The sequence below is a fragment of the Glaciihabitans arcticus genome (genome assembly GCF_004310685.1).
In the GTDB taxonomy this organism is placed as follows: Bacteria; Actinomycetota; Actinomycetes; order Actinomycetales; family Microbacteriaceae; genus Conyzicola; species Conyzicola arctica.
Genome location: NZ_SISG01000001.1, coordinates 285,157 through 342,827, shown reverse-complemented (window position 1 = coordinate 342,827; position 57,671 = coordinate 285,157). Strand labels below are relative to the sequence as shown.

General features: G+C 65.7%; 51 protein-coding genes and 3 rRNA genes (2 of these 54 only partly in view). 11 read left to right on the top strand and 43 right to left on the bottom strand.

All coding sequences use genetic code 11. The features are described 5' to 3' along the window. Nucleotides 1–439 carry the 5' portion of a 30S ribosomal protein S16 gene (gene rpsP / locus EYE40_RS01525; protein ID WP_130980287.1) on the bottom strand. It extends 68 nt beyond the left edge of the window, so 439 of the gene's 507 nt are visible here — the first part of the coding sequence; its start codon is at nt 437–439; its stop codon lies off the left edge, out of view. A 148-nt stretch (nt 440–587) separates the two neighbouring features. After that, nucleotides 588–1,502, bottom strand: a complete 915-nt coding sequence (locus tag EYE40_RS01520; RefSeq protein WP_130980286.1) for a DMT family transporter — start codon at nt 1,500–1,502, stop codon at nt 588–590. An 87-nt stretch (nt 1,503–1,589) separates the two neighbouring features. Between EYE40_RS01520 and EYE40_RS01515 the strand changes: the two genes are divergently transcribed. Further along, on the top strand, nt 1,590–2,717 hold the full coding sequence (locus tag EYE40_RS01515) for a glutamate--cysteine ligase (RefSeq protein ID WP_130980285.1): 1,128 nt from the start codon (nt 1,590–1,592) through the stop codon (nt 2,715–2,717). On the opposite strand, the gene EYE40_RS01510 is transcribed toward EYE40_RS01515, so the two are convergent. The 3 genes from EYE40_RS01510 to ffh all read right to left on the bottom strand — a co-directional run bounded on the left by EYE40_RS01510 (nt 2,714) and on the right by ffh (nt 5,973). Further along, nucleotides 2,714–3,505: an LLM class F420-dependent oxidoreductase gene (locus EYE40_RS01510; RefSeq protein WP_130980284.1), complete on the bottom strand. Its 792-nt coding sequence runs from the start codon at nt 3,503–3,505 to the stop codon at nt 2,714–2,716. The genes EYE40_RS01515 and EYE40_RS01510 overlap by 4 nt on opposite strands. A 31-nt stretch (nt 3,506–3,536) precedes the next feature. Next, nucleotides 3,537–4,337, bottom strand: a complete 801-nt coding sequence (locus EYE40_RS01505; protein ID WP_130980283.1) for an META domain-containing protein — start codon at nt 4,335–4,337, stop codon at nt 3,537–3,539. 82 nt (nt 4,338–4,419) lie between these two features. Then, nucleotides 4,420–5,973, bottom strand: coding sequence for a signal recognition particle protein (ffh, locus tag EYE40_RS01500; RefSeq protein WP_130980282.1), 1,554 nt, complete (start codon nt 5,971–5,973; stop codon nt 4,420–4,422). 82 nt (nt 5,974–6,055) lie between these two features. Here ffh and EYE40_RS01495 point away from each other — a divergent pair, with 82 nt between their 5' ends. Next, the gene (locus tag EYE40_RS01495) at nt 6,056–6,577 is read left to right on the top strand and encodes a gamma carbonic anhydrase family protein (RefSeq protein WP_130980281.1); all 522 of its coding nucleotides are present in this window, start codon (nt 6,056–6,058) and stop codon (nt 6,575–6,577) included. Nucleotides 6,578–6,637: 60 nt separating this feature from the next. Here the strand turns inward: EYE40_RS01495 and EYE40_RS01490 are convergent, their stop codons facing one another. Both EYE40_RS01490 and ftsY read right to left on the bottom strand, forming a co-directional pair. Beyond that, complete coding sequence (locus EYE40_RS01490; RefSeq protein ID WP_130980280.1) at nt 6,638–9,919, bottom strand: hypothetical protein; 3,282 nt, start codon at nt 9,917–9,919, stop codon at nt 6,638–6,640. Nucleotides 9,920–10,038: 119 nt separating this feature from the next. Further along, complete coding sequence (gene ftsY, locus EYE40_RS01485) at nt 10,039–10,917, bottom strand: signal recognition particle-docking protein FtsY (protein ID WP_130980279.1); 879 nt, start codon at nt 10,915–10,917, stop codon at nt 10,039–10,041. A 102-nt stretch (nt 10,918–11,019) separates the two neighbouring features. Here ftsY and EYE40_RS01480 point away from each other — a divergent pair, with 102 nt between their 5' ends. Then, complete coding sequence (locus EYE40_RS01480) at nt 11,020–12,696, top strand: alpha-amylase family protein (RefSeq protein WP_130980278.1); 1,677 nt, start codon at nt 11,020–11,022, stop codon at nt 12,694–12,696. Nucleotides 12,697–12,706: 10 nt separating this feature from the next. Then, entirely contained in the window at nt 12,707–13,144 is a 438-nt protein-coding gene (locus EYE40_RS01475; RefSeq protein ID WP_130980277.1) for a VOC family protein, read from the top strand. On the opposite strand, the gene smc is transcribed toward EYE40_RS01475, so the two are convergent. Beyond that, the gene (smc, locus tag EYE40_RS01470) at nt 13,141–16,695 is read right to left on the bottom strand and encodes a chromosome segregation protein SMC (RefSeq protein ID WP_130980276.1); all 3,555 of its coding nucleotides are present in this window, start codon (nt 16,693–16,695) and stop codon (nt 13,141–13,143) included. The two genes, EYE40_RS01475 and smc, sit on opposite strands and share 4 nt — an antisense overlap. Before the next feature lie 144 nt (nt 16,696–16,839). Here smc and EYE40_RS01465 point away from each other — a divergent pair, with 144 nt between their 5' ends. After that, a complete protein-coding gene (locus EYE40_RS01465) occupies nt 16,840–17,880 on the top strand; it encodes a GNAT family N-acetyltransferase (protein ID WP_161972330.1) in 1,041 nt (346 codons plus the stop codon). Further along, complete coding sequence (locus tag EYE40_RS01460) at nt 17,877–18,908, top strand: GNAT family N-acetyltransferase (RefSeq protein ID WP_130980274.1); 1,032 nt, start codon at nt 17,877–17,879, stop codon at nt 18,906–18,908. The genes EYE40_RS01465 and EYE40_RS01460 overlap by 4 nt, the downstream gene beginning before the upstream one ends. 35 nt (nt 18,909–18,943) lie before the next feature. On the opposite strand, the gene recN is transcribed toward EYE40_RS01460, so the two are convergent. The 11 genes from recN to tyrS form a co-directional block, all read right to left on the bottom strand. After that, complete coding sequence (recN, locus tag EYE40_RS01455) at nt 18,944–20,641, bottom strand: DNA repair protein RecN (RefSeq protein ID WP_130980273.1); 1,698 nt, start codon at nt 20,639–20,641, stop codon at nt 18,944–18,946. Next, a complete protein-coding gene (locus tag EYE40_RS01450) occupies nt 20,638–21,576 on the bottom strand; it encodes an NAD kinase (RefSeq protein WP_130980272.1) in 939 nt (312 codons plus the stop codon). The genes recN and EYE40_RS01450 overlap by 4 nt, the downstream gene beginning before the upstream one ends. 55 nt (nt 21,577–21,631) lie before the next feature. After that, a complete protein-coding gene (locus tag EYE40_RS01445) occupies nt 21,632–22,426 on the bottom strand; it encodes a TlyA family RNA methyltransferase (protein WP_130980271.1) in 795 nt (264 codons plus the stop codon). A gap of 18 nt (nt 22,427–22,444) precedes the next feature. Further along, the gene (locus tag EYE40_RS15475; protein WP_193554464.1) at nt 22,445–22,612 is read right to left on the bottom strand and encodes a hypothetical protein; all 168 of its coding nucleotides are present in this window, start codon (nt 22,610–22,612) and stop codon (nt 22,445–22,447) included. Nucleotides 22,613–22,614: 2 nt separating this feature from the next. Further along, complete coding sequence (locus tag EYE40_RS01440; protein ID WP_130980270.1) at nt 22,615–23,619, bottom strand: HAD-IIA family hydrolase; 1,005 nt, start codon at nt 23,617–23,619, stop codon at nt 22,615–22,617. Then, nucleotides 23,612–24,673 (bottom strand): tetratricopeptide repeat protein, encoded by a 1,062-nt coding sequence (locus tag EYE40_RS15575; protein WP_240034670.1) that lies wholly within the window; start codon nt 24,671–24,673, stop codon nt 23,612–23,614. The genes EYE40_RS01440 and EYE40_RS15575 overlap by 8 nt, the downstream gene beginning before the upstream one ends. A gap of 123 nt (nt 24,674–24,796) precedes the next feature. Beyond that, nucleotides 24,797–24,913 (bottom strand): 5S ribosomal RNA (rrf, locus tag EYE40_RS01430). A 188-nt stretch (nt 24,914–25,101) separates the two neighbouring features. Then, a 23S ribosomal RNA gene (locus EYE40_RS01425) occupies nt 25,102–28,220 on the bottom strand. A 475-nt stretch (nt 28,221–28,695) separates the two neighbouring features. Next, a 16S ribosomal RNA gene (locus EYE40_RS01420) occupies nt 28,696–30,216 on the bottom strand. The 16S, 23S and 5S rRNA genes sit together here, the layout of an rRNA operon. Nucleotides 30,217–31,045: 829 nt before the next feature. Beyond that, a complete protein-coding gene (locus EYE40_RS01415; protein WP_130980269.1) occupies nt 31,046–31,801 on the bottom strand; it encodes a hypothetical protein in 756 nt (251 codons plus the stop codon). 71 nt (nt 31,802–31,872) lie between these two features. Then, nucleotides 31,873–33,174 (bottom strand): tyrosine--tRNA ligase, encoded by a 1,302-nt coding sequence (gene tyrS / locus EYE40_RS01410; RefSeq protein ID WP_130980268.1) that lies wholly within the window; start codon nt 33,172–33,174, stop codon nt 31,873–31,875. Between the two features lie 112 nt (nt 33,175–33,286). On the opposite strand from tyrS, the gene EYE40_RS01405 reads away from it, so the two are divergent. From EYE40_RS01405 to EYE40_RS01395, 3 genes are read left to right on the top strand one after another with little or no spacing between them, the layout of a single operon-like run. Then, nucleotides 33,287–33,889, top strand: coding sequence for a DNA-binding protein (locus EYE40_RS01405; RefSeq protein WP_130980267.1), 603 nt, complete (start codon nt 33,287–33,289; stop codon nt 33,887–33,889). Next, nucleotides 33,886–34,422, top strand: a complete 537-nt coding sequence (locus EYE40_RS01400; RefSeq protein WP_130980266.1) for a hypothetical protein — start codon at nt 33,886–33,888, stop codon at nt 34,420–34,422. The genes EYE40_RS01405 and EYE40_RS01400 overlap by 4 nt, the downstream gene beginning before the upstream one ends. After that, nucleotides 34,419–34,772: a DUF5655 domain-containing protein gene (locus tag EYE40_RS01395; RefSeq protein WP_130980265.1), complete on the top strand. Its 354-nt coding sequence runs from the start codon at nt 34,419–34,421 to the stop codon at nt 34,770–34,772. Before EYE40_RS01400 ends, EYE40_RS01395 begins: the two co-directional genes overlap by 4 nt. Nucleotides 34,773–34,854: 82 nt before the next feature. Here EYE40_RS01395 and EYE40_RS01390 read toward each other — a convergent pair whose 3' ends face one another. The 11 genes from EYE40_RS01390 to argC are packed head-to-tail and all read right to left on the bottom strand — an operon-like array spanning nt 34,855 to nt 45,122. Further along, on the bottom strand, nt 34,855–35,199 hold the full coding sequence (locus tag EYE40_RS01390; RefSeq protein WP_240034669.1) for a VOC family protein: 345 nt from the start codon (nt 35,197–35,199) through the stop codon (nt 34,855–34,857). Between the two features lie 32 nt (nt 35,200–35,231). Further along, nucleotides 35,232–35,828: a DNA-3-methyladenine glycosylase gene (locus EYE40_RS01385; protein WP_130980264.1), complete on the bottom strand. Its 597-nt coding sequence runs from the start codon at nt 35,826–35,828 to the stop codon at nt 35,232–35,234. Between the two features lie 2 nt (nt 35,829–35,830). Next, complete coding sequence (locus EYE40_RS15370) at nt 35,831–35,974, bottom strand: hypothetical protein (protein ID WP_154071838.1); 144 nt, start codon at nt 35,972–35,974, stop codon at nt 35,831–35,833. Beyond that, a complete protein-coding gene (gene argH / locus EYE40_RS01380; protein ID WP_240034667.1) occupies nt 35,971–37,392 on the bottom strand; it encodes an argininosuccinate lyase in 1,422 nt (473 codons plus the stop codon). Before argH ends, EYE40_RS15370 begins: the two co-directional genes overlap by 4 nt. Then, nucleotides 37,392–38,591 (bottom strand): argininosuccinate synthase, encoded by a 1,200-nt coding sequence (locus EYE40_RS01375; RefSeq protein ID WP_130980263.1) that lies wholly within the window; start codon nt 38,589–38,591, stop codon nt 37,392–37,394. Before EYE40_RS01375 ends, argH begins: the two co-directional genes overlap by 1 nt. Beyond that, nucleotides 38,588–39,961: a heparan-alpha-glucosaminide N-acetyltransferase domain-containing protein gene (locus EYE40_RS01370; protein WP_130980262.1), complete on the bottom strand. Its 1,374-nt coding sequence runs from the start codon at nt 39,959–39,961 to the stop codon at nt 38,588–38,590. The genes EYE40_RS01375 and EYE40_RS01370 overlap by 4 nt, the downstream gene beginning before the upstream one ends. Next, entirely contained in the window at nt 39,958–40,881 is a 924-nt protein-coding gene (gene argF, locus EYE40_RS01365) for an ornithine carbamoyltransferase (RefSeq protein ID WP_130980261.1), read from the bottom strand. Before argF ends, EYE40_RS01370 begins: the two co-directional genes overlap by 4 nt. Then, entirely contained in the window at nt 40,878–42,041 is a 1,164-nt protein-coding gene (locus EYE40_RS01360) for an acetylornithine transaminase (RefSeq protein ID WP_130980260.1), read from the bottom strand. The genes argF and EYE40_RS01360 overlap by 4 nt, the downstream gene beginning before the upstream one ends. After that, nucleotides 42,038–42,922 carry an acetylglutamate kinase gene (argB, locus tag EYE40_RS01355; RefSeq protein ID WP_130980259.1) on the bottom strand — a complete coding sequence of 295 codons (885 nt, stop codon included), beginning with the start codon at nt 42,920–42,922 and terminating at the stop codon, nt 42,038–42,040. Before argB ends, EYE40_RS01360 begins: the two co-directional genes overlap by 4 nt. Further along, entirely contained in the window at nt 42,922–44,079 is a 1,158-nt protein-coding gene (argJ, locus tag EYE40_RS01350; protein ID WP_130980258.1) for a bifunctional glutamate N-acetyltransferase/amino-acid acetyltransferase ArgJ, read from the bottom strand. Before argJ ends, argB begins: the two co-directional genes overlap by 1 nt. Further along, nucleotides 44,076–45,122, bottom strand: coding sequence for an N-acetyl-gamma-glutamyl-phosphate reductase (gene argC / locus EYE40_RS01345; RefSeq protein ID WP_130980257.1), 1,047 nt, complete (start codon nt 45,120–45,122; stop codon nt 44,076–44,078). Before argC ends, argJ begins: the two co-directional genes overlap by 4 nt. Before the next feature lie 269 nt (nt 45,123–45,391). Between argC and EYE40_RS01340 the strand changes: the two genes are divergently transcribed. Next, nucleotides 45,392–45,937: a DUF937 domain-containing protein gene (locus tag EYE40_RS01340; RefSeq protein ID WP_130980256.1), complete on the top strand. Its 546-nt coding sequence runs from the start codon at nt 45,392–45,394 to the stop codon at nt 45,935–45,937. On the opposite strand, the gene EYE40_RS01335 is transcribed toward EYE40_RS01340, so the two are convergent. The 12 genes from EYE40_RS01335 to infC form a co-directional block, all read right to left on the bottom strand. After that, nucleotides 45,938–46,255, bottom strand: a complete 318-nt coding sequence (locus EYE40_RS01335) for a LysM peptidoglycan-binding domain-containing protein (RefSeq protein WP_130980255.1) — start codon at nt 46,253–46,255, stop codon at nt 45,938–45,940. A 9-nt stretch (nt 46,256–46,264) separates the two neighbouring features. Continuing rightward, on the bottom strand, nt 46,265–47,029 hold the full coding sequence (locus EYE40_RS01330; RefSeq protein WP_130980254.1) for a LysM peptidoglycan-binding domain-containing protein: 765 nt from the start codon (nt 47,027–47,029) through the stop codon (nt 46,265–46,267). 62 nt (nt 47,030–47,091) lie between these two features. Further along, on the bottom strand, nt 47,092–49,572 hold the full coding sequence (pheT, locus tag EYE40_RS01325) for a phenylalanine--tRNA ligase subunit beta (RefSeq protein WP_130980253.1): 2,481 nt from the start codon (nt 49,570–49,572) through the stop codon (nt 47,092–47,094). Beyond that, nucleotides 49,572–50,612: a phenylalanine--tRNA ligase subunit alpha gene (gene pheS, locus EYE40_RS01320; RefSeq protein ID WP_130980252.1), complete on the bottom strand. Its 1,041-nt coding sequence runs from the start codon at nt 50,610–50,612 to the stop codon at nt 49,572–49,574. The genes pheT and pheS overlap by 1 nt, the downstream gene beginning before the upstream one ends. Before the next feature lie 21 nt (nt 50,613–50,633). Beyond that, nucleotides 50,634–51,566, bottom strand: coding sequence for an amino acid ABC transporter permease (locus EYE40_RS01315; protein WP_130980251.1), 933 nt, complete (start codon nt 51,564–51,566; stop codon nt 50,634–50,636). Then, the gene (locus EYE40_RS01310) at nt 51,563–52,210 is read right to left on the bottom strand and encodes an amino acid ABC transporter permease (protein ID WP_130980250.1); all 648 of its coding nucleotides are present in this window, start codon (nt 52,208–52,210) and stop codon (nt 51,563–51,565) included. Before EYE40_RS01310 ends, EYE40_RS01315 begins: the two co-directional genes overlap by 4 nt. A 79-nt stretch (nt 52,211–52,289) precedes the next feature. Beyond that, nucleotides 52,290–53,114, bottom strand: coding sequence for a glutamate ABC transporter substrate-binding protein (locus EYE40_RS01305; RefSeq protein WP_240034666.1), 825 nt, complete (start codon nt 53,112–53,114; stop codon nt 52,290–52,292). A 72-nt stretch (nt 53,115–53,186) separates the two neighbouring features. Continuing rightward, nucleotides 53,187–53,924 carry an amino acid ABC transporter ATP-binding protein gene (locus tag EYE40_RS01300; protein ID WP_130980248.1) on the bottom strand — a complete coding sequence of 246 codons (738 nt, stop codon included), beginning with the start codon at nt 53,922–53,924 and terminating at the stop codon, nt 53,187–53,189. 81 nt (nt 53,925–54,005) lie between these two features. Beyond that, entirely contained in the window at nt 54,006–54,806 is an 801-nt protein-coding gene (locus EYE40_RS01295) for a TrmH family RNA methyltransferase (RefSeq protein ID WP_130980247.1), read from the bottom strand. A 111-nt stretch (nt 54,807–54,917) separates the two neighbouring features. Beyond that, the gene (rplT, locus tag EYE40_RS01290; RefSeq protein ID WP_130980246.1) at nt 54,918–55,301 is read right to left on the bottom strand and encodes a 50S ribosomal protein L20; all 384 of its coding nucleotides are present in this window, start codon (nt 55,299–55,301) and stop codon (nt 54,918–54,920) included. A 27-nt stretch (nt 55,302–55,328) separates the two neighbouring features. Then, nucleotides 55,329–55,523: a 50S ribosomal protein L35 gene (rpmI, locus tag EYE40_RS01285; protein WP_130980245.1), complete on the bottom strand. Its 195-nt coding sequence runs from the start codon at nt 55,521–55,523 to the stop codon at nt 55,329–55,331. A 42-nt stretch (nt 55,524–55,565) separates the two neighbouring features. Beyond that, nucleotides 55,566–56,543, bottom strand: a complete 978-nt coding sequence (infC, locus tag EYE40_RS15535; RefSeq protein WP_240034831.1) for a translation initiation factor IF-3 — start codon at nt 56,541–56,543, stop codon at nt 55,566–55,568. Nucleotides 56,544–56,847: 304 nt separating this feature from the next. Here infC and EYE40_RS01275 point away from each other — a divergent pair, with 304 nt between their 5' ends. Then, on the top strand, nt 56,848–57,195 hold the full coding sequence (locus tag EYE40_RS01275) for a DUF1844 domain-containing protein (protein ID WP_130980244.1): 348 nt from the start codon (nt 56,848–56,850) through the stop codon (nt 57,193–57,195). A 6-nt stretch (nt 57,196–57,201) separates the two neighbouring features. Here the strand turns inward: EYE40_RS01275 and EYE40_RS01270 are convergent, their stop codons facing one another. Next, nucleotides 57,202–57,671, bottom strand: partial view of a CE1 family esterase gene (locus EYE40_RS01270; protein WP_130980243.1) — the end only. It continues 508 nt past the right edge of the window; the window shows 470 of its 978 coding nt (coding positions 509–978); the start codon falls outside the window, past its right edge; it ends in the stop codon at nt 57,202–57,204.

Here is a 57,671-nt window from a genome sequence, read left to right as displayed (position 1 = left end):
CTGCGGGTGCCTCGACTGCTGCGTCCTCGGCGGGAGCGGCTGCCTCTTCGGCGGCCGGCTCCTCGACGACGGGAGCCTCGACGGGCTTCTCAGCCTTGGGCTTGAGAACCGGCTTCTTCTTCTCGTCAGCCTGGAACTCGACCTTGGCTTCCTTGGTCTTCACGGTGCTGACGGCGTTCTTGTCACCCTTGAAGATGCCCCAGTCGCCCGTGAGCTTCAGGATGGCCTCGACCTGCGGGGACGGCTGAGCGCCGACGCTGAGCCAGTACTGCGCACGAGCCGAGTCGACCTCGATGAACGAGGGCTCTTCGGTCGGGTGGTACTTGCCGATTTCTTCGATCGAGCGACCATCGCGCTTGGTGCGCGAGTCAGCTACGACGATGCGGTAATACGGCGCACGGATCTTGCCGAAGCGCTTGAGACGAATCTTTACAGCCACAATTCTCCTGAATTAAGTGTTTGTCTTGACAGACAAGTGTTTTGGGTGGCGAACCGGTCGCCGTGAGCGTGGGGGCACACTCGGCAAAAAAGCTCTGATGGATCGTTGTCGCACGGATTAGAGGGTCGGCACGACAAGACTCGACTGGCTATTCTGCCAGACTTTCGGCCGGAACCGAAACGCGGGGCTTTCTGCGCGATACCGCGACACCCGCAAGGCACAGCACCCCACCCGCGATCGCGAGCGGCACCGGCACCTCGGAGAACACGAGGAAGCCGAAGAGGATGGCGAGCGGCGGCACCAGGTAGGTGGAAACGCCGAGTTGGCCGGCCGGCATGCGAGACAGCGCGTACGCCCAGGTGCTGAAGGCCAGGGCAGTCGGAACGGCTCCGAGGTAGACCATTCCGAGGATGCTTTCGATGGGGGCGACCGCGAGGTCAGCCAGCAGGGAGCCCGTGAACGGGAGGCAGGAGATGAGCCCGATGGCACAGCCGAGAAAGGTGACCTGGCGGTTGGGCAGGCGGCGCAGGGTGGGCTTCTGCAGCAGTACACCCGCTGCATAGCCGACCGCTGCGGCGAGCGCCCATGCGACTCCGGCACCGTCGATGCGGGCGCCGCCCGTGCCGATTCCGATGAGAATCACTCCCCCGAAAGCGATTGCCGCGCCGATGGCAAGCCACTTCGGGATTCCCTCACGCAGGAACACCCCCGCGCCGAGCGCGATAAGGATAGGTCCGATGTTCACGATCATCGCTGTTGTGCCGGCATCGAGGGTCTGCTCTGCGATGTTCAGCGCGACATTGTAGAAGCCGAACCAGATGACGCCGTAGCTCGCGATCTGCACCCACTCGCGGGCGGTGGGGCGAACCCACACGCGGCCGATGAGCACGAGCGATAGCAATACAGCACCGACGGCGAGGCGGCCGAGCGCGAGTGAGCCGCCGCCGAAGTGTTCGCCCACACCCCGGATGACGATGAACGCGCTCGCCCAGGCCAGCACAGTGACGGTGATGGCGGCGATCACCAGCGGGGTGAGGGCGCGAGCTGGAGGGGCCATGGTCATGCGCTCACGTTAGCGCTTGCTGCAGACACGCCCCGAACGATGGCAGTAAAGGGTCGGAGAAACGGCGGTTGCTGCCAGAATCGCCCCATGGGAATCGATTTCGGCACCAGCGAACGCTCCAATGTCGGCATCGAGTGGGAGCTCGCCCTCGTCGACCGGGAGACCGGCGAACTCGCCCCCGCGGCACCCGAGATCCTCGCGGCGATGGGAGCGTCGCACGACGACGGCTTCCCGCAGGTGACCGCCGAGCTGCTGACCAACACCGTGGAGGTCGTGAGCGGACCGCACGCGCGGGTCGGTGACGCCGTCACGGAGCTCGAGACGATGATCGACCGCCTGCGCGAGGTGACCGATCCGATCGGCGTCGACCTCATGTGCTCGGGCACGCACCCCTACAGCCAGTGGCAGGAGCAGGCCGTGACGCCCGATCACGAGCGCTACGCCACCCTCATCGACCGCACCCGCTGGTGGGGCCGCCAGATGCTCATCTGGGGCGTGCACATGCACGTCGGCATCGAGGAGCGCGACAAGGCCCTGCCCATCCTCAACGGACTCCTCGGCTACTACCCGCATTTCCAGGCGCTCTCCGCCTCGAGCCCGTACTGGGCTGGAGTTGCGACGGGCTACGCATCCAATCGCGCACTGCTCTTCCAGCAGTTGCCGACCGCAGGCCTGCCGCCGCAGCTGGGCGCGTGGGCGAACTACGAGGAGATCGTCGCCGACCTCACCCATGTCGGCGTGATCGACGACCACTCCGAGCTGCGCTGGGACGTTCGACCCTCGCCGAAGTGGGGCACGGTCGAGCTGCGATTCTGTGATGGCCTGCCGACCGTGCGGGAAGTTGCATCCCTCACCGCGCTTTCGCAGTGTGTGGTCGAAGACCTGTCGACTCGCCTTGACAACGGTGAGGAGATCGACCAGCTGCAGCCCTGGTACGTGCGCGAGAACAAGTGGCGCGCGGCCCGCTACGGGCTCGACGCGATCATCATCAAGGACTCCCACGGCAATGAGGGCGAGGTTCGGGATGACCTGCGCGAGTTGATCGCGAGGCCCGAGCCGATCGCCGCCCGACTCGGCTGTCTCGACGAACTCATGGGAATCGAGGACACCCTCACGGGCGGCGCACCCTACGAGCGGCAGCTCGCCGTGGGAGCGCATAACGACGGCGACCTGCGAGCGGTCGTTGCGTCGCTCGTGGAGGAGCTGAAGGGCTAGGCGTTCTTGCTGTCGCGCCAGGCCAGCCAGTCGGTGAGGGCCGAGTAGTCGTAGTCGGGGCCGGAGATGCCGACCGTGAACAGCGTGGCACCCATGTCGTACTGCGCCTCGACGTCGGCGACCGAGCGCTTGCCGATCTCGGTGGAGATCTCGATCTCGCTCACGTCGCGCCCGACCGCGGCGCCGTGCTCGGCGAGGATGCCGAGCTTGCGCTCGAGGGTCGCCGGGTCGCTGAACGAGTGCCAGATGTCGGCGTGGGTCGCGACGCTGCGCAGCGTCTTCTTCTCGCCGCCGCCGCCGATCAGCACGGGGATCTTGCGGGTCGGCGCCGGGTTCAGCTTGCCCCAGCGGTCCTCGATGATGGGCAGGTCGCGGGCGAGCGCGTCGAGGCGTGTGCCGACGGTGCCGAAGTCGTAGCCGTACTCGTCGTAGTCGCGCTCGAACCAGCCGGAGCCGGTGCCGAAGATGAAGCGACCGGTGCCGCCCTTCGCGCTGATGTGGTCGATCGTGCGGGCCATGTCAGCCTGCAGGTTGGCGTTGCGGTAGCTATTGCAGTTGACGAGGGCACCCAGCTCGACGCGGGTGGTCAGCTCGGCGAGTGAGGCGAGCATGGTCCACGACTCGAAGTGCAGGCCGTCGGGCTCACCGCTCAGCGGATAGAAGTGGTCCCAGTTGAAGAGGATGTCGACACCGAGCTCTTCGAGCTCGACGGCAGTGTCGCGAATCTTCTCGTACGTTGCGTGCTGGGGCTGGATCTGGACACCGATGCGAACGGGGCGCGTAGTCATGGTTCGAGCCTACGCCCGGGATCCGGGTGCGTCAGTCTCGCACGACGGTGATCGCGACGTCGCCCGCGGCGGAGTAAAACGCGAGCCCCTCCCCGGCTACCCCGACCAGGGGCGAGGTGCTCGCCAGGTCGGCGATCGCGGACCCTTCGCATCCCATGAGTGTTGTGAGTCCCTGCGTCGCCAGCAGCGAGCCGTCAGGTGCGTAGCTGTAGCGCCCGCTCACGCCGTTACAGCCGTCGGAGCCCTCGTACGTGCCGTCTCCTGCGAACTCGATGAACGTTCCATCTGCGGGGTGTGCCGGGTCGATCCACCGCCCAACGATGTCCTTCGGGGCCGTGACCCCCTCGGGGAGGTGCGCCGGCTTCTCGAACTCCACCGTCTCGGTCGGCTGTTCGGTGTACTCGTCGAGATATTGCTCTGAGGTGGGCGGCGCACCGTCGATCGTGAGGTTCGCCACAACCGAGCCGCCCGAGTCCAGCAGCGCCATTCCGGTGTTCGTCTCCCGATAGCCCGTCGCCTGGCTCAGCCAGGGGGTCGGATCGAAGACACGGCCCAGCAGGCAGGAGTCGTCGCTCTGGGAATAGATGTCCACGAGCAGGGCACTGCCCCGGGCGGTCCATGATCCCGAGGAGACCCCGCAGTCCGACCAGACCATCACGTCGTCGGCCAGGCGTAGCCAGGTGTCGGCGCCCGCCCCCGCGGCATCGCTGACACGCCAGACTCCGACGAGCTTCGACGGGTCGCTCGAGACGCCCCCGGGGCTCGCGGGGGCGGTCGCCGCGCATCCCGTGACGAAAAGGAGCAGCGCCGCAAGAGAGACAAGACGTTTCATGGCTCGACCGTAGCCCTCGGATTGCGGCAATGAGGGAGCCCGGAGCGACAAACTCCCCACTTGCCGCAATGTGGCGCCAGGTCTAGCGCCCGAGGAACTTCTGCAGGCTCGCCAGCTCGTCCTCGGAGGGTCCGCCGGCCTGCTTGCCGAGGCCGAATCCTGAGCCCGACGGGGCCGCGCTGGGAGTGGCGCCGCTCGCGAGGGCCGCGTTCTCCGCAGCACGCTTGGCCGGGTTGCCCGACTTCGAGCCCTTCTTCTTGGGCTGCTGCGCCTTCGCGCCGCCGAACTTGGCGCCGGGAATCGGGCCGAGGCCGGGCATCTGCGGCATCCCGCCCTTGGCAACCGTCTTCATCATCTTGGCGGCCTGGTCGAACCGGTTGACGAGAGCGTTGACCTCGGTCACCGTGGTACCCGAGCCCTTCGCGATGCGCACGCGGCGCGAGCCGTTGAGAACCTTCGGCTGGCGGCGCTCCATGACGGTCATCGACTGGATGATCGCCTCCGTGCGCGTGATCTCGGATTCGTCGAAGTTGTCGAGCTGGTCACGCATGCCCTTGGCGCCCGGCAGCATGCCCAGCATGCTCTTGATCGAGCCCATGTTCTTGAGCTGCTGCATCTGCCCGAGGAAGTCCTCGAGGGTGAAGTTGTCGGTCGCGAGCTTCTCGGCGACCTTGCGCGACTCTTCTTCGTCGAAGTTCTTCTGCGCGGTCTCGATGAGGGTGAGGATGTCACCCAGGTCGAGGATGCGGCTCGCCATACGGTCGGGGTGGAAGGGCTCGAAGTCGTCGAGACCCTCACCGGTCGACGCGAACAGGATGGGGCGACCCGTGACCGAGGCAACGGAGAGCGCTGCACCACCGCGGGCATCGCCGTCGAGCTTGGAGAGCACCACTCCGGTGAAGTCGACGCCGTCCTGGAAGGCCTTGGCCGTCACAACGGCATCCTGACCGATCATCGCGTCGATCACGAAGAGCACTTCATCGGGGTCGGTCGCCTTGCGGATATCCGCGGCCTGCTTCATGAGCTCCGCGTCGACGCCGAGGCGGCCGGCGGTGTCGATGATGACCACGTCGTACTGCTTGTCCTTCGCGTGCTTGAGCGCCTGCTTCGCGACCTTGACCGGGTCGCCCTTGCCGTTGCCGGGCTCGGGGGCGAAGACGGCGACACCGGCCTGCTCGGCTACGACCTGCAGCTGCGTGACGGCGTTGGGGCGCTGGAGGTCGGCGGCGACCAGGAGCGGCGTGTGGTTGTCGGCGGCGAGCCACTTGGCCAGCTTGCCGGCGAGGGTCGTCTTACCGGCACCCTGCAGGCCAGCCAGCATGATGACGGTCGGCGCGGTCTTGGCGAACTGGATGCGACGGCTCTCGCCACCGAGGATCGTCACCAGTTCGTCGTTGACGATCTGCACGACCTGCTGTGCGGGGTTCAGGGCCTTGGAGACCTCGTCACCGAGGGCGCGCTCGCGCACCCTGCCGGTGAAGTCCTTGACGACGTCGAGCGCGACGTCGGCTTCTAGCAGCGCGCGACGGATCTCGCGGACGGTGCCGTCGACGTCTGCGGCGCTGAGTTTTCCCTTGCCGCGAAGGTTCTTGAAGGTATCGGCGAGACGATCCGAGAGGTTTCCAAAGGTGGCCATAGTGCCTCCAGTTTAAGGGCGACTGTCAAGCAAAGGGACCACACGTTGCGTTTGGGGGCCGCCAGTGACTTAACCTTATGGAATGCCCCTTATTGTTCCCTTCGGAAACGTGTCTCCGAAGATTGATGCAACAGCGTGGGTCGCCCCGAATGCGACCCTCATCGGATCGGTGACACTCGATCCCCACTCCAGCGTGTTCTACGGCTCCGTCATCCGTGCCGACACCGACCAGATTCGTATCGGAGCCGGCAGCAACATCCAGGACAACGTGTCGATGCACACCGACACCGGCCTCGTGCTGAGTGTCGGATCGCGGGTCAGCGTCGGCCACGGTGCCGTGCTGCACGGCTGCACGATCGAGGACGACTGCCTCATCGGCATGGGTGCGACGATCCTGAACGGTGCCGTCGTCGGCGCCGGGTCCCTCGTCGCCGCCGGCGCGGTTGTGCTCGAGTACACCGCGATCCCCGCCAACTCGCTCGTGACCGGCGTTCCGGCCAAGGTCGTGCGCCAGCTCTCGGAGGACGAGCGGATGAGCCTCATCGAGAACGCCCGCCACTACGCGGAGCTGAGCCACGCGCACAAGGTCGCCAACGGGGGCTAGTGCCCAACAGACGCAAGAGCCCGCCGACCGGAGGTCGACGGGCTCTCCTGCGTTCTGGCCCTACCGCACGACCGCCGTGGCAGCCGAGCGGTCCGACGCGTCGGAGCTGAAGCCCTGGCGGGTCGCCGTGATCTCGACGGTGATGACCGCACCGACGTGCTCCCAGGTGGGGACGAAGGTCTTCGCGGTCGAGAGCTGCACGAGCACGGGTGTCTCGTCTCCAAAAGTCGCGTACCACGCGTACTTCTTCGCAATTCCGGTTGCGCTCCAGGTATCCCCCGTTGCCGTGAGTACCGAGCCGGACTTCGCCGTACCGGTGATCCGAGGCGCCGTCACCGAGGTGATCGCGCCGGGGACTACGGCTGCGGTGGGAGCACTGAACGTGGTACCCGACGCGTATCCCGACTTCGATACAGCGATGCGGGCCGTTATCGTCTTGCCGATCGTCGCCGCGCCGACGACGTACTTCGTCGAGGTCGCGCCGGCGATGGGCAGGCCGTCCGCGTACCAGCGATAGGTGCGCTTGGTTCCGCTCGAGGGAGTGCTCTTCACGGCACCGCCCGAGATGGTGAGGGTCGCCCCGACCGTGGCTGAGCCCGTGACCGTGGGCACTCCCGTCACGGCGACGAGCTTCTTGCCCACGATAGCTGTCGCGGCACTCGTGCGAACTGTCGGCGCGAGCCCCGTTTTTGTAGCCGTGACGCGCACGCTCAGTCGCTTGAGGTAGTCGCTCGACGTGACCCGGTAGGTCGAGGCGGTCGCCTTGCTGATCGCCGTGCCGTTGCGCAGCCACTGGTAGCCGAACGTCACACCGGACGGCGAGGCGTCGGTGACGACCGTGCTGAGCAGCTTGTTGACGTTCGCGCGACCCGAGATCGTCGCATCGAAGGAGATGACGGTCGCCGGAACCCCGGCGAGTTCGAACGTGTCCGAGTAGGCCTTCTGGATGTTGACGTTGAGATCCTTGTTCTCCGTACCGTTGTAGAGGGTGGCGTCGCCGGTGTCGGCGATGAGCTCCACCGCAGCACCCGCCGCGAGGTTCGCGGGCAGGGGTGCGATGGATTCCCATGAACCCGTGGTCGCGGCATCCGTATCGGGCAGGGCGCGGTTGAACGCGGGCTGGGTCAGCGGGTCGCCATCCCAGGTGTAGAGCGCCCAGCTGTTCTCTACGGCGCCGGGGCCGGCGGAGATGAGGTACTGGTCGGCCGCGTTCTTCGCGATCGCTCGGATAGTGCGTCCGCCGAGATCGAGCAGGATCGGCGCGCCGAAGGCGGCCTGGCTTGCCTCCCCGCCGACGAGCGCGGGCAGGTTGGTCACCGGCACGATGAGCGCGTTCTGGTCGGCGCCGATCGACGGGGCACGGAATCCGAAGTACGCGGTCGTGGTGCTGCCCGGTGCGAACTCGAAGCCCTCGATGTTGAAGCCGCTCGGCGGGTTGGGCAGAACGCCCTCCGCGGTCGCCGCGACGAAGCCGAGCGTGTTGGCGCCGAGACCGTGACCGTTGGTCGAGTCCCAGTCGCGCAGCTGGCTCCAGAGTCCCGAGAAGCTCGAGCCGTATGCCAGTTCGGTGGATGCGCCTTCGCCCGTGACCGTCGTCGAGAACACGTTGCGGCGCTCGACCTTGACGCCTCCCGTGCGCGAGTTGCCGTGCGATCCCGTCCAGTAGATGACGTTACCGACGCGATCAGCACCCTCGATGTCGATCTCGGAGCCGGCGATCGCCGGGAACGAGAACTCCTTGACGGCGTATCCCGAGACGCCCTGCTTGTACAGGCCGATGGTCTGGTTCTCGTCGTTCGCGGTGAGGATGTAGCCGTCGCCGGCCTCGACGATCGTCGAGGTGTCGGACGAGCCGTAGTAGTAGAAACCGGTCGATGACGCGAGCGCACCCGAGGCCGAGTAGGTCAGCGTCGCCGTGCCCGTGTTCCCGTCGGCGTCGGTGACCGTGAAGGTCAGCGCGGCGCGGTAGCCGCGCGCCCTGGGGGTGACCGTGACGGTGCGCTCGGCGCCGGACCCGGTGATGGAGACGTCATCCTCATCAACGACGTCGGAGTTCGAAGTACCGGTGATGGCGACGGTCAGGTCAGCCGCGGCCGTCTCCTCGTCGGAGACGATGAAGGTCGTCGTCGGGTTGTCGGTGCGGCCGACGGTGCCGGCGGTCTCGGCGCGCGAGAAGACGATGATCGGCAGGTTGGCCGGTTCCTCGGGCACCTCGGGTGCGACCGGGTTCCAGCCGGCCGGTGCGAGCGCCACGCCCCGGTAGGAGGTAGTGCCGGTCGAGGTCGAGAGCACTGTCGCATCCGAGAAGATCGCCGCGCCCTGGGCTGCGGCGGTGTCGGTGACCGAGACGAGCGAGTTGCCCACGGCCGAACCCTGCACGACGAACAATTCGGCGGCGCCGTTGTTGACGCGAGCGGTGAGCGACTGGGCGGCGATCGGACGCGTGCCGCGGGCGGTCCAGGCAGTGCCGTTCGAGGTGAACTTGGCGATGCCCACCGCACCCTCCGCGATGACGTAGGCGGTGTCGACTCCGGGCACGGTTGCGTCGACGTCGAGCAGCGCGAAGTCGGTCGGTGTGCCTGCGAGCGTGAACGCGGCGGTCGGTGCGGTCGATGTCGTGGGCAGGTTCGGCCAGAAGCCAAGACCCTTGACAGGGGTCTTGTCGGAGGTGGCGAACAGCTTGCCGTCGGCGATGTCGACGACGCGGGTATTGGCCCAGGCGCCGGAGACGGACGTGGCGTTCGCACCGCCGAGGTCGACGCGCAGCACGCCGCCGGCGGGGGTGCCGTCGGCACCGTTGCCCGTGACGTAGAACGCGCTGCCGTCTGCGCTGGTCGCGGCGCGGGAGTGACTGAGGCTCATAGCGGCACCGAGCCCGGTGCTGGTGTCTGCGGCGCCGGTGTTGTCGACGCGTCCGATGACGCGTTCGAGGGCTGCTGCGGTCGAGTCCTTCGGGTCGCCGGCGGTGTACGAGCCCGGGGCTCCCGCGTAGCCGGTGAGCACGAGATAGCGTCCGTCGGCGGAGCGCTTGAGGTAGCCCTGCGCACTCGAGGATCCACTGAGCGACAGCGGCTTGTTGGTTCCGTCCGCCGCCGCGGGAAGCGACACCGTCGGCTTCGACGAGGCGGTGCCGTCCGAGTTGACGGTCACGAGCGAGGGCGTGGCGAGTCCCGTTCCGCCCGCCGTGTCGACGGAGACGACGACCAGCTCGGCGGAGTCAGCGGCGAAGGCGGGAGCACCCGAGAAGGCCACACCCGACAGGGTGAGCACAGCGGTGGTGAACCAGGCGGCGGGCTTGCTGAGTCGCGGAAGCCGCGAACTCTCGGTCGAGCGTGAGAACACGGGACATCCTTTGGGCAGCGTGACGGAACCGCGCAACAGCGCGCTACACAGCACCGTATTGTGCGTCCAGAGGCACCCAGCCCGATGTCACCGAGCGTTCACCCGGCGCGTGCAGAACGTTAACCGACGAGGTTCGCCACGAAGACGTGGGGCGTGAAGCCGGTGAGGTCGTTGATTCCCTCACCCTGCCCGACGAGTTTGATCGGGATGCCCGTGCGCTCCTGAACCGCGAGAACGAAGCCGCCCTTGGCCGAGCCGTCGAGTTTCGAGATGACGAGTCCGGTGACTCCCGCGTGCTGGATGAAGGCCTCGGCCTGGGCGACACCGTTCTGCCCGGTCGTGGCGTCGAGCACGAGCAGCACCTCGGCGATCTCGGTCTGCTTCTCGATCACCCGGCGGATCTTGCCGAGCTCGTCCATCAGCCCGCTCTTGGTCTGGAGCCGGCCTGCCGTGTCGATGATGCAGATCTCGATGCCCTCGCGGGTCGCGAACTCGACGGTCTGGAACGCGACAGAGGCCGGATCCTGTCGTTCCATCTGCGGGCGCACGATCTGCGCTCCCCCGCGCTCGGCCCAGGTCGCGAGCTGCTCGACGGCAGCCGCGCGGAACGTGTCGGCTGCCCCCACAACGACGGTTCGCCCGTGCCCGACCAGGAACCGGGCGAACTTGCCGATCGTTGTGGTCTTGCCGACTCCGTTGACTCCCACGACCAGCACAACCGCGGGACGCGCGCTGAGAGTGAGGGTGGGGTCGTAGGCGGCGAAACGTTCCTCGAGGCTTTCGCGCAGCATCCTCTTCAGATCGGCGGGGTCTGTCGTCTTGTATTTGTCGACGTTCGCGCGCAGCTGCGAGATGACCGAGTCGGTGATGTCCGGGCCGAAGTCGGCCGAGATGAGGGCGTCTTCGAGGTCCTCCCACGTGTCGTCGTCGATGGTCTTCTTCGCGAACATGCCGCGGAGGGCGCCGCCGAGGGACCAGGGGGTGGAGCGTTCAGCCATGGGTAACAGGGTACCGGCACGGCACCACCGGCCGGAGAGGCGCCCTGAGGGTTCCCTGACAGGGGACGCAAAGAGAGCCCCTACCTCAATAGCGTGGGTGGGATGCGAATCACCGACACAAGCGACCTGTGGTGGAAGACTGCTGTCATCTACTGCCTCGACGTCGAGACCTACATGGACTGGAACGGAGACGGCATCGGCGACTTCGAGGGCCTCTCCCACCGCATGGACTACCTGCAGGAGCTGGGTGTCACCTGCCTGTGGCTGATGCCGTTCTATCCGACACCCGACAAGGATGACGGCTATGACGTCACCGACTTCTACGGAGTCGACCCGCGGCTCGGCAATCACGGCGATATCGTCGAGGTGATCCGCACTGCCCGCGACCGCGGTATGCGCGTCATCATCGACCTGGTCGTCAACCACACCTCCGACCAGCACCCGTGGTTCAAGGCCTCGCGCGCAAGCCTCGACAACCCGTACCGCGACTACTACGTCTGGCAGAAGAAGAAGCCGGCCAAGGAGCCGGAGCCGGTGTTCCCCGACAAGGAGGACAGCATCTGGGAGCTCGACGAGAAGACCGGCGAGTACTACCTGCACAGCTTCTACAAGTTCCAGCCCGACCTCAACGTCACCAACCCGAAGGTGCGCGACGAGATCGCCAAGATCATGGGCTTCTGGCTGCAGATGGGCGTCTCGGGGTTCCGCCTCGACGCCGTGCCCTTCCTGCTCGACACCTCGGGCGCCTCCCCCGCTGCGGGTGAGCTCGGCGACCCGATGGAGTACTTCCGATCGCTGCGTTCCTTCCTCGGCCGTCGCTCGGGCGAGGCGATCATGCTCGGTGAGGTGAACGTCGAGCGCAAGGACCAGCTCGACTTCTACGGGGGCACCGACGGCGATGCACTCACCATGCAATTCGATTTCATTGTGATGCAGAACCTGTACCTGTCGCTGGCGAGAGAGGATGCATCCCCTCTCGTCGACGCGATAGCGTCTCGTCCGGCAACCCACGTCGAGTCCCAGTGGGCCAACTTCGTGCGTAACCACGATGAGCTCACACTGGACAAACTGAGTGACGAGGAACGCGAGGAGGTCTTCGCCGCCTTCGGCCCCGAGGAGGAGATGCAGGTCTACGGCCGAGGCATCGTGCGTCGCCTGCCGTCTATGCTGCACGGCGACCCGCGCCGAATCCGCATGGTCTACAGCCTGCTGTTCTCCCTGCCGGGCACCCCCGTGCTGTTCTACGGCGAGGAGCTGGGCATGGGCGAGAACCTGAAGATCGAGGGTCGCAGCTCGGTGCGCACCCCGATGCAGTGGGACGCGTCAGCGAACGGCGGCTTCTCTTCGGCCAGCCCCCGCAAGCTCACCGCACCGGTCACCGAGGGCGGCTTCTCCCCCGAGCACATCAATGCAAGCGCCCAGCGTCACGACCCCGACTCTCTATTGCACTTCATGCGGCGTCTCATCGAGCGCTACCGGGCCTCCGCCGAGATCGGCTGGGGCGAGTTCGCTGTCATCAAACAGGATGCGCCCTCCGTGCTCGTGCACTCGATGGCGAATGGCGAGGGGCGCCTGGTCGCCCTGCACAATCTCGCGAGCGAGCCGGCGGGTGTCACGTTCAGGCTCACGGATCTCGACGAGGGCACAAAGCTCGTCGACCTGCTGCTCGACGGCACGTCGTTCCACCCCGAGGAGGATGGCACCGTGCACGTCGCGCTCGACGGCTACGGGCACCGCTGGCTGCGGGTGCTGACGCCGGGCGAGAAGCGGTTGGGCTAGCATTCCCCGCATGACCATCAAGTTGGAGAACATCGGCATAGCCGTGCGTGACATCGAGGCGACGATCGCCTTCTTCACCGACCTCGGCCTGACCCTCGTCGGCCGCGACGAGGTCAGCGGCGAGTGGGCGGACACCGCCGTAGACCTGGACGGCAACCACGCGAAGATCGCGGTTCTGCAGACTCCGGATGGGCACGGGCAGATCGAATTGTTCGAGTACATCCACCCGGAGGCGGTCGAGTCGAAGCCGACCCGCCCCAACGACATCGGCATGCACCGCATCGCGTTCTCGGTCGACGACATCGACGCTGCTCTCGAGATCGCGGCGAAGCACGGCTGCTTCCCCCTGCGGGGCGTCGCCAACTACCAGGACGTCTACAAGCTGACCTACCTGCGCGGCCCGAGCGACATCATCGTGATGCTCGCCCAGGACCTCACGAAGAGCTAGCTCGCTTCGCGACCGACCCGCTGGCCGACGACGGCGCTGATGCCGTCCGACCGCATCGAGACGCCGTAGAGCGCATCCGCGATCTCCATCGTGCGCTTCTGGTGGGTGATGACGATGAGCTGGCTGGTCTGGCGCAGGTCTTCGAAGATCTGCAGCAGGCGCCCGAGGTTCGCGTCATCGAGCGCTGCTTCGACCTCATCCATAATGTAGAACGGGCTGGGGCGCGCCTTGAAGATCGCAATCAGCAGGGCGACGGCCGCGAGGCTGCGCTCGCCACCGCTCAGCAGCGAGAGGCGCTCGATCTTCTTGCCGGCCGGACGCACGCTGACCTCGATGCCGGTCGTGAGCATGTTCTCGGGATCGGTCAGGTGGATGCTGCCGGTGCCGCCCGGGAACAACACCGGGAAGACCTGGTTGAAGGCGGCCCTGGTGTCCTCGAAGGCCGCCGAGAAGATGTCCTCCATCTTCTCGTCGATCTCCTCGATGATCGTGAGCAGGTCCTTGCGGGTGTTGGTGAGGTCGGTGAGCTGCTCGGTAAGGAACTTGTGACGTTGCTCGAGGGCCGCGAACTCCTCGAGGGCGAGCGGGTTCACTCGACCGAGCTGGGCGAGCTTGCGCTCGGCTTTGGCGAGGCGGGCCTCCTGCTCGATGCGGACGTAGGGCACCGTGGTCGGGTCCGTCTCGGCTTCGCTTGACGTGGTCTCGGCAGGCTCGATTTCCGGGGCGCCGTCTATCGGCACCGGCACCTCGGGGCCGTACTCGGCGACGAGCACATCCTCGACGAGTCCGAGCTCTTCGCCGGCGCGCTCGAGCAGGGTCGACAGGTGCAGCTTCTTCTCATAGATCTGCATTTCGAGGCCGTGCACGTTCTCGCTGACCGCGTGCAGGCGCTCGCGCAGCGAAGTCTCCTGGCGACGCAGCTCGGCGAGCTCCTCGTTCTGGGCGGAGCGCTCTGACTCGGCCTCGGCAAGATCGAAGCGCGCCTGCGACACCGAGCGGTCGACGGCATCCAGAACGGCGGGCAGGGCCTCGACGACGAAGGTGGCCGACGCGATCTGGCGCTGGCGCAGCACCGCGAGTCGGGCGTGTTCCTCCGCTGCCGCGCGGTCCGCTTCCAACTGTTGGCCGAGGGATGCCGCGCGCGCAAGCTCCGCGCGAACCCTTTCGCGAATCGTCTCGAGTTGAATGCGCTGCTCGAGCTCGGCCGCGCGCGCGCCGTCAACCTCGAGGAGTACCGCGTCGCGGTTGGAGACGTCGAGCATGGGCCGGGGCGTCGCGTCGTACTGGTCGTGTTCGGCCTTGGCGCGGTCCACATCCGCCTCTGCGGTGCGCACGGTCTCGGCAGACATCGACACCGCTGCGGACAGTCGCTCCCACTCGGCCTGCGCGGCCTCGAGCTGGATGCGGAAGCGTCCGAGCTGCTCGCTCTGCGCGGCGAGCGCGGCGTCGAACTCCCGAAGGGCGGTGAGGGCCGTCGTCGCATCCACCCTGGCCGCCTCGAGGCCCGCCCGCTTCTCGGCGAGCAGGAAGCGCGTGCGCTCGATCTGCGTTGTCACGACCTCGAGACCCGCGGCCGCGGCATCCCGTTCAGCGACGAGTTCGAGACGTGAGCGTTTGGCGCCGGAACCACCGCGCAGCACGTAGCGGGTCAGCACGTCGCCAGAGCGGGTCACGAAGGTGAGGTCGGATTCCGCGAGCGCGGGGTCGGCGAAGACACGGCGGGCGACGTCGAGGTCGTCGGTGATGACGACGGACGCGAGCAGACCGCGCACGCCGTCGGGGGCCTCGATGACATCCTGGGCGAGTCGTGCGCCCTCGCCGAAGTCGCCGGAGGCCACGTTCACGCGACCCGAGTCGGCCACGACGACCTCGACCCGGCCGAAGTCGCGGCTCGCGGACTGCTCGAGGGCGGAGATGGCGGAGTCACGGTTCTCAGCCAGCACGGCATCGGCGAGCGACCCGAGCGCGGCGGCGATGGCCGCCTCGAACCCGGGCTCGATCTTCACGTGCTCGGCGACGAGTCCGCGGATGCCGTCGAGGTTCGCGGCGACCAAAGCGGTCGAGCCGTCTTTCTGGTCGACGGCGAGGGAGAGTGCCGAGTTGCGGGCGGCGAGGCCGTCCCGCTCACGCTCGGAGGTGTGCAGGTCATCCCGAACCGTCTCGATCTCGACCAGAAGGGCAGCGACCGCGGCTTCGGCCTCTTCGTAGGCCTTGTCGAGCGACCCGTCGCCGGCCTCACTCGTGGCGGCCTCCGCTTCGAGGGCGACGAATTCGACGCGGGTGGCGTCGCGACGCTCCTCCGCGAGTTCGAGGGCGTTCTTCTGGCGCAAAAGCTCACCGCGCGTGGCGGCCAGCTTGGACTGGGCGACCTCGACGCGGCTCGCGTGGCCAGCCAGCTCGAGGGCGTGGCGGGAGACGAGAGCGCTCTGCGCCGAGATCTCCTCGTCGAGCGAGTCGAGAGAAGCGCGTGCGGTGGCGGATGCCGCGGCAGCCCGCCCCACGGACTCCTCCGCTTCGGCGACCTCACCCTGCAGCCGCGCGGCCTCCGCCTTGGCGTCATCGACCATGCTCTGGCTGACGGAGGTGCCGATGGACGCCGAGCCGCCCTCCTGGCCGAGCAGCGCGAGGCGCTGGTTGGCGAGGGAGTACAGGCCGCGCAGGCGCTCCTGCACCGACTCGAGCCCGAAGGCGGTGCGGCGGGCGATGTCGACGGCGTCACCGATCTGGGCCTGCTCGATGCGGCCCTCGCGCAGCTTGGCCTGGTCGAGCTGCTCCTGCAGCACGATGCGCTCGGTCTTGCGCTCGCTCTCGCTACGACTGGACACGGTGATCGCGGAGCGGAGTTCGACCACTTCGTCGGCCAGGAGGCGAGCGCGGGCATCCCGAACAATCGAGGCGATCGACTGGGCCTCGCGTGCGATCTCGGCCTGGTGACCGAGCGGCTTGAGCTGGCGACGGATCTCGCCCGCTAGATCGGACAGGCGCGTGAGGTTGGCCTGCATCGCGTCGAGCTTGCGGATGGTCTTCTCTTTGCGGCGGCGGTGCTTGAGGATTCCAGCGGCCTCCTCGATGAAGCCGCGGCGCTCCTCGGGGGTCGCGCGCAGCACGTTGTCGAGCTGGCCCTGGCCGACGATAACGTGCATCTCGCGGCCGAGACCGGAGTCGGAGAGCAGCTCCTGCACATCGAGCAGGCGGCAGGCCTCGCCGTTGATCGCGTACTCGCTGCCACCGTTGCGGAACAGCGTGCGGCTGATCGCAACCTCGGTGTAGTCGATTGGCAGCGCACCGTCGGTGTTGTCGATGGTGAGGATGACCTCGGCGCGGCCCAGCGGACCCTTGGTCGCCGTGCCCGCGAAGATGACGTCCTCCATCTTTCCGCCGCGGAGCGTCTTGGCGCCCTGCTCGCCCATGACCCAGGCGAGCGCGTCGACGACGTTGCTCTTGCCGGAACCGTTCGGGCCGACGACACACGTGACGCCCTGCTCGAACGCGAAGGTGGTCGGTTGCGCGAAGGATTTGAAGCCCTTGAGGGTGAGGCTCTTGAGATACACGCGCACACCCTTTCTTCCGGCCGGAAAGTCTCGGTATACGGTACCCGACTCCACGGCCCTTCCCTTCTACAACAAACCGGTTGCGATCCGTTTCGTCGGGCCCCTGCGGATGTATTCTGGTCGGCTGCCCGGATGGAGGACCGCATGAGTGACCACCTGGTCGAAGAGATACTGCCCCCTGTTTCCGTCGACGTGCCCGAGGCCGCCGACTTCCTCGCCGCGGTGGACGTCAAGAACGCCCTCGAGCTCGAGGGGTATGGCACCGACGAACTGAGCTATACCGCCGCCGAGTCGCTGCCGGGCTGGCACGACGAGACGCAGCCCATCCGCTTGTTCGTCGTGCGGGCCGACGGGCGCATCGTGGCCCGGGTGTTCTTCAGCACGCTTCGGGATGACGTCACCGGCACCGCATGGCTCGGCGGAGGGGTGCTCCCGGACTACCGCAACCGCGGCATCGGCTCTGCGCTGCTCTCGCACGTCGAGTCCATCGCCCGCGAGGCCGGACTGAAGCGGCTCATCCTCTACGTCGTGTCCGCGGATGGCCCGGGCGACCGCCTCGTGCCGCCGACCGGCTTCGGATCGGTTCCCCGCGACAACGCGGAGGTGCGCTTCCTTGTGGCGCGCGGCTTCGCCCTCGAGCAGGTGGAGCGCGCCTCGCGGCTCGCCCTACCGGCACGTGTGTCCTTCACCGTGCCCGCGGGCTACCGCGTTCACACGTGGGTCGGTCGCACCCCGGAGAACTGGCTCGCCGACGTCGCGCACCTGCTCACGCGCATGAGCACGGACGCCCCCAGCGCCGGGCTGGAGGAACCGGAAGACGTCTGGACGGCCGACCGCCTCCGCGAGAACCAGGAGCGCTTCGAGGCGAGCCCGCGAACGGAGCTGTTTGCCGTCGTCGAGCACGAGGCATCCGGTCGACTGGTCGGATTCAGCGTGCTGTCGGCACCGGCCGAACTCGACCGCCCGGTCGGGCAGGAAGACACTCTGGTGTTGGCCGAGCATCGGGGGCACCGGCTCGGCATGCTGCTCAAGACCGCGAACATCGAGCACCTGCAGAGGGCGCGGCCGGGGCATCCCGCAATCATCACGTTTAATGCAGAAGAGAACCGCCACATGCTCGATGTGAACGAAGCCGTGGGCTTCGTACCCATCGGGTACGAAGGCGCGTGGAAGAAGGAACTATGACATTCACCATCGAACAACTAGTGATCCCGGCGACCGTCGACGAAGCCTTCGCCGAGATGGTCCGGGTGCGTAACGAGATCGAGGCCGAGTCCGTCGGTAACCATGACCTGTCGCTCGAGCCGGCCGAGTTGCTGCCGATGTATCAGCGCTCGTGGCAGCCGAAGGTCGCGCTCGTGGCACGGGTGGACGGCCGCATCGTCGGTCGCGCCATCTACGACACCGACCCGCCCGACGACCCGACACCGGTCGGCTGGATCTCCATCGAAGTACTCCCGGACTTCCGGCGGCGAGGTATCGGCGCCGCTCTCTACGACGCGCTGCTCGCCCTCGCCGCCAGCGAAAGTAAGACCGTGCTGCAGGGAGAGTCCCCGCAGAAGGCAACCGAGGGGCCCGTGCTGGAGTCGCCCACCGGTTTCGGCTCAGTGCCCCGCGACTCGGCTTCGACGAGGTTCGCCCTTGCCCGCGGCTTCAGCCTCGAACAGGTGGCGAGGATGTCGCGGCTCGACCTGCCGTTCACTCCCGCACCGCTGCCGCTCGCCCCGGACTACCACCTCGAGTCGTGGGCGGGGCGGACGCCCGTTGCTTTCTTGGAGGCGATCGCGCTTCTCCGTACCCGCATGCAGACCGACGCACCCTTCGCCGGGCTCGAGCCGGATGACAACCCCTGGACCGCCGAACGGGTGTCCGAGGAGGACGATGCGCTGGAATCGAGCCCCCGCGTGACCCTCACAACCCTCGCCGTGCACACGGCCACCGGCGCCGCGTCGGGCTTCACGGAGCTCACGGTGCCGCCCGAGCTGCGCCGCCCGGTCATGCAGGGCGACACGATCGTGCTCAAGGAGCACCGCGGTCACCGGCTCGGGATGATCCTCAAGCTCGCCAACCTCGCGTTTCTGGACCAGCACGCTCCGGGACACCCGTCGGTGACCACATTCAACGCCGAGGAGAACCGGCCGATGCTGTCGGTCAACGAGGAGATCGGGTTCGTCGCGTGGGGCTACGAGGGTGTCTGGAAGAAGGTGCTCTAGGCGCCGTAGATCGAGCTCGTCGAGATCAGGCCGAGCTAGCTATCCAGCGCCCGCGCCGTCTCGATGAGCTCGCGCGCGTGCTGCAGCCCGCTCTCGGAGTCGGGCAGGCCGGAGAGCAGGCGCGCCATCTCGGCGATCCGCTCCTCGCCGTGCAGCTGAGTGACACTGCTCGCGGTGACGGATCCGTCGCTGTCCTTGGTGACGCTCAGGTGGTTGGTGGCGAAGGCCGCCACCTGGGCGAGGTGCGTGACGACGATGACCTGAGCCGTGCGGCTGAGGCGGGCCAACCGGCGACCGATCTCGATCGCCGAGGCACCGCCGACGCCGGCGTCGACCTCGTCGAAGATGAATGTGGGCACGGGGTCGCTTCCGGCGATCACGACCTCGATCGCGAGCATCACCCGCGAGAGCTCGCCACCCGAGGCGCCACGGCCGAGCGGACGCGGGTCGGCGCCCGAGTGCGGCTGCAGCAGGATCGCCACCTGATCCTTGCCGGTGAGTGAATACTCGGAGCGATCCGTCACTTCGACGGTCACCCGAGCACTCGCCATGGCCAGCGCGGCCAGCTCGCCCGTGACGCGCTCCGACAGGCGCACGGCGTAATCGCGACGAAGCTCGCTCAGGCGCGCGGCGAGGTCGACGAGGTCGGCCCGGTCCGCCTCGACCTGGCTGCCGAGGGCGTCGATGCGGTCGGAGTCGTTGTCGAGCTCGAGCAGGCGTCCGCTGCCGGTGTCGAGGTAGTCGATGACCTCGTCGAGCGACGTCCCGAACTTGCGCACGAGGGCCGCGAGCTCGGAGCGACGCTCCTGCACCGACTCGAGTTCGCGTCCGCCGTCGCTGTCGAGACCGCTGAGGTAGGTGGAGAGCAGGCCGGAGACCTCGGTCACGGCGACGGTTGCCACGGTGAGGGCTTCGGTGATGGGCGCGAGGGACGGGTCGTGATCGACGACCCGCTCGATCTGGCGACGCGCGGAATCGAGGAGAGTGAGGGCATCCGGAGCATCGTCGCCCGCCTGGGCCGACACAAGCTCGAGCGACTGGGCCGCGGCGAGGCGCAGGTCTTCGAGGTTGGTGAGGCGGTCCGAGCGCTCGGAGAGCTCGACGTCTTCTCCACGGCGGGGCGCGGCGTTCTCGATCTCGGTCATGGCGACGCGCAGCTCTTCGGCCTCGCGCTGCCGTCGGTCGCGCTCCGCGACCAGCACGTCGAGCTCGCCCTGGTTGGACTGCCAGCGGCGGTAGGTCTCCTGGTAGCTGCCGAGCAGCGTCGCGAGCTCTGTACCGGCGAAGCGATCGAGCGCCTCGCGCTGCGCCGTCGCCGAACGAAGGCGCACCTGGTCGGACTGCCCGTGCACAACGACCAGCTGCTGGCCGATCTCACCCAGAACACCGACGGGTGCCGCCCGCCCGCCGACGACCGCACGACTGCGACCCTCCTGCGATACGGAACGACCGAGGATGAGCTCGCCGTCATCGAGATCGCCGCCGGCGTCGCGCACCCGTTCAGCTACCGCTCCCCCGTCGTCGATCTGCCAGTGACCCTCCACGACAGCCGAGTCGGCTCCGGATCGGATCGCCGCAGCGTCTGACCGCTCACCGAGCAGCAGGCCGAGGGCCGTGACGACCATGGTCTTGCCCGCGCCAGTCTCGCCGGTGATGGCTGTGAAGCCGGGGCCGAGCGGCAGCCGCGCCTCACCGATGACACCGAGGTTGCGGATCGAGATCTCTTCGATCACTGCCCGCCCTCCTCGCCGATCGGGCCGCGCCAGCCGGTGACCGGCAGGTTGAACTTGCGTACGAGACGATCAGTGAAGGGACCCTGCGACAGGCGTGCGAGGCGCACCGGAACCGGCGAGCGGCGCACGACAACACGAGCGCCGCGGGGCAGGTCACGCGAGCGGCGACCGTCGCACCAGAGCACACCGGTGCCCTGGGTGCGGTCGAGAACCTCGACGGCGAGGGCGGAATCCGGTCCAACGACGAGGGGGCGCGCAAAAAGAGCGTGTGGGCTGAGCGGCACGAGCAGCATCGCGTCGAGGCTCGGCCAGACAACGGGACCGCCGGCGGAGAACGCGTAAGCGGTCGAGCCGGTCGGCGTCGACATAACGACGCCGTCGCAACCGAACGAGCTGAGCGGACGCCCGTCGATCTCGATGACGACCTCGAGCATTCGCTCGCGGCTGGCCTTCTCCACGGTTGCCTCGTTGAGGGCCCAGGTCTCGTAGATCACCTCGGCGTTGACTTTGACGCGTACGTTGAGCGTCATCCTCTCTTCGACCAGATAGTCGCGCGCCAGCGCGCGGGTCACGGTCTCGGTGAGGTCTTCGCGCTCGCTCTCCGCGAGGAAGCCCACGTGCCCGAGGTTGACCCCGAGCAGGGGCGCCGAGCAGCCGCGCGTGAGTTCGGCGGCACGCAGGATGGTGCCGTCACCGCCAAGCACGATGACGAGCTCGAGGTCGCCGATCTTCACCCCGTCGCCGTTCGCCGATTGGCTCAGTATCTGCATCGGTTCGAGTGCACCGTTGAACGCGACGACCTCGGCGTGTTCCTCGGCGGTGAGCACGGGGCTGATGCCCGCGTCGAGCAGTTGCTTGCAGACCTGCGCGGCCGCGGACAGCGAGTCCTGTCGACCCGTGTGCGCGACGACAAGGATGTGCCGGTCAGTAGTCACGTTGCGGCAACCCTCCAGCTCGATTATTCGGGATCAGGTTTCGAAAATGGCAGAACTAGGCCAGCTCAGAAACCCGCTCCAACCATTCTGTCGGATTCACCCCAACGCTCGCGCTCAACCAGAGCAGATACTCGTGATTTCCCGAGTTGCCCGCGATTGGGGAGGGGAGGACGCCCGCCGTGCCGAGCCCGAGATCCCAGGCCGCCCACATCACACCGGTCACGGCATCGAGGCGGAGCCCCTTATCGCGCACGATCCCCTCGCGGATGCCGGTACGCCCCACCTCGAACTGCGGCTTGACGAGAAGCACGAAGTCGACCTCGAGCCCGACCGTGTCCACGATGGCCGGCAGTACCTGCGTCAGCGAGATGAACGAGAGGTCCGCCACGATGAGCGAGGGTGACTCGGTCACTCCCGAGGCGGCGGTGAGGGCATCCCGCGTCACGTAGCGCGCATTGAAGCCTTCGACCACGCTGACCCGTGGGTCGCTGAGCACAGGTTCGGCAAGCTGTGCGTGGCCGACGTCGAGTGCGATGACCCGGGATGCCCCGCGCTCCAGCAACACCTGCGTGAAGCCCCCCGTGGAGGCACCCACGTCGAGCGCGAGCCGCCCGACGACGGGAACCCCGAAACCGTCGAGGGCCCCGTTCAGCTTGTGGGCGGCGCGACTGACGTAGTGGTCGGCCCCCGCGACGGCGATCACCTGGTTCTCCCGCACCTTCGCGGAGGCCTTGGGTGCCGGGGCACCATCGACCGTCACCAGGCCGTCGGCGATGAGCCGCGCGGCGTGGGTGCGCGAACGTGCCAGCCCCCGCTCGGCGAGGGCCGCATCGAGCCGCGCGTCAGCCATTGAGGAGGGACTGCACGATCACTGCTGGGAGCGCTGCTGCGCGTCGCCGCGCTCGAGAACGGACTGCAGCTGGTCGTGCACCGCCGCGAACGCCGCGGCGCGCTCGGCAAGCGGCTGGTCCTCGATGAGCAGAACGCGCGAGAGCAGGGCGTCGGTCTCGGAGTCGGACGGAATGAAATCGCTCATGCTCACGAATATAGCTCCGGCGGCACGCGCAGGGCGTAGATCGTGTAGCCCGAGTTCCAGATCGTGGCCGTTCCGGCCCGCAGCCGGTTGATCGCGCTGCCCTGCTGCTCGACGACGATCGTCTCGGCGGTGCGTACAAGCACACAGTCGCCGACGGTGATCACGACGGATTCACCACGCTTCGTCTCGATGGTCGCCGGGTACGGCTCGTGCAGCTGGCGCAGGTCTTCCACGATGAAGGTCGGGCGCTGGTCTTCGGCGGCCGCGAGCAGCTGCTTGGGCTGGTCGATGCCGGTGAGCACGTGCACCGAGGCGAAGCCGGCGCGGTTGGCGCCGAGAATGTCAGTATCGAGACGATCCCCGATGACCAGAGGATGCTCCGCGCTGAAGCGCTCCGAGGCCAGCTCGAACATCGGCACCTCGGGCTTGCCCGCGACGACGGGCAAGCGGCCGACGGCCGTGTGGACTGCGGAGACGAGTGTCCCGTTGCCCGGTGCCGTTCCCCGAGCCTGCGGAATCGTCCAGTCCGTGTTGGTGGCGACCCACGGGATCTGCACCTCGAGGCTCACGTTCAGCGCGAACGCCGCCTCGGCGAGGTGCACCCATCCGACGTCGGGCGCGAAGCCCTGGATGACGGCGGCCGGCTTGTCGAGCGCGGAGCGCGTGACACCGAAGCCGGCCTTCTCGAGCTCATCGGTGAGGCCGTCGCCGCCGACGACCAGGATCGTTGAGCCCGCCGGCACGAGTTCCTTGAGCACGCGCATCGCGGCCTGCGGCGAGGTGACGACGTCCTCCGCCTTCACACTCAACCCGAGCCCCGTGAGGTGCTCCGCGACTGATGCCGCCGTACGCGACGCGTTGTTAGTGAGGTAACCGACCCTGATGGTTTCAGCGGCGGTATTCAGGCTGTCGACGGCGAAAGGGATGGCGTCCGGCCCGCGATACACGACCCCGTCGAGGTCCGCGAGCACCAGGTCGACGCCGTCGAGCGGCGTGGAGTCAGTCATCGGCGCGGGCGTCGTCTTCCGTCTGAACAGCTGACTCATCATGTTCTTCAGGCTCATCCAGTTCCTCCTCGATGACCTCCATGGTGGAGAGCTCGGCGTCGCTGCCTGCCTCTTCGATCGCGTCGGCGGCAAAGTCGGCGCGGTCGTACCACTCCTCCGCTTCCTCGGCGCGACCGAGCTCCTCGAGCACCGTCGCGTAGGCCGAGAACAGCGCGGGGCTGTAGGAGAACGCCTTGGAGGGATCCAGCTGCGGGATCTCGAGCTCGACGAGAGCGGCATCCAGCTGCTCCAGATCGAGGCGCGCGCCCGACATGGCGATCGCGAGTTCGACCTGCACCGGAACGGGCAGCGACGAACGGGTGACGGAGCGGCCCAGCTCGAGAGCCTTGTCGGGTCGCCCAATACCGCGCTCACTGTCGACCATCATGGGCAGCTGGTCGTCGCGGCCGGTGATGCGTCGGTAGGTGCGCAGCTCGCGCAGGGCAAGGGCGTAGTCGCCGATCGCGTAGGCGGTGATCGCGAGAGTCTCGCGCACAACGCCGATGCGGCCTGCTCGGCGGGCTGCGGATGTCGCGTGCGCGTGCGCCAACGTCGGATCCGTGTCGATCAGTCTCGCGGCCATCACCAGGTGACGGGCGATGCCCTCGGCGTTCTCCTTGTCGAGGGTCTTGAGCTCGTTGCGGGCGACGCGATCGAGATCCGAGTCCCGAACGTCATCCGGAATATCAGGCGCCTCGTGGTGGGCACGGACCGAACGGATGTTGAAGGGGTCGCGGTCTTCGGGCACTTCTCGCTCGCGCGCGTCGCGGTTGCCGCGAGCGGGAGCACCGCCCTGAGTCCAGAGTCGTCGCTCCTCGGGGTTGCCGCGGTCATCGCTGCGGCCGCGATCGCCGGAGCCGGCGCGATCGGGGTTGCCCCGGGGTGCCGGAGGGCGGCCGGACGAAGCCGGGCGGCCCTTGGCGGGTCCACCGTTGCCGGGGCGACGGTCGCCGGGGTTGCTTCCCCCTGGGCGATGGCCGTCGGGCCGCTGTCCGCGTTCTCCCGAATCACTCACGATGGTCTCCTGTTGAATTCTTGGGTGTATCAAAACTAGCCGCTAAGCGCCGCGCGCCCTCAAGCGGGAACGAGTTAAAACAAAAATGGCCACCCATTGCTGGGTGGCCATTTTCGAAGTTAAGTCCGGCGGTGTCCTACTCTCCCACAAGGTCCCCCTTGCAGTACCATCGGCGCAGAGAGTCTTAGCTTCCGGGTTCGGAATGTGACCGGGCGTTTCCCTCTCGCTATGGCCGCCGAAACACTAGGGATATAACTCCCGGTGAATCATTGAACTAAAGCTATGTATTTAATTAGATACTGCTAGTTATCCCCGCGACAAAGCCAGCTCTCCATGGGAGACCTCACCCTGTCTTGGGGTGATTCCCGACCGTATATCGGGAACCACAAAGTGGACGCAAGCATACTCATTACCCTCGAAGGGTGAGTGTTATCAATTTATCGACTTATTAGTACTGGTCAGCTCCACAGGTCTTTAGTCCCTGCTTCCACATCCAGCCTATCAACGCAGTAGTCTAGCTGCGAGTCTCTCGGCCTAAGCCATGGAAATCTCATCTTGAAGCCGGCTTCCCGCTTAGATGCTTTCAGCGGTTATCCGTTCCGAACGTAGCTAATCAGCGGTGCTCCTGGCGGAACAACTGACACACCAGAGGTTCGTCCATCCCGGTCCTCTCGTACTAGGGATAGCTCTTCTCAAATTTCCTGCGCGCGCAGAGGATAGGGACCGAACTGTCTCACGACGTTCTAAACCCAGCTCGCGTACCGCTTTAATGGGCGAACAGCCCAACCCTTGGGACCTACTCCAGCCCCAGGATGCGACGAGCCGACATCGAGGTGCCAAACCATGCCGTCGATATGGACTCTTGGGCAAGATCAGCCTGTTATCCCCGAGGTACCTTTTATCCGTTGAGCGACAGCGCTTCCACAAGCCACTGCCGGATCACTAGTCCCGACTTTCGTCCCTGCTCGAGTTGTCACTCTCACAGTCAAGCTCCCTTGTGCACTTACACTCGACACCTGATTACCAACCAGGTTGAGGGAACCTTTGGGCGCCTCCGTTACTTTTTGGGAGGCAACCGCCCCAGTTAAACTACCCACCATGCACTGTCCCTGAACCGGATCACGGTTCGAAGTTAGATATCCAGAGTGACCAGAGTGGTATTTCAACAATGACTCCACCTGAACTAGCGTCCAAGCTTCAAAGTCTCCCACCTATCCTACACAAGCCACACCGAACACCAATACAAAGCTGTAGTAAAGGTCACGGGGTCTTTCCGTCCTTCTGCGCGTAACGAGCATCTTTACTCGTAGTGCAATTTCGCCGAGTCCACGGTTGAGACAGCTGGGAAGTCGTTACGCCATTCGTGCAGGTCGGAACTTACCCGACAAGGAATTTCGCTACCTTAGGATGGTTATAGTTACCACCGCCGTTTACTGGGGCTTAAATTCTCAGCTTCGCCTTGCGGCTAACCGTTCCTCTTAACCTTCCAGCACCGGGCAGGCGTCAGTCCGTATACATCGTCTTGCGACTTAGCACGGACCTGTGTTTTTAGTAAACAGTCGCTTCCCACTGGTCTCTGCGGCCTTCAAACGCTCCAGGAGTAAATCCCTTCACGCATCAGGCCCCCCTTCTCCCGAAGTTACGGGGGCATTTTGCCGAGTTCCTTAACCATGGTTCTCTCGATCTCCTTGGTATTCTCTACCTGACCACCTGAGTCGGTTTGGGGTACGGGTAACTTGAACCTCGCGTCGATGCTTTTCTTGGCAGCATAGGATCACTGATTTCGCCTTGCGGCTACCCATCGGGTCTCAGGCTTAGTGAACGGCGGATTTGCCTACCGTTCGCCCTACATCCTTAGACCGGGACAACCATCGCCCGGCTCAGCTACCTTCCTGCGTCACACCTGTTAATACGCTAACCGCACCAGCATAGGGTCGTGTGCTAGGCCCAACGCTTCACCCCGAAGGGATCCGTCAAAGGGATTCAGACACTTAGCATTACTGGATTAGTTTGGGCGGTTCTTCGTCAGTACGGGAATATCAACCCGTTGTCCATCGACTACGCCTGTCGGCCTCGCCTTAGGTCCCGACTTACCCAGGGCGGATTAGCCTGGCCCTGGAACCCTTGGTCTTTCGGAGGACGGGTTTCTCACCCGTCTTTCGCTACTCATGCCTGCATTCTCACTCGTGTGGCCTCCACGGCTGGTTTACACCGCCGCTTCGCTGGCCACACGACGCTCTCCTACCACTCCGTACGCCTGGACCCACAAGTGGGCCGGGCTACTATACGAAATCTACAACTTCGGTGGTGTGCTTGAGCCCCGTTACATTGTCGGCGCGGAATCACTTGACCAGTGAGCTATTACGCACTCTTTCAAGGGTGGCTGCTTCTAAGCCAACCTCCTGGTTGTCTCTGCAACTCCACATCCTTTCCCACTTAGCACACGCTTGGGGACCTTAGTTGGTAGTCTGGGTTGTTTCCCTCTCGACGATGAAGCTTATCCCCCACCGTCTCACTGCTGCGCTCTCACTTACCGGCATTCGGAGTTTGGCTGACGTCAGTAACCTTTTGGGGCCCATCGGCCATCCAGTAGCTCTACCTCCGGCAAGAAACACGCAACGCTGCACCTAAATGCATTTCGGAGAGAACCAGCTATCACGAAGTTTGATTGGCCTTTCACCCCTATCCACAGCTCATCCCCTCCATTTTCAACTGAAGTGGGTTCGGTCCTCCACGACGTCTTACCGTCGCTTCAACCTGGCCATGGATAGATCACTTCGCTTCGGGTCTAGAACCAGCGACTAAAACGCCCTATTAAGACTCGCTTTCGCTACGGCTGCCCCACTCGGGTTAACCTCGCCACTGATCACTAACTCGCAGGCTCATTCTTCAAAAGGCACGCTCTCACCCCTACTAAGGAGGCTCGAACGGTTTGTAAGCAGACGGTTTCAGGTACTATTTCACTCCCCTCCCGGGGTACTTTTCACCTTTCCCTCACGGTACTTGTCCGCTATCGGTCATCTGGGAGTATTTAGGCTTACCAGGTGGTCCTGGCTGATTCACACGGGATTTCTCGGGCCCCGTGCTACTTGGGATACTCTTCGAGCCATTGCAACATTTCGACTACGGGGTTGGCACCCTCTATGACTGGCCTTTCAAGACCATTCGTCTATATTGCGTTGTAACTCTTGCTGTACGGCAGTAACAGCTGAAAAGTCCCGCTACCCCGACCATGCAACGCCTGCCGGCTATCACACATGATCGGTTTGGCCTCTTCCGGTTTCGCTCGCCACTACTAACGGAATCACGGTTGTTTTCTCTTCCTGTGGGTACTGAGATGTTTCACTTCCCCACGTTCCCTCTACCCGCCCTATATATTCAGGCGGGAGTCACTAGGTCGTCTTGCAACGCCCAGCGGGGTTTCCCCATTCGGAAATCCTCGGATCAAAGCTCTATTATCAGCTCCCCGAGGCTTATCGCAGATTTATACGTCCTTCTTCGGCTCCAGATGCCAAGGCATCCACCGTCTGCTCTTAAAAAATTGATATCACATGAGTAACCAGACACCCAGGAAAGGGTGCCTGATAATTTGTGACACGAACAATCTGTCCTCCAACCCGAAGGTTGGTATCCATTTCGTCCGCATCTTTAAGATGCTCGCGTCCACTGTGTAGTTCTCAAAATACGGGCGGTACTCCCTGCCAACCGGTCGAAACCGAGTGACACCGAAGTCCGAAGACCGTCCCCGTGCGGGGAGCTGGTCCAGAGGTTAGTCGACGCTCCGAAGAGTGCCGGCCGGTCCCTCAGGACCCAACAGCGTGCAGGAGACCAGGCTCGGATCGAGCTTCTGTTCCATTCCGACTGTGTTGTAAACAACACAGAGGAAGTACTGAGAGGCAAGATTCTTACCTGGTCACAATGTCAATGTTCCACCCATGAGCGCCACCGGAGAACGTATGTCTCCGAAATGGCTACGAGGTCTAATAGCGCTGTATACAGACGCATCCTCGAGTGCTCCTTAGAAAGGAGGTGATCCAGCCGCACCTTCCGGTACGGCTACCTTGTTACGACTTAGTCCTAATTACCGATCCCACCTTCGACAGCTCCTTCCTTGCGGTTAGGCCACTGGCTTCGGGTGTTACCGACTTTCATGACTTGACGGGCGGTGTGTACAAGGCCCGGGAACGTATTCACCGCAGCGTTGCTGATCTGCGATTACTAGCGACTCCGACTTCATGAGGTCGAGTTGCAGACCTCAATCCGAACTGAGACCGACTTTTTGGGATTCGCTCCACCTTACGGTATTGCAGCCCTTTGTATCGGCCATTGTAGCATGCGTGAAGCCCAAGACATAAGGGGCATGATGATTTGACGTCATCCCCACCTTCCTCCGTGTTGACCACGGCAGTCTCCTATGAGTTCCCACCATTACGTGCTGGCAACATAGAACGAGGGTTGCGCTCGTTGCGGGACTTAACCCAACATCTCACGACACGAGCTGACGACAACCATGCACCACCTGTATACCGACCTTGCGGGGAGAACATTTCTGAACTTTTCCGGTATATGTCAAGCCTTGGTAAGGTTCTTCGCGTTGCATCGAATTAATCCGCATGCTCCGCCGCTTGTGCGGGCCCCCGTCAATTCCTTTGAGTTTTAGCCTTGCGGCCGTACTCCCCAGGCGGGGAACTTAATGCGTTAGCTGCGACACAGAAGCCGTGGAATGGCCCCTACATCTAGTTCCCAACGTTTACGGCATGGACTACCAGGGTATCTAATCCTGTTCGCTCCCCATGCTTTCGCTCCTCAGCGTCAGTAACGGCCCAGAGATCTGCCTTCGCCATCGGTGTTCCTCCTGATATCTGCGCATTCCACCGCTACACCAGGAATTCCAATCTCCCCTACCGCACTCTAGTCTGCCCGTACCCACTGCAGGCCCGAGGTTGAGCCTCGGGTTTTCACAGCAGACGCGACAAACCGCCTACGAGCTCTTTACGCCCAATAATTCCGGATAACGCTTGCACCCTACGTATTACCGCGGCTGCTGGCACGTAGTTAGCCGGTGCTTTTTCTGCAGGTACCGTCACTTTCGCTTCTTCCCTACTAAAAGAGGTTTACAACCCGAAGGCCGTCGTCCCTCACGCGGCGTTGCTGCATCAGGCTTGCGCCCATTGTGCAATATTCCCCACTGCTGCCTCCCGTAGGAGTCTGGGCCGTGTCTCAGTCCCAGTGTGGCCGGTCACCCTCTCAGGCCGGCTACCCGTCGTCGCCTTGGTGAGCTATTACCTCACCAACTAGCTGATAGGCCGCGAGTCCATCCTTGACCGAAATTCTTTCCAACTCCTAGCCATGCGACTGAAGTTCGTATCCGGTATTAGACACCGTTTCCAGTGCTTATCCCAGAGTCAAGGGCAGGTTACTCACGTGTTACTCACCCGTTCGCCACTGATCCAGAGGAGCAAGCTCCTCTTTCACCGTTCGACTTGCATGTGTTAAGCACGCCGCCAGCGTTCATCCTGAGCCAGGATCAAACTCTCCATAAATGTTTGATTGCTCGACAGCAAGCTGTCGGCACATCTAGCGCCACCTTCAGCCGGAATAGGCATCAGATGACAAGTTTGAAACTGACAAGAACAAACCAAACCGGTCGAAACCGGACTGACTTGCTTTGTTGTTTATATCTATTTCCAAAGGAATCCGTTACAACTTCACCAGCTAGAAACTGGATCCGAAGTACGGGTTTTGGCATTTGACATTGTGCACGCTGTTGAGTTCTCAAGGATCGGACGCTCCTGGTTTTCACCGAATCGGTTTCTACCCAGGGCAACTTGCCTGATTGTGAAGCTTTGTGTGTTACCCTCTCGCTTTCGCTCCGGGCAACTTGTCTAACTTACCACTCTCGCAGCCCTTGTCAAATCGGCGTTTATGACTCGAAAGTCGGTACGCCGAATCGTTTGGACTACTGAACGAGCGGGGTAATCATCCTAAGTTGTAAGACAGCCTCTTACAAGAGTGTGACTGCTTTTATTGCTAGGACTTACTGCTTGGCCACCCTCGCTTTCGCTCCGGGCAACTCGTCTAACTTACCACTCTCGCAGCCCTTGTCAAATCGGCGTTTATGACTCGAAAGTCGGTACGCCGATTCGTTTGGACTGCTGAACGAGCGGGTTTTATCCTAAGTTGTAAGACAGCCTCTTACGAGAGTGTGACTGCTTTTATTGCTAGGACTTAGTTGCTCTTGAGGCCGGTAAGCTCTTCCGCTTTCCGCACCTTTGGGCCAACAGGTGATTACATTACGCAGGTTCCGGGGGTCGGGCAAATTTCGCCGCAGCCCGGGCGTGTCGCATATCGACACCCGCGTACTTCCGCGGATCAGCCGCAGTAACGGGCCACCCAGGCGGGAATGCCGGCCGCCGCGGTGATCGCCTTCATGTGCGAGAGATTGCCGGTGCGGTCGATGACCTTGGTTGATTCGACCGCTGTCACAAGGGACTGTGCCGCGAAAGCGATCGAACGGGTTCCCGAACTGATGCCGGCGGGCGCGATGTCCGCGAGCTCCTTCCAACGCAGCTGATACGCCTTCATGGCGACGACCGTCTCGTCGATGGTTGTCGGCTCCGTGGGCCAGCCGAATGCCGGCGCCTCGAGAATTCCGGGTGTGGTATCGAGCGACGCACAGAAGGGGGCACTGTCGGCAACGATCTTCGCCTCGGCAGCTTCCGATCGCCCGATGGCGTCGAGCACCACTCCCCCGACGATGACCGCAATAGTCAGGATGACGCCGAGCACCGTTGCGGTGCGCACCACCCAGGTGGTCCAGCCACGTTTCGCCCGGCTCACGAACCCGGCGATGATGCTGAGCACCAGGCCGAGGGGCGGCACAAGGACGGCGAGCGCGAGGGCGATCCACTCGAGCGGGGTGGCTCGGGGCTTCACCTGTTCCGGACGGTCCGAGAAATCGAACGCGGAAGGGCGGGCGGCGTAGACCGCGCGCTCTCCGGAATCGGAAGCCGCGTCATCCTCTCGCAGCAGGAAATCGAACGCGCTGAGTTGCTGCACAACGGGGCGGGGCTCCACCTCGGTGCCCGTGGGCGCGGTGCCGTTCGTGTCCTGCGCGGATTCGTTCATGGTCCCCACCTGAGATCTGCTCGTGTGGGGTGAGCGTAGCGCGTTCAGGTCACCGGCATGTAACGAGCTGTCTAGGTGAGGAAGATTCCCGCGAGAGTCTTCTTGCCGCGACGAAGCACGGCAAGCCGTTCGTGCAGCAGTGCGCCCTCGAGCGTCGCGTCGTCGGACTCGACCTTCGCGTTGTTCAGGTACACACCGCCCTCGCCGATGGAACGGCGGGCTGCACTGAGGCTCGGGCTGAGACCGGTGTCCACGAGCAGCTGCGCGACGGGGGTGTCGATGCTCGCCCGGGTGTTCGGCAGCGATTCGAGTGCGGAGGCGAGAGTGTCGGCATCGAGCTCAGCGAGATCACCCTGCCCGAACAGCGCTTCGGTTGCGGCTATCGCAGCATCCGTCGCCGCGGCACCGTGCACGAGCGAGGTCACCAGGTAGGCGACGGCCTTCTGCCCCTCGCGCTTGAAGGGAGCCTCGGCATGCCTCGCCCCGAGCTCCTCGATCTCCGCGCGGGTCAGGAACGTGAATACCTTGAGCCTGTCGACGACGTCGGCGTCATCGGTGTTGAGCCAGAACTGGTACATCGCGTACGGACTGGTGAGTGCGGGATCCAGCCAGATGGCGTTGCCCTCGCTCTTGCCGAACTTGCGACCGTCGGAGTTGGTGACGAGTGGGGTGCCGATGGCGTGCACCGTCGCACCCTCCGCGCGCTTGACCAGGTCGACGCCGCTCGTGAGATTGCCCCACTGGTCGCTGCCACCCGTCTGCAGCATGCAGCCGTGCTCGAGGTGGAGCTGCCGGAAGTCGAGCCCCTGCAGGATCTGGTAGCTGAACTCGGTGTAACTGATGCCTTCGTCGGAATTGAGACGCGTGCTCACCGCGTCCTTCTTGAGCATCGTGCCGACGCGGTAGTGCTTTCCAATATCGCGCAGGAAGTCGATGGCGCTCATCGGCGCCGTCCAGTCGAGGTTGTTCACGAGCTTCGCGGCGTTGTCGCCTTCGAAGCTCAGGTAGTTCGAGACCTGCCCCTGTAGGTAGCCGACCCACTCGGCCACGGTTTCGGCGGAATTGAGGGTGCGCTCGGCGGTCGGTTTGGGATCCCCGATTAATCCGGTCGATCCACCGACCAGGCCGAGCGGCCGGTGGCCGGCGAGCTGGAACCGACGCATGAGCAGCAGCTGCACGAGGTTGCCGAGGTGAAGGCTGGGCGCGGTCGGATCAAATCCGCAGTAGTAGGTGATGGGCGGACCGGCCAGCAGAGCCTTGAGGTCGCTCTCGTTCGTCGAGACGTGCACGAGTCCTCGCCAGGAGATCTCCTCCCAGATGTCTTCGAAGGAATCGTCGTTGCTCTGGGCAGTGAGGGCGGGTGATGCGGGCACCGGCCCAGACTACCAGCGGGAGTGGATCAAGCCTGCATCCTTGATCTGGCGTGCATCAAGTCTGTATGCTTGATCAGCGCTAGATCAAGTCTGCAGCATTGATGGGAGTGTCATGTTCGTTCTGACCATTGACCAGGTCGACAGCCGTCGCACGGCCGACGCCGTCACCACCGTGATCGCCGAGTTGCGCGCGGCACTCGGCGGGGCACTCGTGCTGCCGCCGGAACGCACGGCGGGCGACGAGTTTCAGCTGCTGATCCGGGAGCCGGCCGCCACGCTCGACACGATCCTCCGCCTCACGCGCGCCGAACGGTGGAGCGTCGGCTGCGGCGTCGGGAGTGTGCGGGAACCGCTGCCCCGGGACATCCGGGAAGCCACCGGCGAAGCCTTTCTCGCGGCGCGCACCGCGGTCGAACGCGCCAAGAAGCGGCAGTCGCGGTTCGCCCTCGAGGCGGCAGGTGCTCGGGATGCAGCCACTCACCTCGAAGCTCTCATCGACCTTCTGCTTGCCACGCGGTCGCGGCGCTCGCTCGAGGGATGGCAGCTGCACGACCTGCTGGTCGCCGGAAGCACCCAGGCCGCGGCGGCGAGCGAACTCGGGATCACGCCGCAGGCCGCGAGCCTGCGCGCCCGGGCAGCCGACCTGAAAACCGAGGCCGCCGTGACAGGAGCCCTCGTTACACTTCTGGCAGAGCTCGACGGGAGAGCGGAATGACCTGGTACATCGTGCTGATCGTGGCAGTCGTCATCGCCATCGGGCTGTCGCTCGCTGCAATCCTCACGAAGCGCCCGTGGCTCGCTGCGCCCTCGCTGCTCCCCGTCTTCGCCGCGATCGCCACGGCGGGCTGGCTCGAGGGCAACGGGTACCTCGTCGCGGCGATCACCCTGCTCGGGGTCATCGCCGGCAGTCCGATCGTCGCGCTGATCCTCAAGCTCGCGACCTCGGAGACCGTCGAGCTCGGCTCCTACGGCGGCATCCTCGTCAAGGACTCGACCTCGAAAGCGCCGCAGCGCTCCCACGAGGTGCTGCGCGGCGGAGCGACCATCGGCTACCTTGAGCGGTTCGCCCTCATCGGCACGGTGCTCGTGGGCCAGCCCGCGGCGGTCGCCATCATTGTGGCCATCAAGGGCCTTGGGCGCTTCTCCGAGCTGGAGAGTTCGCAGGCGCGCGAGCGGTTCATCATCGGCACCCTCGCCAGCCTCGCCTGGGCCGGCACCTGCGCAACGGCGGCCGCACTGTCATGGTGAGATCGACCTGGGCGGCGCTCACCGAGGGACTGGACGACAAGGACCTCGCACTGTTCACCGCCTACCGTGAGCTCGTCACCTCACTGGGCGAGGTGGAGGAGAGGGTGAACTCCTCGGAGATCTCCTTCGCCGTGAAGCGTGTGTTCACCTCGGGCTACATGAAGTCGCACTACCTCGAGGTCGGCATCGAACTGCTGCGCGAAGCGAAGCACCCGCAGCTGCGCACGTCGTTCGCCACCTCGAAGAAAGTCACCATGCACCGGATGACGCTGACCACGGTGGCCCAGTTGCACAGACTGCGCCCGCTACTCCTCGAAGCACGGGACGCCGTCGGGCCCGGAACCCGCTAGCTGCGGTCGATGTGCTGCGCCCGAGTTGCCCGGCAACGTCGCCTCCCGCCCCGATGAGGCAGCAGAAGTGGGCAACTCGCGGTTACTCGGTGTCGTCGTAGAGCCCGACGATGTTGCCCTCGCTGTCCTTGATGTAGACCCAGCGGGAGGTCTCGGTCAGGGCCTGGATCTCGCCCAACTGCGAGCCGCCGTTGGCGACGGCTGCGGCAACCGTCTCCTCGATGTTGTCGACAGTGAACACCACGGTCGGGTGCGGGGTCGCGCCGCGCTCGTGCAGGTCCCCGTTGATTCCCTTGCCCTCGGGCTGGCGGATGACGCCCATGTCGTCACCCCAGGGTTCGTAGTCGAACCCCAGAACCTCTTTGTAGAACGCCTGCGCGCGCTTGATGTCGTCGGTCGGAATCTCGAAATGCTCCACGTGTGCCATACATCGAGAATGCACCCGTCCGCCGACATCGGTCAAGGACGGATCGAGGCCTTGTACCGCGAGACGGTGGGATCCCCGGTGATCCAGAAGCGCCAGGGGTAGTCCGCTCCCCCGCCCGCGCCCGAGACGCCGGTGCGCGGGCCGGTCGAGATGAGGGACGGCGATAGGGGCGCCGCGACATCCAGCCGTATGCGACTCGTCTCGAGATCGGCGCCGTCGTCACTCATGGCGATACCCAGTGCGACGGTCAACCGGGCCGGGCCTTGCGCGAGATCCGTGTCACGACGAGAGGTGGTGCGGCGTTCCCGCGTGAGGTCGATACCCTCGACGATCTCGCCGGCACGGATCAGCACCCCACCCGACTCCCCCAGCGGCGAGCACACCACGTTCGCGCAGGTGTGCATGCCGTAAGTGAAGTACACGTAGAGGTGCCCGGCATCGCCGAACATCACCGAGTTGCGCTTCGTTCGACCACGGAACGAGTGTGAGCCCGGGTCTTCCCCGACGCCGAGATAGGCCTCGACCTCGGTGATGCGCAGCGCCACGTCGCCGACCGAGAGGATGGCCCCCAGCAGCGCGGGCGCAACCTCGAGCGGCGACCTCCGCAGGAGCGCGCGATCGAAACCCATCGCTAGATCAGGTCGATGTCCAGGAACAGCGAGGCGATGAGCGCACCAACGACGATCACCACGGCGACCGACACCACGATGATCGTGGTGCGGTTCTTCCACGGCGTGCGCCAGACGTCGGGCTTGCGGTCCTTGTGCAGGGTCATGCCGTGCCTTCCGTGGTGAGCGCACGCACGCGTGCCGTGAGTGCCGCCAGTTGCTCGGCGACCCGCACCGGGGCGGTCCCGCCGATGCCGTCGCGACTCGCGAGGGAGCCCTCGACGGTCAGCACATCCCGCACCCCGGCGGTCAGGTGCGGCGAGATCGCGTGATACTGCTCGTCGGTCGGCTCGTGCAGGTCGAGGCCGTTCTCCTCGCAGAAGCGCACGAGCGATCCGCTCACCTCGTGGGCCTCGCGGAACGGCAGTCGCTGCCGCACCAGCCAGTCGGCGACGTCGGTCGCGAGTGAGAATCCCTGCGGGGCGAGCTCGGCCATGCGTTCGGTGTTGAAGCGCAGCGTCGCCACCATTCCGGTGAAGGCGGGCAGCAGCACTTCCAGCGTCTCGACCGAGTCGAAGACGGGCTCCTTGTCCTCCTGCAGATCGCGGTTGTAGGCGAGCGGCAGTCCCTTGAGCGTCGCGAGCAGCCCGGTGAGGTTGCCGATGAGGCGGCCGGACTTGCCGCGCGCGAGCTCCGCGATATCCGGGTTCTTCTTCTGAGGCATGATCGACGAGCCGGTCGAGTAGGCGTCGTCGAGCTGCACGAAGTCGAACTCACGCGTGTTCCAGAGGATGATCTCCTCCGCGAACCGCGACAGGTCGATGCCCAGTTGGGCGGCGATGAAGGCGAACTCGGCGACGACGTCGCGGGAGGCTGTGGCGTCGATCGAGTTCTCGGCGGGGCCGCTCAACCCGAGCTCCGCGGCGACGAGCGCCGGGTCCAGTCCGAGCGAACTGCCGGCGAGAGCGCCCGAACCATACGGTGACGTGGATGCCCGCACTCGCCAGTCCCGCAACCGCTCGAGATCCCGCACCAGCGGCCAGGCGTGAGCCAGCAGGTGGTGGGCGAGCAGCACAGGCTGCGCGTGCTGGAGGTGTGTGCGGCCGGGCATGGCGGCGTCGGGGTGCGCGTCGGCCTGGGCCGCAATGGCGTCGATGAGCTGCACGACCCGGTGACCGATGACCGCGGCGTGATCGAGCAGGTAGAGCCGCACGAGCGTCGCGATCTGATCGTTGCGGCTGCGGCCCGCGCGGAGTTTGCCACCGAGCTCGGCGCCGGCGACGACGATGAGCTCACGCTCGAGGGCGCCGTGCACGTCTTCGTCGGAGTCCTGGGCGACGAGAGTGCCGTCATCCAGAAGCCCGCGAAGCGTGTCGAGCGCGGCCAGCATATCCGCAAGCTCGATCTCGGTCAGGTACCCGGCCGAGGCCAGTGCCTTGGCGTGCGCGCTCGACCCGAACAGGTCATAGTGCGCGAGCTGCCAGTCGAAGTGCGTCGACTTGCTGAGCGCGGCGAGCTCGGGCGAGGGCCCACTGGCGAAGCGTGCGCCCCACAGCGAGCCCTCGTTGGTCCCGGGTCCCGACACTAGGACGCCGATGCGTCGCGGCGCGCCGAGATCTTGCTCGGCAGCGACCAGATCTCGATGAAGCCCTTCGACAGCGACTGGTCGAACGTGTCGCCGGTGTCGTAGGTGGCCAGGCTGAAGTCGTAAAGGCTCTGCTCGCTCTTCTGTCCGGTAACGACCGCGCGGCCGCCCTGCAGCTTGAGGCGGATGTCGCCCGACACGTACTTCTGGGTGTGGTCGATGAAGGCGTCGAGGCTGCGCTTGAGGCCCGAGAACCAGAGGCCGTCGTAGACCAGGTTCGACCATTCGGCCTCGACCGAGCGCTTGTAGCGGTTGACGTCGCGCTCGAGGGTCAGCGACTCGAGGGCCTCGTGCGCGGCGATGAGCGCCACGGCGCCGGGGGCCTCATAGACCTCGCGGCTCTTGATGCCGACGAGGCGGTCCTCGACGACGTCGATGCGACCAACGCCGTGCTTGCCGGCGACCGCGTTGAGCTCCTCGATGATGGCGAGCGGCGAGAGCTGCACACCGTCGATCGCGACGGGGATGCCCGCCTCGAACGTGATGACGACCTCGTCAGCCTCCTGAAAGACGGACGGGTCCTGGGTGTATTCGTACAGGTCCTCGATGGGCGCGTTCCACGGGTCCTCGAGGAAGCCGGTCTCGACCGCGCGGCCCCAGACGTTCTTGTCGATCGAGTACGGGTTCTTGGCGCTCTGGCGGATCGGCAGGTTGTGCTCCTCCGCGTAGATGATCGCCTTGTCGCGGGTGAGGGCGAGGTCGCGCACCGGGGCGATGCTCGTCAGGTCGGGTGCGAGGGCTGCGACGGCGGCCTCGAAGCGCACCTGGTCGTTGCCCTTGCCGGTGCAGCCGTGCGCCACACTATCGGCACCGAGGGCCTTCGCCGTGAGGGCGAGGTGCTTGGCGATGACCGGACGGCTGAGCGCCGAGACCAGCGGGTAGGTCTTCTGGTACATGGCATTTGCCTTGAGGGCCGGCATCAGGAAGTCGGCGGCGAACTCGTCCTTGGCGTCGACGACGATCGACTCGACGGCACCACAGTCGAGGGCGCGCTGGCGGATGTCATCCATGTCCTCGCCGCCCTGTCCGACGTCGACGGCGAGGGCTACTACCTCTTTGCCCGTCGCGTCCTTGAGCCAACCGATTCCTACCGAGGTGTCCAGTCCGCCCGAGTAGGCGAGGACGACGCGTTCCGTCATTTCTGTGATTCTCCAAACGAGTGTTGTGGTTGTGATTCTAGCGAAGGGGTACCGGATGCCTCGTCGCGCGGCTCCGCGAAGCTCGCCGCCTGGCGCGACACGTCCGAGAGCAGGCGCTCGAGCGGTCCGCGGCCAAAGCACACGGCCCACGCGGAGCACAACACGAGTGCCCCGGCGATGAACCACCCGAGGGTCGTGTTGTTCTCCCAAGCGGCCTCGCCGAGGAAGGAGATGGCGAACACGTGCACCGAGTAGGCGGTGAGCGCCATCGAGCCGGTAGCGGCGATCGGGTAGAGGGCCCAGCGGGAGCCGCGCCATCCCGCGGCAAAGAGGCAGAGGACGATGACACACAGGGCGAACCCGGTAGAGCCCATGACCTCGGTCGTGGTGCCGGAGTGCGGTCGGGCGCTGAGCAGGCCGCCGAGCGCGCCACCCAGCGACTCGATGCCGTACTCGTCTTCGGGTGCGGTGACTCCTTCGTCGATCGGGCCGGAGAAGTCGGGCGGGTAGCAGGAGATGAACCCGTCGCCATAGTCGTCACAGACGAGGCCGTCGAGGTCGAGGTCTTTCGCGGGTACGCCCTCCTCGATCTCGCCAGACGAGGAGGAACTCGACGAGGATGAACTGCCGGGCGGCTCGGGCGAGAGTGCGTCACCGAGGGCGCCAATGCCGTAGCCGACGATGGCGAGCACCAGGCCGGTGCCCAGCAGCACCAGGCGCGTGCGCTTCGCCGCGAGGTCGAGACGCCCGACGCCCAGACCGGTGAGCAGGAACACGATCCAGATCATGCCCGGGTAGGTGCCGGAGACGAGCAGGGTGATGAATGCGCTCGACGTGTAGGAGGTGCTCGTGACCAGCGTGAGCACGAGTTGCAGGAAGGGCATGACCAGTGCGAGAACACCGGCGAGGGTGAACAGCATCCACGGCTTCCAGCGCAGGAAGGGCAGCGAGAGCACGAACAGCAGCGCGTACATCGGCAGGATCACAGCGACGCCCGTGCCGAGGAACTCGAGCACCCCGCCAATCGCGAAAATGAGCACTGCACGCGTGAAGATGCGGGTACGCGCCTGCAGCAGCGGCACACCCTCGAGCGGAACCCGGCGGCCCGAGATGAGGGCGATCGAGACCCCGGCGAGGACCGCGAAGAGGATGGACGATCGACCGTTGACCACGTCGAGCCAGGTCGAGGGCGTGCCCCAGTCGAAGTTCTCCGTGATGCCGATGTGCGCGGCGAACATGCCGAGCACGGCGAGACCACGCGCGATGTCGATGCCGATGATGCGACTCGTGCCCGGAGACCCGTAGGCGCGCAGCCGACGCTTCACCGAGACGCGCCAGCTGGCCTCCGCAACGGCCTCAGCCGTCGTCAATCCTGCTCCAGCAGCCAGACCATCAGCGCCTTCTGGGCGTGCTGGCGGTTCTCCGCCTCATCCCAGATGACGCTCTGCGGTCCGTCGATGACGTCGGCGGAGACCTCGAAGCCGCGGTCGGCGGGCAGGCAGTGCAGGAAGAGCGCATCGGGCTTCGCGAGCGCCATCAGCTCGGCGTTCACCTGGTACGCACCGAAGGTGGCGATGCGTGCGGCCTTCTCGTCCTCCTTGCCCATAGACACCCAGGTGTCGGTGACCACGACGTCCACGCCCGCAACTGCTTCGACCGGGTCGGTGTAGAGCGTGACCGATCCGCCGGTTTCGGATGCCACAGCGTCCGCATCCGCGACGACCGCGTCATCCGGCGTATAGTCGGCCGGGCTGGCGACGCGCACGTGCATGCCCGCGACGGCGCACGCGAGCAGGTACGACTGTCCCATGTTGGAACGGCCGTCGCCGAGGAAGGTCACGGTGAGACCCTTGAGCTCACCACGGTGTTCGCGGATGGTGAGCAGGTCGGCGAGCAGCTGGCACGGGTGGAAGTCGTCGCTGAGCGCGTTGATGACGGGGACGGTGGTGCCCGCAGCCATCTCCTCGAGGCCGGCCTGGCCGTAAGTGCGCCAAACGATCATCGACACCATGCGCTCGAGCACACGCGCGGTGTCGGAGGGGGTCTCCTTGCCGCCGAGCTGGCTGCTGGCCGTCGAGATGATGAGCGGTGAGCCGCCGAGGTCGGCGACGCCCACGGCGAAGGAGACACGCGTGCGGGTCGAGGACTTGTCGAAGATCACGGCGACCGTCTGCGGGCCGGCGAGCGGCTTGGTTGCGTAGCGATCCTTCTTCAGCTGTTCGGCGAGGTCGAGGATCGCTGTCTGCTCGGACTGGGTCAGATCGTCGTCGCGAAGGAAGTGGCGGGTCATGCGGAGGCCTCCAGTGCCTGGGTGAACAGTGTGATGAACTCGGCGATCTCGGCGTCGCCGATGATCAGGGGTGGTGCGAGGCGGATGCTCGTGTCGTTGGCGGCGTTGACGATCAGGCCGAGCTCGAGGGCGGCGGCGCTCACGCGCTGCGCGACGGGTTCGCTGAGCCCGACGCCGATGAGCAGGCCGGAACCGCGCACCTCGGCGACGAGCGGGAGACCGGTGAGAGCAGCGCGCAACTGCTCGCCCCGCACCTTTGCGTTCTCGACGAGGCCCGCGCGCTCGATCTCCTCGATGACCGCGTTGCCCGCCGCTGTCGCGAGCGGATTGCCGCCGAAGGTGCTGCCGTGCTGGCCGAGCTCGAACAGGTCCGACGCGTCGCCGAACGTCACGAGGGCACCGATCGGCACGCCTCCCGCCAGTCCCTTGGCAACCGCGATCGCGTCGGGCACGATGTCGTGCTGCTGGAACGCGAACCAGGAGCCCGTGCGTCCGATGCCGGTCTGGATCTCATCGAGGATGAGCAGGGCGCCGTGCTCCGCGGTGAGTTGGCGGGCTCGCTTCAGGAAACCCGCCGGCAGCTCGACGACGCCGGCCTCGCCCTTGATCGGTTCGAGAACGAGAGCCGAGACATCCGCCCAGTTCACCGCCTCGAGCGCTTCGATGGTCGAGTCGATGTGGTCGACTCCCGGCAGCAGGGGCATAAATGCCTCACGCAGCGCGGGCTTGCCGGTGAGTGAGACGGACCCCATGGTGCGGCCGTGGAACGAGTTGGTGAGCGCGACGATCGTCTTGTGCTGGCCGTTGCGGCGCGCGAGCTTGATGGCCGCCTCGATCGCCTCCGCACCCGAGTTGCCGAAGAAGACGCGACCGCGCTCCCCCGCACCGCTGATGCGGCGCAGGTTCTGGGCGAGCGCGATCTGCGGCTCGGTCGCGAAGTAGTTGGAGACATGCGCGAGTGTCGAGATCTGGCGGGTGACCGCCTCGACGAGCGCAGGATGCGCGTGGCCGAGCGAGTTCACCGCGATGCCTGCGAGGAAGTCCAGGTAGCGCTTGCCGTCGACGTCCCACACGTAGGCGCCCTCGCCTCGCTCGAGCAGGGTGAGCGGTGACGGGGCGGAGCCCATCATGGCCGTGCTGAAATCGTTGCGCCAGGTCATGCGGGTACTACCTCCGTGCCGATGCCGCTATGGGTGAAGATCTCGAGCAGGATCGAGTGCGGGGTGCGTCCGTCGATGATCGCGGCCTTCGCCACTCCCCCGTTCACTGCCTCGAGGCAGGCCGTCATCTTCGGGATCATGCCCGATTCGAGGCTCGGGATGAGCTCGGTGAGCTCGACCGTATCGATGATCGAGATGAGCGATTCGCGGTTGGGCCAGTCGCGATAGAGGCCGGCGACGTCCGTGAGCACGATGAGCTTGGCGGCACCCAGCGACACGGCGAGCGCGGACGCGGCCGCATCGGCGTTGACGTTGAGCGGTTCACCCTCGGCGTCATGGGCGACAGAGGAGATGACCGGGGTGCGGCCGGAGGCGATCACGTCGAGGATGGCGCTCGGGTCGACCGCGACCACGTCGCCGACGCGGCCGATGTCGACGAACTCGCCGCCCACCACCACACCGCGCTTGACGCCGGTGAAGGTGCCCTCCTCGAGCACTGCGGCGAGGTCGCCGTGCTCCTCGATGAGGTCCTTGAGATCAACGCTGATCTGCTCGCTCAGCACCTGCTTCGCGACGGCCATGACCTCGGGGGTCGTCACCCGGTAGCCCCCGACGAACTCGCTCTCTATGCCGAGCTCGGCGAGACGTGCCGAGATCTGGGGTCCTCCGCCGTGAACCACTACGGGCTTGACCCCGACGAGGTTGAGGTAGGCGATGTCCTCAGCGAACGCGCGCTTGAGTTCGTCGCTCACCATCGCGTTGCCGCCGAACTTGATCACCACGATCTGGCCGTGGAAACGCTTGAGCCACGGCAGCGACTCGATGAGCACCGCGGTCTTCACCGGCACGTCGAGCTCCTGGGCTTCCCGAAAGACACCCATCAGCTGGAGTAGGCGCTGTTCTCGTGCACGTAGTCGTGCGTGAGATCGTTGGTGAGGATCGTGGCCGTTGCATCGCCGACCTTGAGGTCGATGAGCACGTGCACGTCGCGTGGCGTGAGGTCCACGTCTTCGGCGGGCCGGTCAGGCTCGCCCGACGCGCACACCCGCACACCGTTGATGGTGACGTCGATCGCGTAGGGGTCGAACTCGGCGCCGGTGGTTCCCACCGCGGCGAGGATGCGTCCCCAGTTGGGATCGTTGCCGAACACCGCCGCCTTGAACAAGTTGCTGCGGGCGACCGAACGGCCCACCTCGACGGCGTCGTCCTCGGTCGCGGCGTGGATTGTCTCGATGGCGATGTTGTGGCTCGCGCCCTCGGCGTCGGCCTGCAGCTGGCGGGCGAGATCCGCGCACAGGGCGGTCACGGCGGCCGTGAAGTCCTCGGCACTCGGTGTGATTCCGGATGCCCCACTCGCCAGCAGCGTCACCTGGTCGTTCGTCGACATACAGCCGTCGGAGTCGAGGCGGTCGAAGGTTGCGCGCGTGGCGGCGCGGAGCGCCCCGTCGAGACCCGGGGCGTCGACGTCCGCATCGGTCGTGAGCACCACGAGCATGGTGGCGAGTCCGGGGGCGAGCATACCCGCACCCTTCGCCATGCCGCCGATCGACCACCCGTCGCCCTCGACGACGCCGAGTTTCGGCACCGAGTCGGTGGTCATGATGGCGTGAGCGGCATCCTCACCACCGGTGTTCGTCAGCACCGACGCGGCCGAGTCGACACCGGCGAGAACCTTGTCGCGGAAGTCCTGCCCGCCGACCCCGATGAGGCCGGTCGAGCAGACGACGACATCGCCCGCGCTGACCCCGAGCTTCTCGCCGACCCGCTCCGCGGTGAGGTGCGAGGTCTGAAAGCCAAAACTGCCGGTGAAGCAGTTGGCTCCCCCGGAGTTCAGCACGACCGCCTCGACGATCCCGTCGCCGAGAACGACCTCTGACCAGAGGATGGGGTTGGCCTTCGCGCGGTTGCTCGTGAAGACGGCGGCCGCGGCCTTGCGCGGGCCGAGGTTCTGCACCAGGGCGAGGTCCCGTTTGCCGGTCGACTTGAGGCCGGCGACGACTCCTGAGGCGGCGAATCCGGCCGCGTGGGTGACGCTCATGGTGCAACTCCGTTGACGCTGAGGCCCGCAGACTCGGCGAGGCCGAGGGCGAGGTTGGCGGACTGCACGGCGGCTCCGGCCGTGCCCTTCACCAGGTTGTCGATGGCGGTGATCGTGACGACGCGGCCGGCGGCCTCGTCAACGGCGAGACCGATGAGGGCGACGTTGGCGCCCACGGTGTCCGCAGTGCGCGGGAACTGGCCGGCCGGCAGCAGGTGGACGAACGGCTCGTCGGCGTAGGCGTTCTCGAATGCGGCCCGCACGCTCGCGGCGGTCGCGCCCGGGGCGAGCTTCGCGGTACTGGTGGCGAGGATGCCCCGGGACATCGGCACCAGAACCGGCGTGAACGAGACGGTCACACCGACACCACCCGCGACGGCCAGATTCTGCCGGATCTCGGGGGTGTGACGGTGCACTCCCCCGACGCCGTAGGCCGAGGCCGAACCCATCAGCTCGGACGCGAGCAGTTCAGGTTTGAGCGCCTTGCCGGCTCCCGACGGTCCCACGGCGAGCACGGCGACGATGTCCGTGGGCTCGAGCAGACCGGACTGGATGCCAGGGGCGAGACCCAGCGTGATCGCGGTCACGTTGCATCCCGGAACCGCGATGCGGGTAGCGCCGACGAGCTCATCCCGCTGCTTCGAACCGTCGGCGTGAACCAGCTCGGGCAGGCCGTAGGTCCAGGCCCCGAAAAAGTCGCCGCCGTAGAAGTCGGCCCAGTCCTGCTCGCTCGTCAGGCGGTGGTCGGCGCCGCAGTCGATCACGAGCGTGCCCTCGGGCAGCTGCGCGGTGATCGCACCCGACTTGCCGTGCGGGAGGGCGAGGAAGACCACGTCGTGTCCGGCGAGGTTCTCGGGGGTGGTGTCGACGAGCGTCAGATGCGCGAGCGAGCGCAGGTGCGGCTGCGCGGCGATGAGCGGCTGGCCCGCGTTCGAGAACGCGGTGACGGTCGTGACGACGAAGTCGGGATGGTCGGCGAGCAACCGGAGAAGCTCACCTCCGGCGTACCCACTGGCGCCGGCAACAGCAACGGAAAGAGGCATGGCTCTACCTTAAATCGAGGAGGACGAGGGGAAAGGCGGCGACGGGCGCTCGATCGGGGCCAGGGGCCACACCGATCACGAACCGACGCCTAGGATCGCTCGCTCGTGCCACGACGTCGCGAAGGGCGCACGCGCGAGGAGCGGCGTGCGTCTGCGATACGAAGGGTGGTCACAAGCCCACCGTACTACCCGTAGCGCCCAGAAACCCAATTGCTATCGTGAGCGTTACGGGTTGCGACTCGCGCACCCCTCGTTGCAAGGAGCCCATCATGTCTGATCTTGACGGCCTACTGGCCACCATCCCCGTCGGTGACATCGCGAAGAAGCTCGGAGTCGACGAAGCCACTGCGGAATCTGCAGTGAAGCAGATTCTCCCCGCCCTCGTCGGGGGTATGGCAGCCAACTCGACGGACGAGGCCGGAGCGAAGTCGCTCGAGAAGGCCCTCGGCAAGCACTCGGGCCGCTCGGTCAGCGTCGCGGACGTCGACGAGGCCGACGGCGAGAAGATCGTCAACAATGTCTTCGGCGCGAAGAAGCGCGAGGTCGTCACGGCCGTCGCCGCGAAGAGCGAGAAAGCCGACGAGTCGCTCATCTCCAAGCTCCTGCCGATCCTCGCCCCGATCGTTCTCGCCTGGCTCGCCTCGCAGTTCTTCAACAAGAAGGAAGAAGCCGCCGCGCCCGCCACGCCCGCCGCGAAGAAGGAGTCCGGTGGTGGCGGCATCGGCGACCTGCTCGGCGGGCTCGTCGGCAGCAAGCAGGGCCAGGACATGCTGGGTGGTCTCCTTGGCGGCCTGCTCGGCGGCGGCAAGAAATAGCTATCGAAGCAGGATGACGGTCCCGGACTCGACCAGCTCGCGGGAATCCAGGGTCGGATTGAGTTGCTCGAGTTCGGCGACCGTCATGCCGAATCGCTCGGCGATCGCATCGACGTGGTCGCCCGCCGCGCTCGTGTAGTTCAGCGGCGAACCGTTCTCGTAGTCGACCGCGCCGGTGGCTGCATCGGCCACGCCCGAGTCGGCGACCTTCGCAGCCGCGGACGCGGCGACCTCCGGTTGCACCGGCGCCGGCTCGTCCGCCGCGGCGCAGCCCGCAAGCGCGAGCAGAACCAGCAGCACGGTCATCGAGCGGATCATGCCGAAATGCTACTGCTGCGGGATGTCGCGGCGCGCGTCCTTCGACAGGTTCAGCGTCTCCTCGGCGTAGGCCATCGTCGGGTCGAGCGACAATCTGCGGCCCGGGTTGAGGTAGACGAGATCCGCGACGGTGATGCCGAAGCGCTGAGCGATCTGGCTGAGCTGGTCGCCCGTGGCGGTCCAGTAACTCAGCGGCTCCCCCGACCCGGTGAGGGCTACCTCGCCCTGCGCTCCCTCGAGAACGCCGCCATCCGTCACGGTGAGCCACGGCCGCTCGTCGGGTAGGTCCCACTCGAGCTCGGCCCAGGCGGCACCCTTCTCCCAGCACTCGCCGGCGATGGGTGAGCCGGTCGGGTAGTAGATCACCACGGCGGTGTCGAAGAAGCTCGGGTCGGCGTACTCCAGCCTCATTTCGCCGTCCGGCCAGGGGCTGCCCAGGGCGAAGGCCGTCTGGTACTTCTCGTAGGCGCAGTCACCGGGGGCGAGGAGCTCGTCGGTGAATCCGAGACTCAGGGCGCCCGTATACGTCGTCTCGTAGTCCTCGAGACGAGCGAAGTACCCGTCGCCGTCGAAGTTCACCGTGATCGAACCGGACGTGGAGCCGTCCGGCGAGACCAGCTCGCCGCGGGCCACCTCGCCAACCGGCACCACGACGGGCTCCGGCGCCGAGACTGCCCGCTCGGGTGTCTCGGCGGGGGCGGGCGGCGGAGAGGTGCACGCCGTGAGCGCCAGCAGCGCCACTAACGCTGCGGTCAGAGTCGTCGATCGAGCCACGATGCCCCCAAGAGTGAAGTTTCCATCACTATAGACCGGTCGGTCTGCGGTGGGGAGCTTCGTTACTCGCGGAGGGTGGCCGCGAATCGGGAGGTTGCGAGCGCGACGGCGCCGTTCTTGGCCTCGGAGGCCTCGGCGGCGGTCAGCGTGCGGTCGGGAGCGCGGAAGCGCAGCGCGAAGGTGAGCGACTTGCTCCCCTCGGCGACACCTTGGCCGCGGTAGTCGTCCACGAGTCGGGCGTCCTCGAGCAGGTCGCCGGCACCCTCGACAACCGTCGCGAGCACCTCGGCTGCGGGCACGTCAGACGGCACCACGAGCGAGAGGTCCTGGGTCGCAGCCGGCATCGACACGATCGGGGTCGGTGCGACCTCGGTGGCGGCGAGCGCCATCATCGCGTCGAGGTCGAGCTCGAGCAGGGCGACAACGCGCGGCAGGTCGAGGTCGTCGGCGATCGAGGGCAGCAGTTCGCCGGCGAATCCGACCGACCGGTCACCCACGAACACCTCGGCCGTGCGGCCCGGGTGCAGCGACTCGTGCGAGCCCTGGGCGAAGCGCAGGTCTACCGCGAGCGCAGCGGCGAGGAGGCGAGCGGTGTCGAGCGCATCCACCAGTCCACTCGCGACCACGGGCTGCCCGGGCTGCTTCGAGACGGTGTCGCCGGTGAACAGCGCGGCGACATGCCACGGCTGCTTCGGGATGCCCGCATCGAGTGCCGAGAGCACGTCACCACCCGGGTGCGCGTTTCCGACGGGGAGAGGACCGCTCCCGTAGGTCGCGCCCGAAGCGGGCAGGAAGACGTGGCCGATCTCGTACAGGGCGAGGTCGGTGAGGCCACGACCGAGATTGCGGCGCGCGATCTCGACGAGGCCGGGCAGCAGCGAGCGGCGCATGAACGGCGCCTCGGAATCGAGGGCATTGGCGAGGCGCATGAGCGGCTCCCCCGCGCCGAACAGGTCGGCGGCCTTCTGGGTGAGGAACGGGTACGCGAGCACCTCTGTGAGGCCACCGGCGGCGAGTGCACGGGCTGCGTCACGACGCTGGCGCTGGGTGCGGGTGAGGCCGCGACCGGGAGGGGCGACCGGCAGCACCGATGGGATGCGGTCGTAGCCGACGATGCGCGCGATCTCCTCGACGAAGGTCGGTGCGTCGCTCAGGTCGGGGCGCCAGCTCGGCGGCGTCACGGAGAGTCCGCCGTCGGCATCCTCGACCGTCGCGCCGATCATCTCGAGCGCCGTGCGCTCTTCCTCCGCGGTGTAGTCGACTCCGATGAGGGATGCCGCGTAGCCGTCGCGCAGGAGCGTCGCGTCGGCGGGAACGGACTCGTTCCAGCTCGAGCCGAGCGTGTCGAGGGTGCCGCCAGCGAGCTGAACGAGCAGCTCGGCCACGCGGGAGGCCGCGGCCGCCGCAACCTGCGGGTCCACGCCGCGCTCGAAGCGCTTCGATGCTTCGCTCGGCAGTCGGTGACGACGGGCACTGCGCGCGATCGACACCGGGTCGAAGTTGGCCGCCTCGACGAGCACATTCTTCGTCGTCGGGGTGATCTCCGTCTTTGCTCCACCCATCACGCCGGCGAGGCCGATGGGGCCGGAGTCGTCGGTGATAAGCAGGTCTTCAGCGCTCAGCGTGCGCTGCTTGCCGTCGAGGGTCTCGAATGTCTCGCCTGCGGTCGCTCGGCGCACGGTGATGCCGCCGGTGAGGGTGTCGAGGTCGTAGCCGTGGGTCGGCTGGCCCAGCTCGAACATCACGTAGTTGGTGATGTCGACGGGCAGCGAGATCGAGCGCACACCCGCGAGGGCGAGGCGGGCGACCATCCACGGCGGGGTCGGACGGGTCGCGTCGATGTTTCGCACCACACGGGTCTCGAAGACGCTCGCACCACGCTCGCCACGGATGGGAGCGTCATCGGTCACCACGACGGGGAAGCCGCTGGCCTCAGTGATCGTGACGGCCGCGGCGGGATCGCGGAAGGCAGCTCCGGTCGAGTGCGAGTACTCGCGCGCGACACCGCGCAGCGAGAACGCGTAGCCGCGGTCGGGAGTGACGTTGATCTCGACGGCCGCGTCATCCAGCCCCAGAAGGGCGATGGCGTCGACGCCGACCTCGGGGTCGAGTCCCAGGGAGGAGAGCAGCAGGATGCCGTCGTGCTCCTCTCCGAGCCCGAGCTCGCGGGCCGAGGCGATCATGCCGTCAGAGACGTGACCGTAGGTCTTGCGCGCGGCGATCGGGAACGGGCCGGGCAGCACGGCACCGGGCAGCGAGACCACGACCTTGTCGCCGACGGAGAAGTTGTGAGCGCCGCAGACGATGCCTCGGGGGATTCCTTCACCGACGTCGACCTGGCACCAGTTGATGGTCTTGCCGTTGGACTGCGGTTCGGGGTCGAAGGCGAGAACGCGTCCGACGACGACCGGGCCGGTGAGGTCGAAGCCGTGCACATCCTCTTCTTCGAAGCCGACCTTGACGAGTGCTTCGTGAACGTGGTCGAGCGTGGCGGTTTCGGGCAGGTCGACGTACTCGCCGAGCCAGCTAAGCGGGACGCGCATCAGACCACCATTCCGAACTGCTGGCTGAAGCGGATATCGCCCTCGACCATGTCTCTCATGTCATTCATGTCGTTGCGGAACTGCAGCGTGCGCTCGATGCCCATGCCGAAGGCGAAGCCCTGGTAGACCTCGGGGTCGATGCCTGCCGCGCGCAGAAGGTTCTGGTTGACCATTCCGCAGCCGCCCCACTCCACCCAGCGCGCGCCGCCCTTGGCGTTCGGCTGCCACACGTCCATCTCGGCGCTCGGCTCGGTGAACGGGAAATAGTTGGGGCGCAGTCGGATCTGCGCGCCTTCGCCGAAGACCTGGCGGGCCAGGTGCTCGAGGGTGCCGCGCAGGTGCGCCATGGTGAGTCCCTTGTCGATGGCGATGCCCTCGATCTGGTGGAAGACGGGGGTGTGCGTCGCGTCGAGCTCGTCGGTTCGGTAGACGCGACCGGGCGCGACGACGTAGACCGGCAGCTCGCGCGTCAGCAGCGAGCGGATCTGCACGGGGCTCGTGTGGGTGCGCAGCACGAGGTGCGAGTCGACGGGGTCGAGGAAGAAGGTGTCCTGCATGGCGCGGGCCGGGTGGTCCTCGTCGAAGTTCAGCGCGTCGAAGTTGAACCACTCGTTCTCGAGTTCGGGGCCCTCCGCGATCTCCCAGCCCATACCGATGAAGATGTCGCCCATCTGCTCCATGAGCAGGTTGAGAGGATGACGTGCGCCGGCGGTGAAACGCGACGGGAGAGCCGTGACATCCACGGCCTCTGCATGGAGCCGGGCACTCTCTTCGGCGACGGCCAGCTGCTCTTCGCGAGCGGCGACGGCCTGGGTGACCCGGGCCTTGGCCTGGCCGACGAGCTTTCCGGCCGCGGCCTTCTGGTCGTTCGGCACGTTGCGCAGGGCGCCGCCGAGCTGCGCAAGGGTCGAGGTCTCACCGACGTGCGCGTTGCGCACGGCCTTGAGCTCGCTGACCGTCGCAGCCGTGGCGATCGCGTTGAGCGCGGCATCGGTCGCGTCGGCTACCGACTTTTCGGAGATTTCGATGTGTTCTGACACAAGAGACGAGTTTAGCGGCGGTTAGGCGGGCCCTCCGCCGCCGGTTCCGCTCATGCCGCCGCCCATCCCGGCATCCGGCGCGCGAACGACGGCGAGGCCTGGGTCCGTTTCCTTGCGACGCCAGCGTGAGACGTATCCACCGGAGGTGCGACGCGCGATGATGCGCGCGAGCCACGACAGCAGCAGGTTCACCGTCAGGTAGACGACGAGCACCACGAAGAAGAGCGTGAAGAAGTAGCGGTTGCCATAGGTGTTCTGCAGCTGGCGCACACCGATATTGATGAGCTCCTGGTAGCCGATGATGAACGCGAGCGAGGTGTCCTTGAGAAGCACGACCAGCTGGGCGATGATGATCGGCAGCATCTGGCGGAAGGCCTGCGGGAACTCGATCATCATGCGGGTCTGCACGGGGGTCAGGCCGATGGCCAGACCCGATTCGCGCTGGCCGCGGGGCAGCGACTGGATTCCGGAGCGCAGGGCTTCGCCGATGATCGCGCCGTTGTAGACAGCGAGGCCGGCGACTCCCGCCCAGTACTGGCCGGTGCCGAAGACCAGCAGCGTGAAGAACATGAGGAGCAGCACGGGCATGCCGCGGAAGAACTCGAGCAGTACGGCGACGGGAACACGGATCCAGCGTGAGCGCGCCGTGCGGCCGAAGGAAAACAGGATGCCGATGAGAATCGCGAGCACCGCAGCGGCCGCAGCCATGCGCAGGGTCGCGGCCAGACCGCGGAAGATGATCGCGTTCCACATGCGCCCGTCAAGAATGATGTCCCAGCGGATCGGATCGAACATGCCCGGGATGACGGCTCCAGCGGCCGTTGTGCGGGGAGCCGCAAGTACCATCACGAGGACGACGAGGCCAACCGCGATCGCGATCGTGCCGACGATGGAGATGATGCGCGAACGCAGGCGGGCTTTGGGCCCGGGTACGTCGAAGAGAACACTCGTCATCGGAAGACCGCCACCTTGCGCTCGAGTCGGGCCGCGACCTGGCCGAGCGGCACGGTGATCACGAGATAGAAGACGGCAACGGCGAGAAGAATGGCGATCACGGCGTCTCCGCGGAGGTTGATGACCTGCCGGGAGGAGGCGATGAGCTCGACGACGAAGAAGCCGCCGGCGACCGACGTGTTCTTGGTGAGCGCGATGATGACGTTGAGCAGCGGCGGGATGACCATGCGGATGCCCTGAGGCATCACCACGAGGCGCAGGGTCTGAGCGAAGTCGAGGCCGATGGCCCGAGCGGCCTCGGCCTGTCCGATGGACACGCCGTTGATTCCTGAGCGGATCGCTTCGGCGATGAAGGGCGAGGTGTAGGCGGTGAGGCCGATGACGGCGAGCACGAAATAGTCGAGTTTGATCTCGAGATACGGCAGCAGGAATGCGCAGAAGAACAGCACGAGGGTGAGCGGGATGTTGCGCAGGATCTCGGTGTAGACGGTCGCGAACGCACGGAACGCCCCGACGGGTGAGATGCGCATGGCAGCAATGATGACTCCGAGCACAATGGCACCGGCGCCCGAGAGTACGAGCAGGCGAATGGTTGCCCAGAAACCGCCCAGAAAAACCGGGAAGTTCTCGATTACAGCGTCCACGTCACCTCCTTGGTAGTTATTCGGTCAGGCTGGCAAGTGGCCCGCCCGGTGTCGGGCGGGCCACTCGTTGTTCAGTTGCTTAGTAGCGGTCGACGGCCGGCGGCGTCGGGGTGTCGAGCACCTTGCCCGCCGTCGCCTCCCAGGCTGCTGCCCATGAGCCGTCCTCGTAGGACTCCTCGAGCACATCGTTGATGAAGTCGCGGAAATCGGTGTCATCCTTGGCGAGACCGATGCCGTAGGGCTCCTCGGTGAACGGGGCGTTGACGACCTCGAACTCCGGAGCGTTCTGGTCAGCGAGACCCGCGAGGATCACGTTGTCGGTCGTGACGGCGTCAACGGTTCCCGAGCGCAGCGGCTCCAGGCAGTCGGCGTAGTCGGTCGCGGCGATGATGTTGTCCGTGTACTCCTTGATGTTCGCCTCGGAGGTCGAACCGGTGACGGTGCAGACGGCGAGTCCCTCGAGGTCCTCGGGGCCTTCGATGCCCTTCGGGTTGCCCGCGAGAACCAGGATGTCCTGGCCTGCCGAGTAGTACGGTCCAGCGAAAGCGATCTTTTCCTTGCGCTCGTCGTTGATCGTGTAGGTGGCGATGACGAGGTCGACCTCGCCCGCCTCGATGAACGGCTCGCGATTGGCCGAGACAGTCTCGGTCCACGTGATGCCGTCAGCAGGAATACCGAGCTTGGCAGCGATGAGCTTGCCGATCTCGACGTCGAAGCCCTGCGGGTTTCCGTCGGCGTCGACCTGGCCGAAGAGCGGCTGGGTGAACTTCGTTCCGATGGTGATCTTGCCGGCTTCGTTGAGCTTGGCCATGGTGGTACCGGCATCGAAGCTCACGTCTTCAACGGGAGGTGCCGTCTCTTCGGGGGTACCTGCACATGCGCCGAGCGTGAGTGCTGCGGCCATCGCGATTGCGGATATGGTGAGAGATTTTTTGATTCTCATCGTGCTCCTTGTTCTGCTGTGCTTTCCCACCGGTTAGTGGGTAAGGATTTTCGAGAGGAAGTCCTGCGCTCTCGGGGACTTCGGGTTGGTGAAGAACTCCTCGGGAGTTGCCTCTTCCACGATCTCGCCCTCCGCCATGAACAGGATGCGCTGCCCCGCCTTGCGGGCGAAGCCCATCTCGTGGGTGACCACGACCATGGTCATGCCCTCCTCGGCGAGGCCGACCATCACGTCGAGCACCTCGTTGATCATTTCGGGGTCGAGCGCGCTGGTGGGCTCATCAAAGAGCATGACCTTGGGGTCCATGGCGAGGGCGCGGGCGATGGCGACACGCTGCTGCTGGCCGCCGGAGAGCTGAGATGGCATCTTGCTGGCCTGGTTGGCCACCCCGACGCGCTCGAGAAGTTCCATGGCACGCTTCGTCGCGTCAGCCTTGGAGCGCTTGCGCACGTTGATCTGTCCGAGGGTCACATTCTCGAGCACGGTCTTGTGGGCGAAGAGGTTGAAGGACTGGAAGACCATTCCTACGTCGGCCCGCAGCTTCGCGAGTTCCTTGCCCTCTTCGGGGAGCTTCTTGCCGTCGATGGTGATCGTGCCGTTGTCAATGGTCTCGAGGCGGTTGATGGCACGACAGAGAGTCGATTTGCCGGAACCGCTCGGGCCGATGACCACAACCACCTCACCCTTGTGAACGGTGGTCGTGATGTCCTTCAGAACGTGTAATTCGCCGAAATGTTTGTTGACATGGTCGACGACTACGAGGGGTTCCATTTGTCCACCCAACCACATCCCGCTTTTGGGGGGCAACTTATCGGTCAGACCTTAACCCGTTTGTAACACCTGAGGCTGTGGTCAGGAGCGCTGGGCGAACGCAGATTCGTAGAGGCACACCGAGGCGGCCGTCGCGAGGTTCATTGACTCGGCGTGACCGTAGATCGGCACGGTGATGGCGCGGTCGGCGAGAGCGAAGTGCTCGTCGCTGAGTCCCCGAGCCTCGTTGCCGAACAGCCACGCGGTGGGAGCCGCGAGAAGCCCACTGGTGCGCGCGCCGAGCAGGTCGTCGCCCTTGATGTCTGCGGCCAGGACCTGCATTCCTGCGGCGGTGACGCGATCGAGCACCGACTCCAGGTCGGGCATCAGCGCCACGGGCAGGTGGAACAGCGAACCCGTTGTGGCACGAACGACCTTGGGGTTGTACAGGTCGACACTGCGACCGGTGAGGATGACCCCATCGGCTCCAGCAGCGTCCGCGGCCCTGATGATCGTGCCCACGTTACCCGGGTCCCGAACTTCCTCGAGTATCGCGATCAGCTTGGGGCCGTCGGCGAGGATGTCCTTGAGCGAGGTGGGGAACTGCTTGCACACCGCGATGATCCCCTGCGGGGTCACGGTGTCGGCCATCGAGTCGAGCACGTCCTCGGTGACGAACTCCACCTCGAGGTCGGTGTCACGGGCCAGGCTTGCGATCGCCGGGTACTTGTCGAGCGCGGTGGGCGTCGCGAACAACTCGACGAGCAGCTCGGGACGGTAGGTCAGTGCTTCGGTGACGGCCTGTGGGCCTTCCAGCAGGAAGAAGCCCGTCTGCAGGCGGTGGTCACGCTTGGCGAGCTTGGCAACGCCGCGAACGCGGGGTGAACGCGGGTTATCGATCATGGGTCAAGACTAGAGGGAGCGGGGGTACGCGGCCGCGCACCGCGCGGGGTACAGCGGGTTAACGAGGAAGGGCCCGAGCCTTTCGGCTCGGACCCTTTCTCAGAAAGCTGCTTACGCGCTGACCTTGGCGTTCACATCGGCGGGCAGTGCTGCCTTGGCCGTTGCGACGATCGCGGCGAACGTGGCCGGCTCGGTGATCGCGAGGTCGGCGAGGATGCGACGGTCGACCTGGATGCCGGCCAGGTTGAGTCCCTGGATGAGGCGGTTGTAGGTCAGGCCGTTGGCGCGCGACGCGGCGTTGATGCGCTGGATCCACAGGCGACGGAAGTCACCCTTGCGGGCGCGTCGGTCACGGTACGCGTAGACGAGGGAGTGAGTGACCTGCTCCTTGGCCTTGCGGTACAGGCGCGAACGCTGGCCGCGGTAACCCTTGGCGCGCTCGAGGATGACGCGACGCTTCTTGTGAGCGTTTACTGCCCTTTTTACTCTTGCCATTTTTCTATTCCTTCAAATTCCGTCGGACTACTTGCCGAGAAGCTTCTTGATGCCCTTGGCATCTGCGGGGCTGAGGATGGAGTCCATGCCGAGGGCGCGCTTCTTCTTGCCCGACTTGACTTCAAGGTTGTGACGGAGGCCGGCCTGCTGCTTCTTGACCTTGCCGCTACCGGTGATCTTGAAGCGCTTCTTGGCGCCCGAGTGGGTCTTCTGCTTAGGCATCTCTTCCTCTTTCTTGTGAGCTACGCCGGCGGGTACGCCGGGTCAGTCTTTCTTGGGCGCGGGCTTTGCGGCGGCCATCTTGGCCATTGCTGCAGCGTTCGCGGGCTTTGCGACGATGGGGGCCGGTGTGGCCACCTTCGGAGCGACGGACCTGGGGGCCGGCGCGGACTTGGGAGCTGCCTTGGGAGCAGCGGCGGCGGGAGCAGCTGCTGCACTGGGTGCCGCGGACGCGCTCGGCGCGGACGAAGTGCTCGGTGCAGCTGAACGCGACTCAGTGGACCGCGACTCAGTGGACCGGGCCGAAGCCGAGGTGCGCTGGGTCGGAGGAGCCGTACGGGCCGGAGCACGCTCAGAGCGCGGAACGACGACGAAAGTGTCCTCGACAAGCGGCGTGGTGTTCACGGGCTCGGCCGGAGTCTCCTTGGCAGCGGCCTTGGGGGCCTCTTCCTTGGCGTCGGGATCGACGTCTTCCTTGCCTTCGCCGCGAGCGGGCTTGCTGGCCGCACGACGCGCGTCGGCTTCGGCCTTCGCCGCTGCCTTCGTCTTGTGCGGGCCGATCACCATAACCATGTTGCGACCGTCGATCATCGGCGTCGACTCGACGGAGCCGAACTCGGCGACATCCTCAGCGAAACGCTGCAGGAGACGCACACCCTGGTCGGGGCGCGACTGCTCGCGGCCGCGGAACAGGATCATGGCCTTCACCTTGTCGCCGGCGGCGAGGAAGCCCTCGGCGCGCTTGCGCTTGGTCTCATAGTCGTGCACGTCGATCTTCAGGCGGAAACGCACCTCCTTGAGGATGGTGTTCGCCTGGTTGCGGCGTGCTTCTTTAGCCTTCTGGGCCTCTTCGTACTTGAACTTGCCGTAGTCCATGATCTTCGCGACCGGCGGCTTGGAGGTAGGAGCAACCTCAACCAGGTCCAGGTCAGCTTCCTGGGCGAGACGAAGTGCAACGTCGATGGAAACGACACCCACCTGTTCTCCAGCGGGTCCGACGAGGCGGACTTCAGGGACACGGATGCGGTCGTTAGTACGGGGATCGCTGATGCGAGGCTCCTTCTATGTTTCGGTCGGCTACAACTCACGCACGGTTGTGCGGCAGCGACGAAAGAAGAAGTTCACGCGAGAAATTACACACGTCGCCCTGTTTGTCTATCTGTCGCAAGCTGTGCTCGAAACAGACGGGGCGTAACTACCCGGTAACCTTGAGAAGCGGTCGACGGGTGGGAGATTATCCACTTTCGTATCAGGGCAAGCCCTGAAGCCTGCACAAGAATAGCAGATCGTCGGCCGCACGCCTACCTACCATCCCAAGGACTCCCCCATGGCTCAAGACAGCTTCGTCGAAGAAGACACCCGCGACATCTCCGAGGTTCCGGCCGTCGAGGTCATCCAGACGGTCTCCGTGCACCTCATGACGGCCGCGGCGGTCAAGCTCGGCCTCGCCGACGACCCGAACGCCGCCGACCAGATCGACCTCGACGAGGCGCGCACCCTGATCGAAGCCCTCGCGGGGCTCGTCACGGCAAGCGCATCGAAGATCGGCGACCACCACGCGCTCGCCCTGCGCGACGGGCTGCGCACGCTGCAGCTCGCGTTCCGCGAGACGTCATCCATCCCCGATGCCGTCGGCAAGGGACCCGGCGAGAAGTTCACCGGTCCCGTCAACTAGACGCGGTTACTGGGCAAGCGTCGCGACCGGGGCGCCGAGTCCGAAATACTCGGTGATGAACGTGGAGGCGTCCATGCCGCTCTTCGCCTCGACCGGCCAGATGTGGCCGCCGTCCTTGATCGTCACGACATCGACCTTCGCGCCATCGGTGCAGGTGGTGAAGCTCACGTGGGTGAGGCCCCCCGCGACCTTGGTGGTGGAATTGCCGCAGCCGTCCTGGCCGACCCAGAATGCGACGGCCGAGGAAAGCGGCGAGTTCGTCCAGGTGCCGAAGCGCTTCGCGGTGCGCTGGTTGGTCGCGCCGCCCTGGAACGGCACGGTCAGGTCGCCGGTTCCATGAATCATGAGCACGGATGTCACGCCCTCCGCCGCGCATTCGGGCACGTTGAGCGCCCCGGCGACGACCGCGATGCCCGCGATCCGGCCCGGAAGCTCACACGCGAGCCGGTGCGCGAGCATGCCCCCGTTGGAGAAGC

Coding starts and splice junctions, on each gene's coding strand:
- EYE40_RS01520 (WP_130980286.1), bottom strand. CDS start 1,502: ATGACCATGGCCCCTCCAGCTCGCGCCCTCACCCCGCTGGTGATCGCC.
- EYE40_RS01515 (WP_130980285.1), top strand. CDS start 1,590: ATGGGAATCGATTTCGGCACCAGCGAACGCTCCAATGTCGGCATCGAG.
- EYE40_RS01510 (WP_130980284.1), bottom strand. CDS start 3,505: ATGACTACGCGCCCCGTTCGCATCGGTGTCCAGATCCAGCCCCAGCAC.
- EYE40_RS01505 (WP_130980283.1), bottom strand. CDS start 4,337: ATGAAACGTCTTGTCTCTCTTGCGGCGCTGCTCCTTTTCGTCACGGGA.
- ffh (WP_130980282.1), bottom strand. CDS start 5,973: ATGGCCACCTTTGGAAACCTCTCGGATCGTCTCGCCGATACCTTCAAG.
- EYE40_RS01495 (WP_130980281.1), top strand. CDS start 6,056: ATGCCCCTTATTGTTCCCTTCGGAAACGTGTCTCCGAAGATTGATGCA.
- ftsY (WP_130980279.1), bottom strand. CDS start 10,917: ATGGCTGAACGCTCCACCCCCTGGTCCCTCGGCGGCGCCCTCCGCGGC.
- EYE40_RS01480 (WP_130980278.1), top strand. CDS start 11,020: ATGCGAATCACCGACACAAGCGACCTGTGGTGGAAGACTGCTGTCATC.
- EYE40_RS01475 (WP_130980277.1), top strand. CDS start 12,707: ATGACCATCAAGTTGGAGAACATCGGCATAGCCGTGCGTGACATCGAG.
- EYE40_RS01465 (WP_161972330.1), top strand. CDS start 16,840: ATGAGTGACCACCTGGTCGAAGAGATACTGCCCCCTGTTTCCGTCGAC.
- EYE40_RS01460 (WP_130980274.1), top strand. CDS start 17,877: ATGACATTCACCATCGAACAACTAGTGATCCCGGCGACCGTCGACGAA.
- EYE40_RS01445 (WP_130980271.1), bottom strand. CDS start 22,426: ATGGCTGACGCGCGGCTCGATGCGGCCCTCGCCGAGCGGGGGCTGGCA.
- EYE40_RS15475 (WP_193554464.1), bottom strand. CDS start 22,612: ATGAGCGATTTCATTCCGTCCGACTCCGAGACCGACGCCCTGCTCTCG.
- EYE40_RS01440 (WP_130980270.1), bottom strand. CDS start 23,619: ATGACTGACTCCACGCCGCTCGACGGCGTCGACCTGGTGCTCGCGGAC.
- EYE40_RS01415 (WP_130980269.1), bottom strand. CDS start 31,801: ATGAACGAATCCGCGCAGGACACGAACGGCACCGCGCCCACGGGCACC.
- EYE40_RS01405 (WP_130980267.1), top strand. CDS start 33,287: ATGTTCGTTCTGACCATTGACCAGGTCGACAGCCGTCGCACGGCCGAC.
- EYE40_RS01400 (WP_130980266.1), top strand. CDS start 33,886: ATGACCTGGTACATCGTGCTGATCGTGGCAGTCGTCATCGCCATCGGG.
- EYE40_RS01390 (WP_240034669.1), bottom strand. CDS start 35,199: ATGGCACACGTGGAGCATTTCGAGATTCCGACCGACGACATCAAGCGC.
- EYE40_RS01385 (WP_130980264.1), bottom strand. CDS start 35,828: ATGGGTTTCGATCGCGCGCTCCTGCGGAGGTCGCCGCTCGAGGTTGCG.
- EYE40_RS15370 (WP_154071838.1), bottom strand. CDS start 35,974: ATGACCCTGCACAAGGACCGCAAGCCCGACGTCTGGCGCACGCCGTGG.
- EYE40_RS01375 (WP_130980263.1), bottom strand. CDS start 38,591: ATGACGGAACGCGTCGTCCTCGCCTACTCGGGCGGACTGGACACCTCG.
- argF (WP_130980261.1), bottom strand. CDS start 40,881: ATGACCCGCCACTTCCTTCGCGACGACGATCTGACCCAGTCCGAGCAG.
- EYE40_RS01360 (WP_130980260.1), bottom strand. CDS start 42,041: ATGACCTGGCGCAACGATTTCAGCACGGCCATGATGGGCTCCGCCCCG.
- argB (WP_130980259.1), bottom strand. CDS start 42,922: ATGGGTGTCTTTCGGGAAGCCCAGGAGCTCGACGTGCCGGTGAAGACC.
- argJ (WP_130980258.1), bottom strand. CDS start 44,079: ATGAGCGTCACCCACGCGGCCGGATTCGCCGCCTCAGGAGTCGTCGCC.
- argC (WP_130980257.1), bottom strand. CDS start 45,122: ATGCCTCTTTCCGTTGCTGTTGCCGGCGCCAGTGGGTACGCCGGAGGT.
- EYE40_RS01340 (WP_130980256.1), top strand. CDS start 45,392: ATGTCTGATCTTGACGGCCTACTGGCCACCATCCCCGTCGGTGACATC.
- EYE40_RS01335 (WP_130980255.1), bottom strand. CDS start 46,255: ATGATCCGCTCGATGACCGTGCTGCTGGTTCTGCTCGCGCTTGCGGGC.
- pheT (WP_130980253.1), bottom strand. CDS start 49,572: ATGCGCGTCCCGCTTAGCTGGCTCGGCGAGTACGTCGACCTGCCCGAA.
- EYE40_RS01315 (WP_130980251.1), bottom strand. CDS start 51,566: ATGACGAGTGTTCTCTTCGACGTACCCGGGCCCAAAGCCCGCCTGCGT.
- EYE40_RS01305 (WP_240034666.1), bottom strand. CDS start 53,114: ATGGCCGCAGCACTCACGCTCGGCGCATGTGCAGGTACCCCCGAAGAG.
- EYE40_RS01300 (WP_130980248.1), bottom strand. CDS start 53,924: ATGGAACCCCTCGTAGTCGTCGACCATGTCAACAAACATTTCGGCGAA.
- EYE40_RS01295 (WP_130980247.1), bottom strand. CDS start 54,806: ATGATCGATAACCCGCGTTCACCCCGCGTTCGCGGCGTTGCCAAGCTC.
- rplT (WP_130980246.1), bottom strand. CDS start 55,301: ATGGCAAGAGTAAAAAGGGCAGTAAACGCTCACAAGAAGCGTCGCGTC.
- rpmI (WP_130980245.1), bottom strand. CDS start 55,523: ATGCCTAAGCAGAAGACCCACTCGGGCGCCAAGAAGCGCTTCAAGATC.
- EYE40_RS01275 (WP_130980244.1), top strand. CDS start 56,848: ATGGCTCAAGACAGCTTCGTCGAAGAAGACACCCGCGACATCTCCGAG.